The 52,635-nt window shown below is 73.2% G+C and carries 52 protein-coding genes; 22 read left to right on the top strand and 30 right to left on the bottom strand.

Annotation, left to right across the window (positions count from 1 at the left end):
• From ACZJYS_RS04780 to ACZJYS_RS04770, 3 genes are all read left to right on the top strand, one after another.
• Nucleotides 1–340: RraA family protein (locus tag ACZJYS_RS04780; RefSeq protein WP_493176183.1), on the top strand; the 340-nt coding region annotated here is incomplete at its 5' end.
• A gap of 11 nt (nt 341–351) precedes the next feature.
• Complete coding sequence (locus ACZJYS_RS04775) at nt 352–1,449, top strand: Ldh family oxidoreductase (RefSeq protein ID WP_493176181.1); 1,098 nt, start codon at nt 352–354, stop codon at nt 1,447–1,449.
• Nucleotides 1,450–1,630: 181 nt separating this feature from the next.
• On the top strand, nt 1,631–2,791 hold the full coding sequence (locus tag ACZJYS_RS04770; protein WP_493176179.1) for a tripartite tricarboxylate transporter substrate-binding protein: 1,161 nt from the start codon (nt 1,631–1,633) through the stop codon (nt 2,789–2,791).
• 54 nt (nt 2,792–2,845) lie between these two features.
• Here the strand turns inward: ACZJYS_RS04770 and ACZJYS_RS04765 are convergent, their stop codons facing one another.
• Genes ACZJYS_RS04765 through ACZJYS_RS04755 form a run of 3 tightly spaced genes read right to left on the bottom strand, consistent with a single transcriptional unit; the run spans nt 2,846 to nt 7,842 of the window.
• The gene (locus ACZJYS_RS04765; RefSeq protein WP_493176177.1) at nt 2,846–3,610 is read right to left on the bottom strand and encodes a competence/damage-inducible protein A; all 765 of its coding nucleotides are present in this window, start codon (nt 3,608–3,610) and stop codon (nt 2,846–2,848) included.
• Nucleotides 3,611–3,659: 49 nt separating this feature from the next.
• Entirely contained in the window at nt 3,660–4,664 is a 1,005-nt protein-coding gene (locus ACZJYS_RS04760; RefSeq protein ID WP_379649394.1) for a bifunctional GNAT family N-acetyltransferase/(deoxy)nucleoside triphosphate pyrophosphohydrolase, read from the bottom strand.
• Nucleotides 4,665–4,713: 49 nt separating this feature from the next.
• Complete coding sequence (locus ACZJYS_RS04755; protein ID WP_493176175.1) at nt 4,714–7,842, bottom strand: Rne/Rng family ribonuclease; 3,129 nt, start codon at nt 7,840–7,842, stop codon at nt 4,714–4,716.
• Nucleotides 7,843–8,642: 800 nt separating this feature from the next.
• Between ACZJYS_RS04755 and ACZJYS_RS04750 the strand changes: the two genes are divergently transcribed.
• A complete protein-coding gene (locus tag ACZJYS_RS04750) occupies nt 8,643–9,785 on the top strand; it encodes an N-acetylmuramoyl-L-alanine amidase (protein ID WP_379649390.1) in 1,143 nt (380 codons plus the stop codon).
• A gap of 62 nt (nt 9,786–9,847) precedes the next feature.
• Here ACZJYS_RS04750 and secA read toward each other — a convergent pair whose 3' ends face one another.
• Nucleotides 9,848–12,586 carry a preprotein translocase subunit SecA gene (secA, locus tag ACZJYS_RS04745; RefSeq protein WP_493176172.1) on the bottom strand — a complete coding sequence of 913 codons (2,739 nt, stop codon included), beginning with the start codon at nt 12,584–12,586 and terminating at the stop codon, nt 9,848–9,850.
• Between the two features lie 320 nt (nt 12,587–12,906).
• Between secA and ACZJYS_RS04740 the strand changes: the two genes are divergently transcribed.
• The 3 genes from ACZJYS_RS04740 (at nt 12,907) to ACZJYS_RS04730 (ending at nt 16,420) form a co-directional block, all read left to right on the top strand.
• On the top strand, nt 12,907–13,905 hold the full coding sequence (locus tag ACZJYS_RS04740) for a peptidylprolyl isomerase (protein WP_109516339.1): 999 nt from the start codon (nt 12,907–12,909) through the stop codon (nt 13,903–13,905).
• Between the two features lie 123 nt (nt 13,906–14,028).
• Nucleotides 14,029–15,267, top strand: a complete 1,239-nt coding sequence (argJ, locus tag ACZJYS_RS04735) for a bifunctional glutamate N-acetyltransferase/amino-acid acetyltransferase ArgJ (protein ID WP_493176170.1) — start codon at nt 14,029–14,031, stop codon at nt 15,265–15,267.
• A gap of 124 nt (nt 15,268–15,391) precedes the next feature.
• The gene (locus ACZJYS_RS04730) at nt 15,392–16,420 is read left to right on the top strand and encodes a sensor histidine kinase (RefSeq protein ID WP_493176168.1); all 1,029 of its coding nucleotides are present in this window, start codon (nt 15,392–15,394) and stop codon (nt 16,418–16,420) included.
• 23 nt (nt 16,421–16,443) lie between these two features.
• Here the strand turns inward: ACZJYS_RS04730 and ACZJYS_RS04725 are convergent, their stop codons facing one another.
• The 4 genes from ACZJYS_RS04725 to ACZJYS_RS04710 form a co-directional block, all read right to left on the bottom strand.
• Nucleotides 16,444–17,400, bottom strand: a complete 957-nt coding sequence (locus ACZJYS_RS04725) for an acetyl-CoA carboxylase carboxyltransferase subunit alpha (protein WP_379649383.1) — start codon at nt 17,398–17,400, stop codon at nt 16,444–16,446.
• A gap of 106 nt (nt 17,401–17,506) precedes the next feature.
• Nucleotides 17,507–17,908, bottom strand: a complete 402-nt coding sequence (locus ACZJYS_RS04720; RefSeq protein ID WP_493176165.1) for a GFA family protein — start codon at nt 17,906–17,908, stop codon at nt 17,507–17,509.
• A 50-nt stretch (nt 17,909–17,958) separates the two neighbouring features.
• Nucleotides 17,959–18,831 (bottom strand): site-specific tyrosine recombinase XerD, encoded by an 873-nt coding sequence (locus ACZJYS_RS04715; RefSeq protein ID WP_493176163.1) that lies wholly within the window; start codon nt 18,829–18,831, stop codon nt 17,959–17,961.
• A 28-nt stretch (nt 18,832–18,859) separates the two neighbouring features.
• The gene (locus tag ACZJYS_RS04710; protein ID WP_181378041.1) at nt 18,860–19,006 is read right to left on the bottom strand and encodes a hypothetical protein; all 147 of its coding nucleotides are present in this window, start codon (nt 19,004–19,006) and stop codon (nt 18,860–18,862) included.
• Nucleotides 19,007–19,131: 125 nt separating this feature from the next.
• Between ACZJYS_RS04710 and aroB the strand changes: the two genes are divergently transcribed.
• Nucleotides 19,132–20,814: a 3-dehydroquinate synthase gene (gene aroB, locus ACZJYS_RS04705; protein WP_493176186.1), complete on the top strand. Its 1,683-nt coding sequence runs from the start codon at nt 19,132–19,134 to the stop codon at nt 20,812–20,814.
• Nucleotides 20,815–20,921: 107 nt separating this feature from the next.
• A complete protein-coding gene (locus tag ACZJYS_RS04700; RefSeq protein WP_109516422.1) occupies nt 20,922–21,491 on the top strand; it encodes a DUF2889 domain-containing protein in 570 nt (189 codons plus the stop codon).
• 9 nt (nt 21,492–21,500) lie between these two features.
• Here ACZJYS_RS04700 and ACZJYS_RS04695 read toward each other — a convergent pair whose 3' ends face one another.
• Together ACZJYS_RS04695 and ACZJYS_RS04690 are read right to left on the bottom strand one after the other, a co-directional pair.
• Nucleotides 21,501–23,180 carry a tetratricopeptide repeat protein gene (locus ACZJYS_RS04695; protein WP_493176161.1) on the bottom strand — a complete coding sequence of 560 codons (1,680 nt, stop codon included), beginning with the start codon at nt 23,178–23,180 and terminating at the stop codon, nt 21,501–21,503.
• A gap of 20 nt (nt 23,181–23,200) precedes the next feature.
• The gene (locus tag ACZJYS_RS04690; protein ID WP_109516345.1) at nt 23,201–23,485 is read right to left on the bottom strand and encodes a BolA family protein; all 285 of its coding nucleotides are present in this window, start codon (nt 23,483–23,485) and stop codon (nt 23,201–23,203) included.
• A 97-nt stretch (nt 23,486–23,582) separates the two neighbouring features.
• On the opposite strand from ACZJYS_RS04690, the gene ACZJYS_RS04685 reads away from it, so the two are divergent.
• The 4 genes from ACZJYS_RS04685 (at nt 23,583) to ACZJYS_RS04670 (ending at nt 28,256) form a co-directional block, all read left to right on the top strand.
• On the top strand, nt 23,583–24,194 hold the full coding sequence (locus ACZJYS_RS04685; RefSeq protein WP_109516346.1) for a J domain-containing protein: 612 nt from the start codon (nt 23,583–23,585) through the stop codon (nt 24,192–24,194).
• 66 nt (nt 24,195–24,260) lie between these two features.
• Nucleotides 24,261–25,268, top strand: coding sequence for a cobaltochelatase subunit CobS (gene cobS / locus ACZJYS_RS04680; RefSeq protein WP_109516347.1), 1,008 nt, complete (start codon nt 24,261–24,263; stop codon nt 25,266–25,268).
• A gap of 84 nt (nt 25,269–25,352) precedes the next feature.
• Nucleotides 25,353–27,224: a cobaltochelatase subunit CobT gene (gene cobT, locus ACZJYS_RS04675; protein ID WP_109516348.1), complete on the top strand. Its 1,872-nt coding sequence runs from the start codon at nt 25,353–25,355 to the stop codon at nt 27,222–27,224.
• 33 nt (nt 27,225–27,257) lie between these two features.
• Nucleotides 27,258–28,256: an esterase-like activity of phytase family protein gene (locus ACZJYS_RS04670; protein WP_493176157.1), complete on the top strand. Its 999-nt coding sequence runs from the start codon at nt 27,258–27,260 to the stop codon at nt 28,254–28,256.
• On the opposite strand, the gene ACZJYS_RS04665 is transcribed toward ACZJYS_RS04670, so the two are convergent.
• The 5 genes from ACZJYS_RS04665 to ACZJYS_RS04645 all read right to left on the bottom strand — a co-directional run bounded on the left by ACZJYS_RS04665 (nt 28,253) and on the right by ACZJYS_RS04645 (nt 32,145).
• A complete protein-coding gene (locus ACZJYS_RS04665) occupies nt 28,253–29,146 on the bottom strand; it encodes a sensor histidine kinase (protein ID WP_493176155.1) in 894 nt (297 codons plus the stop codon). The genes ACZJYS_RS04670 and ACZJYS_RS04665 overlap by 4 nt on opposite strands.
• A 108-nt stretch (nt 29,147–29,254) precedes the next feature.
• Complete coding sequence (gene rpmB / locus ACZJYS_RS04660; protein ID WP_109516351.1) at nt 29,255–29,557, bottom strand: 50S ribosomal protein L28; 303 nt, start codon at nt 29,555–29,557, stop codon at nt 29,255–29,257.
• Nucleotides 29,558–29,709: 152 nt separating this feature from the next.
• Nucleotides 29,710–29,973, bottom strand: coding sequence for a hypothetical protein (locus tag ACZJYS_RS04655; RefSeq protein WP_109516352.1), 264 nt, complete (start codon nt 29,971–29,973; stop codon nt 29,710–29,712).
• A gap of 107 nt (nt 29,974–30,080) precedes the next feature.
• Nucleotides 30,081–31,976, bottom strand: coding sequence for an ABCB family ABC transporter ATP-binding protein/permease (locus ACZJYS_RS04650; protein WP_379633004.1), 1,896 nt, complete (start codon nt 31,974–31,976; stop codon nt 30,081–30,083).
• A gap of 25 nt (nt 31,977–32,001) precedes the next feature.
• The gene (locus tag ACZJYS_RS04645; RefSeq protein ID WP_493176152.1) at nt 32,002–32,145 is read right to left on the bottom strand and encodes a hypothetical protein; all 144 of its coding nucleotides are present in this window, start codon (nt 32,143–32,145) and stop codon (nt 32,002–32,004) included.
• Between ACZJYS_RS04645 and ACZJYS_RS04640 the strand changes: the two genes are divergently transcribed.
• Nucleotides 32,144–33,016: an NUDIX hydrolase gene (locus tag ACZJYS_RS04640; RefSeq protein ID WP_493176150.1), complete on the top strand. Its 873-nt coding sequence runs from the start codon at nt 32,144–32,146 to the stop codon at nt 33,014–33,016. The two genes, ACZJYS_RS04645 and ACZJYS_RS04640, sit on opposite strands and share 2 nt — an antisense overlap.
• Before the next feature lie 21 nt (nt 33,017–33,037).
• On the opposite strand, the gene ACZJYS_RS04635 is transcribed toward ACZJYS_RS04640, so the two are convergent.
• The 3 genes from ACZJYS_RS04635 to ACZJYS_RS04625 all read right to left on the bottom strand — a co-directional run bounded on the left by ACZJYS_RS04635 (nt 33,038) and on the right by ACZJYS_RS04625 (nt 36,827).
• On the bottom strand, nt 33,038–35,116 hold the full coding sequence (locus ACZJYS_RS04635) for a methyl-accepting chemotaxis protein (RefSeq protein WP_493176148.1): 2,079 nt from the start codon (nt 35,114–35,116) through the stop codon (nt 33,038–33,040).
• Between the two features lie 126 nt (nt 35,117–35,242).
• On the bottom strand, nt 35,243–36,100 hold the full coding sequence (locus ACZJYS_RS04630) for a lipid-binding SYLF domain-containing protein (protein ID WP_493176146.1): 858 nt from the start codon (nt 36,098–36,100) through the stop codon (nt 35,243–35,245).
• A 94-nt stretch (nt 36,101–36,194) separates the two neighbouring features.
• The gene (locus tag ACZJYS_RS04625) at nt 36,195–36,827 is read right to left on the bottom strand and encodes a histidine phosphatase family protein (RefSeq protein ID WP_109516425.1); all 633 of its coding nucleotides are present in this window, start codon (nt 36,825–36,827) and stop codon (nt 36,195–36,197) included.
• 165 nt (nt 36,828–36,992) lie between these two features.
• On the opposite strand from ACZJYS_RS04625, the gene ACZJYS_RS04620 reads away from it, so the two are divergent.
• Nucleotides 36,993–37,307 carry a hypothetical protein gene (locus ACZJYS_RS04620; RefSeq protein WP_146201850.1) on the top strand — a complete coding sequence of 105 codons (315 nt, stop codon included), beginning with the start codon at nt 36,993–36,995 and terminating at the stop codon, nt 37,305–37,307.
• Between the two features lie 69 nt (nt 37,308–37,376).
• On the opposite strand, the gene ACZJYS_RS04615 is transcribed toward ACZJYS_RS04620, so the two are convergent.
• The 4 genes from ACZJYS_RS04615 to ACZJYS_RS04600 form a co-directional block, all read right to left on the bottom strand.
• Complete coding sequence (locus ACZJYS_RS04615; RefSeq protein WP_109516357.1) at nt 37,377–38,177, bottom strand: ABC transporter permease; 801 nt, start codon at nt 38,175–38,177, stop codon at nt 37,377–37,379.
• Nucleotides 38,174–38,914, bottom strand: coding sequence for an ABC transporter ATP-binding protein (locus ACZJYS_RS04610; RefSeq protein WP_493176142.1), 741 nt, complete (start codon nt 38,912–38,914; stop codon nt 38,174–38,176). Before ACZJYS_RS04610 ends, ACZJYS_RS04615 begins: the two co-directional genes overlap by 4 nt.
• A 64-nt stretch (nt 38,915–38,978) precedes the next feature.
• Nucleotides 38,979–39,824, bottom strand: coding sequence for a PhzF family phenazine biosynthesis protein (locus tag ACZJYS_RS04605; RefSeq protein WP_493176140.1), 846 nt, complete (start codon nt 39,822–39,824; stop codon nt 38,979–38,981).
• Nucleotides 39,825–39,905: 81 nt separating this feature from the next.
• Entirely contained in the window at nt 39,906–41,090 is a 1,185-nt protein-coding gene (locus tag ACZJYS_RS04600) for a 4-hydroxybenzoate 3-monooxygenase (protein WP_493176138.1), read from the bottom strand.
• A 99-nt stretch (nt 41,091–41,189) separates the two neighbouring features.
• Here ACZJYS_RS04600 and ACZJYS_RS04595 point away from each other — a divergent pair, with 99 nt between their 5' ends.
• Together ACZJYS_RS04595 and ACZJYS_RS04590 are read left to right on the top strand one after the other, a co-directional pair.
• Nucleotides 41,190–42,041: a helix-turn-helix domain-containing protein gene (locus ACZJYS_RS04595; RefSeq protein WP_493176136.1), complete on the top strand. Its 852-nt coding sequence runs from the start codon at nt 41,190–41,192 to the stop codon at nt 42,039–42,041.
• Complete coding sequence (locus ACZJYS_RS04590; RefSeq protein WP_493176134.1) at nt 42,034–42,810, top strand: IclR family transcriptional regulator domain-containing protein; 777 nt, start codon at nt 42,034–42,036, stop codon at nt 42,808–42,810. The genes ACZJYS_RS04595 and ACZJYS_RS04590 overlap by 8 nt, the downstream gene beginning before the upstream one ends.
• A gap of 15 nt (nt 42,811–42,825) precedes the next feature.
• Here ACZJYS_RS04590 and ACZJYS_RS04585 read toward each other — a convergent pair whose 3' ends face one another.
• Together ACZJYS_RS04585 and ACZJYS_RS04580 are read right to left on the bottom strand one after the other, a co-directional pair.
• A complete protein-coding gene (locus tag ACZJYS_RS04585) occupies nt 42,826–43,146 on the bottom strand; it encodes a hypothetical protein (protein WP_493176132.1) in 321 nt (106 codons plus the stop codon).
• 44 nt (nt 43,147–43,190) lie between these two features.
• The gene (locus ACZJYS_RS04580; RefSeq protein WP_493176130.1) at nt 43,191–43,937 is read right to left on the bottom strand and encodes a DUF4336 domain-containing protein; all 747 of its coding nucleotides are present in this window, start codon (nt 43,935–43,937) and stop codon (nt 43,191–43,193) included.
• Between the two features lie 226 nt (nt 43,938–44,163).
• Here ACZJYS_RS04580 and ACZJYS_RS04575 point away from each other — a divergent pair, with 226 nt between their 5' ends.
• From ACZJYS_RS04575 to pcaF, 3 genes are read left to right on the top strand one after another with little or no spacing between them, the layout of a single operon-like run.
• Nucleotides 44,164–44,832: a 3-oxoacid CoA-transferase subunit A gene (locus ACZJYS_RS04575; protein ID WP_379632972.1), complete on the top strand. Its 669-nt coding sequence runs from the start codon at nt 44,164–44,166 to the stop codon at nt 44,830–44,832.
• Between the two features lie 26 nt (nt 44,833–44,858).
• The gene (locus ACZJYS_RS04570) at nt 44,859–45,512 is read left to right on the top strand and encodes a 3-oxoacid CoA-transferase subunit B (protein ID WP_109516365.1); all 654 of its coding nucleotides are present in this window, start codon (nt 44,859–44,861) and stop codon (nt 45,510–45,512) included.
• Between the two features lie 9 nt (nt 45,513–45,521).
• Nucleotides 45,522–46,730 carry a 3-oxoadipyl-CoA thiolase gene (gene pcaF, locus ACZJYS_RS04565; protein WP_493176127.1) on the top strand — a complete coding sequence of 403 codons (1,209 nt, stop codon included), beginning with the start codon at nt 45,522–45,524 and terminating at the stop codon, nt 46,728–46,730.
• Nucleotides 46,731–46,770: 40 nt separating this feature from the next.
• Here pcaF and ACZJYS_RS04560 read toward each other — a convergent pair whose 3' ends face one another.
• The 6 genes from ACZJYS_RS04560 to pqqA form a co-directional block, all read right to left on the bottom strand.
• Nucleotides 46,771–47,085, bottom strand: coding sequence for a hypothetical protein (locus ACZJYS_RS04560; protein ID WP_146201851.1), 315 nt, complete (start codon nt 47,083–47,085; stop codon nt 46,771–46,773).
• A gap of 134 nt (nt 47,086–47,219) precedes the next feature.
• On the bottom strand, nt 47,220–48,293 hold the full coding sequence (gene pqqE, locus ACZJYS_RS04555; RefSeq protein WP_493176125.1) for a pyrroloquinoline quinone biosynthesis protein PqqE: 1,074 nt from the start codon (nt 48,291–48,293) through the stop codon (nt 47,220–47,222).
• On the bottom strand, nt 48,290–48,553 hold the full coding sequence (gene pqqD / locus ACZJYS_RS04550) for a pyrroloquinoline quinone biosynthesis peptide chaperone PqqD (protein WP_493176124.1): 264 nt from the start codon (nt 48,551–48,553) through the stop codon (nt 48,290–48,292). Before pqqD ends, pqqE begins: the two co-directional genes overlap by 4 nt.
• Entirely contained in the window at nt 48,550–49,281 is a 732-nt protein-coding gene (pqqC, locus tag ACZJYS_RS04545) for a pyrroloquinoline-quinone synthase PqqC (RefSeq protein ID WP_493176122.1), read from the bottom strand. The genes pqqD and pqqC overlap by 4 nt, the downstream gene beginning before the upstream one ends.
• Nucleotides 49,275–50,165: a pyrroloquinoline quinone biosynthesis protein PqqB gene (gene pqqB / locus ACZJYS_RS04540; RefSeq protein ID WP_493176120.1), complete on the bottom strand. Its 891-nt coding sequence runs from the start codon at nt 50,163–50,165 to the stop codon at nt 49,275–49,277. The genes pqqC and pqqB overlap by 7 nt, the downstream gene beginning before the upstream one ends.
• 13 nt (nt 50,166–50,178) lie before the next feature.
• A complete protein-coding gene (gene pqqA / locus ACZJYS_RS04535; protein ID WP_379650412.1) occupies nt 50,179–50,256 on the bottom strand; it encodes a pyrroloquinoline quinone precursor peptide PqqA in 78 nt (25 codons plus the stop codon).
• Between the two features lie 195 nt (nt 50,257–50,451).
• On the opposite strand from pqqA, the gene ACZJYS_RS04530 reads away from it, so the two are divergent.
• Nucleotides 50,452–51,765 (top strand): PQQ-dependent sugar dehydrogenase, encoded by a 1,314-nt coding sequence (locus tag ACZJYS_RS04530; protein ID WP_493176118.1) that lies wholly within the window; start codon nt 50,452–50,454, stop codon nt 51,763–51,765.
• Between the two features lie 162 nt (nt 51,766–51,927).
• On the top strand, nt 51,928–52,623 hold the full coding sequence (locus tag ACZJYS_RS04525) for a metallophosphoesterase family protein (RefSeq protein WP_109516374.1): 696 nt from the start codon (nt 51,928–51,930) through the stop codon (nt 52,621–52,623).
• Nucleotides 52,624–52,635 lie beyond the last annotated feature (12 nt).

Raw genomic sequence — 52,635 nt, 5'->3', positions numbered from 1 at the left:
GGTCGATGGCGCGGTGCGCGACATCAAGGAGCTGGCGCAGCTCGACCTCGGCGTCTGGGCGCTCGGCGCCACCCCGGCGGGGCCGCACAAGGAAGGGCCGGGCGAGATCGGCTACCCCATCGCCTGCGGCGGGCTGGTGGTCGCCCCCGGCGACCTGATCGCGGCCGACGAGGATGGCGTCGTCGTCGTGCCCCGCGAGGCGGCGGAGGCGGTGATCGCGGCGGCCGAGGGCCATGCGGCGAAGGAGGCGGCCACCACCGCCGCCATCCGCGGCGCCGGCTGGGACCGCGCCTGGGTGGAGCAGACCCTGGCCGCCAAGGGCTTCGCCATCACGCGCTGAGGACGGGGAACATGGTCACGCCCGTGGCGCAGGTGCCGGCGGAGCGCGTCCACCGGCAGATCCTGAACATCCTGCTGGCCTGGGGCATGGACCCTGTGCTGGCCGCCACCACGGCCGAGGCCATGGTGGAGACCGACCTCATGGGCATCGACTCGCACGGCCTGTCGATGCTGATGATGTACGAGACGATGCGCAACGCCGGACAGCTCGACCTCGCGGCGCGGCCGCGCGTGGTGCGGCGCAATGCCGCCACCGCGCTGGTCGATGGCGGCGCCGGGCTCGGCCATCCCGTCGCCGTCATGGCGATGGAGCTGGCCGTGGAGCAGGCGCGGGCGGGCGGCATCGGCGCGGTGGGGGTGTTCAACTCGCACCATTTCGGCGCCGCCGGCTACTACGCCCGGCTGGCGGCGAAGCGCGGCGTCATCGGCCTGGTGATGACCACGGCGCGCAGCGTGCTGGTGGTACCGACGCGTGGTGCGCAGCCGATGCTCGGCACCAACCCCATCGCCCTCGCCGCGCCGGCCGATGGCCGGCCGGCCTTCGTGCTGGACATGTCGAGCAGCACGGTGGCCGGCAACAAGGTCAAGGTCTACGACCTCAACGGCAAGCCGATGCCGGAAGGCTGGGTGGTGGATGGCGAGGGTCGCCCCGTCACCGACGCCGCCGAGGGCATGGCCTATCTCTTCAGGCGGGCCGAGGGCGGCCTGACCCCGCTCGGCGGCGACGAGGCCACCGGCGGCCACAAGGGCTACGGCCTGGGGCTGATGGTGCAGATCCTGGCCGGCACGCTGACCGGCGGCGCCCTCTCCGTGCTGCGCAACCGCACAGCGAAGCCGGGGGAGCCGGACAATATCGGCCATTTCTTCCTGGCCATCGACCCCGCCGCCTTTCGCCCGCCGGAGGAATTCGAGGCCGATCTCGGCACGCTGCTGGAGACGATGCGAGCGACGCCCCCCGCCATGCCGGGGCGCCCCGTGCTGATCCCCGGCGAGCCGGAGGATGCCGAGCACGCCGCTCGCGGCGCCGCCGGCATCCCCGTGCCGGAGACGCTGGACCGCCATGTGCGGGAGATCTGCGCCCGCTGCGGCGCCGGTTACGTGCTGGCCTGACACTGCCGGGGCGCGGCACCGCCGCCGCGCCCCGCTGCGGACCGTGAAGACACGGCCGCTCTGCGCAAGAACCACCGGGAGAATGTCCACATGTCCAGGATGCCTCGCCGCGCCCTGATGGCCGGCCTGCTCGCCGCCCCCGCCCTGCTGCGCCCCCGCGCCGCCGGGCGCGAAGCCGGCGATGAGCTGCACCGGGCGCGTGGGCTGCCAGCCGGAGGCCTGCGCGCCGCTCTACCCGCAGCCGCTGGTGGTGGTGAACCGCCCCGGCGCCGGCGGCGCGCTCGCCGCCGATTTCGTCGCCCGCGCGGCGCCGGACGGCCACACCCTGCTGCTGGCCGGCGGCAGCGAGAGCACCTCCATCCCCGCCCACCGCGAGGTGCCCTACGACCCCAAGACATCCTTCCGCGCCGTCATCCGCCTGACGCGCAACGGCCATTTCATCTGCGTGCGCGGCAAGGGCGGCCGCTTCTCCGACATGCGGCAGGTGATGGCGGCGGCCAAGGCCGAGCCCGGCCGCATCACGCACGGCTCGGCCGGCGCCGGCACCCTCTCCCACTCGCTGTTCCTGCTGCTGGAGCGGCGCGCGGCGGTGGAGTTCCTGCACGTGCCCTATACCGGCGGCGGCCCGGTGGCGCAGGCCCTGCTCTCGGGCGAGATCGACCTCGGCGTGCAGGCGTCCGACGAGCTGGGCGGGCTCGCCGCCTCGGGCGACATCGTGCCGATCGCCCTCGCCTCCGCCGAGCGCTCCCCCGCCTGGCCCGATGTGCCGACGCTGCGCGAGCTGGGCTGGGACGTGCAGGCCGACAACCAGAAGGGCTGGATCGGCCCCGCCGGGGCGCGGGACGGCACCCTCACCTGCATGGTGGGCGGCGACCGCGCGGCCTTCGACGCCGCCGCCGCCGTGTTCGGCGCGGTGGGGCGCAGCGCCACGCATCTCGGCCCGGCCGGTGCCGGGCAGGTGTGCAAGTCGGCCAACCAGCTCATCATCACCGCCACCATGCAGGCGGTGTTCGAGGCGCTGGCGCTGGGCCGCAAGGCGGGGCTGGACCCGGAGGCGATGCGCCAGGCGCTGCTCGGCGGCTCCGCCCGTTCGGCGGTGCTGGAGGCGCATGCCAAGCGCTACCTCGATGGCGCGCTGCAGCCCGGCTTCCGCGCCGAGCTGATGCGCAAGGACATGCGCCTGGCGATCGGCGCCGCGCGGGACCACGGGGTGTTCGCGCCTTCCACCGCGCTGGCCGCGCAGATGATGGAGGCGCTGGTCAACAGCGGACGGGGGGGCATGGATTCGGCGGCGCTGGGGGAGCTGGTGGCCGAGCTTTCCGGCGTGGCCAAGCCTGACTGACAAAAGAAAGAAAAGGGATTCCAGGGGAGAATTCCTTCTCCCCTGGCCTTTCGTTCAGCGCGGCTCGCCCTGCACCGGCACGTAGCCCAGCTCGGTGATGAAGGTGGTGATCTCGCCCGTGGCGGCCTCCACCTCCGCGAGGTCGGTGCCCTTGGCGACCAGCGCCACGCCGTTCCCCTCCGGGCGGTAATACGGGTAGGAGCCGATATCGAGCTGGGGGTAGCGCGCCTGGATGGCGCCCAGCCCCTCGGCGATGGTGCCCTCCAGCATGCCGGCGGCGTGCACCGCGCGCGACTGCACCGGCACGCCGCCGGCCAGCTTCGGCGCCAGCCCCTCGAACATCGCCTGCATGATGCGCGGCACGCCCGCCATCACATGCACATTGCCGATGATGAAGCCGGGCGCGACGGAGACCGGGTTGTCGATCAGCGCGGCGCCGCGCGGCATGGTGGCCATGCGCTGGCGCGCGGCGTTGAACTCGGCCGGCGGGTCCTGGCGCGCGTAATGCGCGGCCAGCCGCGCCCATGCCTCCGGGTGCGGCTCCCACGGCACGCCGAAGGCGGCGGCGATGCATTCGGCGGTGATGTCGTCATGCGTCGGGCCGATGCCGCCCGTGGTGAAGACATAGGTGAACTTCGCCCGCACCTCGTTCACCGTGCCGATGATCGTCTCCGGCACGTCGGGGATGACGCGCACCTCGCGCAGCGGAATGCCGATCTCGCCGAGCTTCGTGGCGATGAACTTCAGGTTGGCATCCTGGGTGCGGCCCGAGAGCACCTCGTTGCCGATGATGAGCAGGCAGGCGGTGGGGTTGGTCATGTGCGAGTCCCAAGGGCGGCGTCGGGGGGGAGTCTACCCCCCGCCCGCCTCACAGGAAATCGCGCAACAGCGCGACCAGCGGCCTGTCGGCCGGCGGCATGGCGTAGTCGGAGAGCTTCTGCGGCTTCACCCAGGCCAGCGCCTGCCCCTCCCGCGCGGTGACCGTGCCTTCCCAGCGGCGGCAGAGGTAGAGCGGCATCAGCAGGTGGAAGCGCCCGGCATCATGGCTGGCGAAGGTGAAGGGCGCGAGGCAGGCGGCGGAGACGTCGATATCCAGCTCCTCCTTCAGCTCGCGGATCAGCGCCTGCTCCGGCGTCTCGCCGGGGTCCAGCTTGCCGCCGGGAAACTCCCACAGCCCCGCCATCGGCTTGCCTTCCGGCCGGCGGGCGAGCAGCACGCGGCCATCGGGGTCGATCAGCGCGCAGGCGGCCACCAGCAGCATGGGCTTGGCATCCGGCGGCGGCGGCTCGGCCACGAAGGGCTCGGGCAGCGGCACGGGGGCGGTCAGGTCCTCCCGCCCGCCCTCGAACAGCGTCACCGGCAGGCGGGCGCCGCGCGCCAGGAACGGCACCTCGCCCTTGCCCGTCTCGCGCAGGCCGATGCGCCGCAGCACGGCGCCGGAGCGGCCATTCTCCTCCAGCGCATGGGCGAAGATGCTGTCCAGGTCGAGATTGGCGAGGCCCCAGCGGGCCAGCCGGCCAGCCGCCTCGGCGGCCACGCCATGGCCCCAGAAGCGGCGCCCGACCCAGTAGCCCAGCTCGGCGCGGCGGGTATCCGGCTCCCGCGTCAGGCCGACGCAGCCGACCAGCACCTCGGTGTCGCCATCCTGGCCGACGATGGCCAGGTGCCAGGCGGAGCCCTCCGCCAGCCGCTTGTGGGTGGAGGCGATCCACTCATCGGCCAGCTCGCGGGAGTAGGGGAAGGGCACGCGGCTGAGCCAGCGCACCACCTCCCAGTCGTTGATCAGGCGGTGCAGCGCCGGGGCATCCTCGGCGCGCAGGGGCCGCAGCGTCAGCCGCTCGGTGCGGAGGGGGGCGAATTCGGGCTCGCTCATGCGGGGAAGTCCAGGCCCCGTGGCGCAGGGCGCCACGGGGCCATGGGATTCAGCGCTTCCACCAGCCGCGCTTCTTCGGCGCATCCGGCACGGCATCCACGAGCACGGGCTGCACCGGTGCGCCGGCTTCCGGCGTGGCGGCCGGCGCCGCCTCCACGGCCGGCGCGGGTTCGGCCACGGCCTCGCTGGCCGGGGCAGCCGCCGGCACTTCCACCGGCACCGCCTCCGCGGTCTCCGGCGTGGCCGCGGCGGCCTTGGCCGGCGCCTTGCGCATGCGGCGCGGCTTGGCCGGCGCGGCTTCCACCGCCTCCGGCACCTCTACCGGCGCGGCTTTCACCGCCTCCGGCGCGGCCGCGGCGGCCTTGGCCGGAGCCTTGCGCGTGCGGCGCGGCTTGGCCGGCGCGGCTTCCGCCTCCACAGGCACCTCCACCGGCGCGGCTTCCACCGCCTCCGGCGCGGCCACGGCGGCCTTGGCCGGCGCCTTGCGCGTGCGGCGCGGCTTGGCCGGCGCAGCCTCCACCGGCGCTTCCACCGCTGCTTCCACAGGAGCCTCGACCACGGGCGCGGGCTCGGTCAGCGGCAGGGGCGCGGGCTCCGGCAGGGCGGCGCTTTCCACGACAGGCTGCGGCGCGGCCTGCATCTCCGGCACCGGCGGCTGCGGCAGCGAGTCGATGGCGGCGACCGGCGCCACCTCCGGCGTCACCGGCGGCAGGGAACCGGGCTTCGGCGCCAGCGGCTGCTGCGCGGCTTCCTCGGCCGCCGCCATGGCGTCGAAGATGTCGTCCAGCGTGCCGGCGAAGGGGTCGGCGGGCGTCGGGCCGGCATAACGCGGGCGCGGCGGCTCCGTTCCCTCGCCGAAGCGGCGGCGGCCACGGCGGCCGCGGCGACCACGGCGCTGCTCCTCCTCGCTGTCGAAGGCGGCGCCGTCGGCGGCCTGGCCCTCGGGCGCCGGCGTGGCGGAGGCGGGCGCGGCCTCAGGCACCGCCTCGTCCGGGGTCATGCCCTCGGACTCGGCCTCGGCCTCGTCGCCCTCGCTGTCGCCCTCGGTGTCGTCCGGCCCGGCGAGATCGCCGGCCTGCATCGGCGCGCCATCCTCGCGGCGGCCCCCACGGCGGCGGCGACGGCGGCGGCGACGGCGGTTCTCGCCATTGCCACGGTCCTCGGCACCGGCCTCGGCGGGCGGAACCTCGGCGCCGGCCGGCACGGCCACGGCCTCATCCTCGGCGGCGGCGGCAGGCATGGGCGCGGGTGCGGCCGTGGCGGCGGGCGCCTCCGGCACGGCCACCGGCGCGGCCTCCTCCACCTCGGGGGCGTAGTCCATGCGCAGCGCGGCGGGGGCGCTGGGCGGCTCGGCCACGGTCTGCGCGCGGGTGCGCTCGATGCGGATGGCCGGCGGCAGCAGCTTGGCATCCGGCTCGAACAGCACGGCCATGCCGTAGCGCGCCTCGATCTCCGCCAGGCGCTCGCGCCGGCGGTTGAGGATGTGCAGGGCCAGTTCCGGCGCGATGGAGACGACGATCTCGGCGGCGCGGCGGCGGGCGCCCTCCTCCTCGATCTGGCGCAGCACCTGCAGCGCGCTGCTCTCCGGCGTGCGGACGATGCCGAGGCCCTGGCAGTGCGGGCAGGTGGCGAAGGAATGCTCGGTGAGGCTGGGGCGCAGCCGCTGGCGGCTCATCTCCAGCAGGCCGAAATGGCTGATGCGGCCGACCTGGATGCGGGCGCGGTCCTGCTTCAGCGCCTCCTTCAGGCGGCGCTCCACCTGCGCGTCGTTGCGCGAGGACTCCATGTCGATGAAGTCGATGACGATGAGGCCGGCCAGGTCGCGCAGACGCAGCTGGCGCGCCACCTCGTCGGCGGCCTCCAGGTTGGTGCGCAGCGCGGTGTCCTCGATGTGCCGGTCGCGCGTGGCGCGGCCCGAGTTCACGTCGATGGCGACCAGCGCCTCGGTCTGGTTGATGACGATGTAGCCGCCCGACTTCAGCTGCACGGTGGGCGACATCATCGCGTCGAGCTGCTGGTCCACGCCGTGACGCGCGAAGAGCGGCACCGAGTGGTCCTTGTAGAGGCGGATCTTGCGGTCGTTCTGCGGCATCAGCATCCGCATGAAGTCGCGCGCCTGGCGGTAGGCGCCCTCGCCCTCCACCTGGATCTCCTCGATGTCGCGGCCGAACACGTCGCGGATCGAGCGCTTGATGAGGTCGGCTTCCTCATAGACCAGCGTCGGCGCGGTGGATTCCAGCGTGCGCTCGCGGATGTCGTCCCACAGACGCAGCAGGTACTCGCAGTCGCGGCGGATCTCGGGCTTCGGCCGGCCGGCGCCGGCGGTGCGCACGATCATGCTCATGCCGCGCGGCATGCTCAGCTCCTCGATCACCTCGCGCAGGCGCTTGCGGTCGGCGATGGAGGTGATCTTGCGGGAGATGCCGCCGCCGCGCGGGCTGTTCGGCATCAGCACGGAGAAGCGGCCGGCGAGGCTGATATAGGTGGTCAGCGCCGCGCCCTTGTTGCCGCGCTCCTCCTTGACGACCTGCACCAGCATGACCTGCCGGCGGCGGATCACCTCCTGGATCTTGTAGTGGCGCAGGAAGCGGGGCGGGATGCGGCGCTCCTCGCGGCCGTTCTCCTCGTCCTTGTCACGGCCGCCGAGCATCTCGGGCGGGGTCTCGGGAGCGGCACCCTCGGCGTCCTCGCCGGCGGTCTCGCTCACCGGCACGCCCTCATGCGGCACGGTGGCCTCGGCGGCGGCGGCCTCGGCGGCGATCAGCGCCTCGCCGGAGGTCTCGCGGGGCGCCTGGTCGGCATCGGCCATCTGCTCGATGCGGGCGGCCATCGCGTCGGCCTCGGCCTCGCTGACCTCCTCGCCCTCGTCGTCCGCCTCATCCTCGGCGGCCTCGGCGGCCTGCAGGGCGAGCAGGCGCTCACGGTCGGCGACGGGCAGCTGGTAGTAGTCGGGGTGGATCTCGCCGAAGGCGAGGAAGCCGTGGCGGTTGCCGCCATACTCGACGAAGGCGGCCTGGAGGCTGGGCTCCACGCGCACCACCTTGGCGAGGTAGATGTTGCCCTTCAGCGGGCGCTTGTTCTCGGTCTCGATGTCGAATTCTTCGAGCCGGTTGCCGTCCAGCACCACCACGCGTGTCTCGTCGGCGTGGGATGCATCGATCAGCATGCGCTTGGTCATGAACCGGGATGCTCCGAGCCACCGGCGCGGTCGCGCTGCCGGTGGCGGCAATGGGTGGGCAGGCCCGAGGCAGCGGGGTCGCGCAGGCGGCGTGGCGATGGACTTGCCATGCGGCTCTGGTCTCGACCTCTCGTCTCGGCGGGCCGCGCCCCGGAATGGGGGGGCCCTTGTTGGGCGCGCCGCGCGCAGGCCCCGGGACCGTGCCGCCACATCGCAGAGCGACGCCGGGCAGGCACGAACGGGCCAGCGGCAGGCACGAGCCAGGATGGCGGGCGGAAAACCCGCATCATCCCTCCGCGCCATGGTGCACGCGCCGGTGGAGCGGACAACGGGGCTCTGGCGGAGCCGGGATGCGCGCACCCCTGATCATAGGGGGCAATCCCTTGCCAGATCCTTCAGGCCGCTTCAGGCCTGGCCCGCCATGAAGGCGGCGGAGCCAGGAAAAGCCCAGGCGGCCGTGCCCGGAACCTCCACCGACAGCGTTCGCCGCCGGGGCAAGGCACCATAGGCGGGGGCTGCTCCTTCCACAAGGCATTGCATTCCTCACATGTTACATGAAGGAATCCCGTGATCCTGCGGCATTGGCATGATAGAGGCGAAGTATCGGCAAGGTGCGGCCCATCGCGGGCCGGCCGGCGTGGCGGCGTTTTCGCGCCCCTGCCTGCCTTCCGGTCGCCGCCGCGCCCCGCGCCGGCGGTGACGGGCGCGCACCCTGGGGAGGGCCGCGCCCGGCCGGGGCCGCCGGGAGGGGGAAAGCCCGCCGGCCTCGCCAGGCTCATCGAGGGGGAGTTCGCCGCGCCATGTCTGATTCACCCGGCCGCCGGCAATTGTTGCAGATGGCGCTGGGGCTCGCCTTCGCCGGGGTGCCGGCGCTGGCCGAGGCCGCCGTCACCGCCGCCCGGCTGGCGCGCGCCGATGGCGGCAGCCGCCTGACCATCGCGGTCAACAGCGCCACGCGCTGGTCGCTGCGCGCCACCACCCGCCCCGCCCGGCTGGTGCTGAGCCTGCCCGGCACCACCTGGCGCGGCCCGGCGCGGCTCGGCGCGGCCGGTCTGGTGCGCGGCGCGCGCTGGGACAACGCCAACAAGCGGCTGCTGATCGACCTCGCCGGCCCCGTCTCGGTGCAGGCGGAGGAGGGCGGGCGGCAGCTCGCGGTGCATGTCACGCCCGGCACCCAGCCCGGCTTCGCGCGGCTGGCGCGCGGCACCATCGCCGAGGGGCGGCTGGGCGGCGCGGCGGCCGCCTCCTCCCTGCCGCTGGTGGTGCTGGACCCCGGCCATGGCGGCAAGGACCCGGGCACGATCGGCGTCAACGGCACGCTGGAGAAGCGCATCACCCTCGCCGCCGCGCTGGAGCTGAAGCGGCAGCTCGAGGCGGGCGGACGCTGCCGCGTGGCGCTGACCCGCGGGCGCGACGCGTTCGTCTCGCTCGACGGCCGGGTGGAGTTCGCCCGCAAGCGGGAGGCGGCGCTGTTCGTCTCGCTGCACGCCGATTCCGCGCCGGGGGCGCGCGGCGCCAGCGTCTACACCCTCTCCGACCGTGCCTCCGACGCGCTCTCCGCCCGGCTGGCGCAGACGCAGAACCGCGCCGACGCGGCGGGCGGGCTGCGCCTGCCCGATGTCTCGCCCGAGGTGGAGCGCATCCTCTACTCGCTGGTGCGGCAGGAGACGAAGGTAGGCTCGGCGCGGATGGCGCGCTTCGTGGTGGATTCGCTCGGCCGCAGCGTGACGCTGCTGCCCAACACCCACCGCCAGGCTTCCTTCGCCGTGCTCAAGGCGCCGGACGTGCCGAGCGTGCTGGTGGAGATGGGCTTCCTCTCGGACCGGCGGGACGAGGCGGCGCTGAACCGCGCCGCGCACCGCGCCCTGCTCGCCCGCTCGATGACCCGGGCGATCCATGGCTGGCTGGCCCAGCACCATGCCGGCATGATCCACGCCGGCTGACAGAAAGAAGATGGGGGCGCGGGGGAATTCCTTCCCCCGCCCTTACCTGGCCTGCCGGGCCGTCAGCCCAGCTTGCCGTGGCAGTGCTTGTACTTCTTCCCCGAGCCGCAGGGGCAGGCGGCGTTGCGCGGCGTGCGGTACCAGGTGGCCGGGTCCTGCGGATCGACACCCTCCACCGCGCGCGGCGTGGCGGGGGCGAAGCCGCCTTCGGCGGGCGCATGGTCCCACCCCGCCGCGGAGGCCGCGCCCATCATGTCCGGCTCCGGGTGGCGCATGTCGCTCACCATCACCGGCTCAGGCAGGGGCGGCGGCGAGGCGGGGCTCAGCTCGATGCGCAGCAGCAGCGAGGTGACGCGCTCGCGCAGGTCTTCGAGCATGGTGTTGAAGAGGTTGAAGGCCTCGCTCTTGTACTCGTTCAGCGGGTCGCGCTGGCCATAGGCGCGCAGGCCGATGCCCTGGCGCATGTGGTCGAGCGAGAGCAGGTGCTCCTTCCACACCGAATCGAACACCTGCAGCAGCAGCTGCTTCTCGACCATGCGCATCAGCTCGGGGCCGATATTGGCGGCGCGGCTGGCGGCCATCTGCTCGGCGGCGGCCTGGATGCGCTCGCGCACCGCCACCTCGTCGATGCCCTCCTCCTTCGCCCATTCCTCCACCGGCAGGTCGAGGCCAAGGTCGTTGCGCACCCGCTCCTGCAGCCCGGCGATGTCCCACTGCTCCGGATAGGCGTTCTCCGGGATGGCGCGGGCGACCATGGCGTCGATCGTCTCGCGCCGCATCTCCTCCACCGTCTCCGAGACGTCGGCCGCCGTCATGAAGGTGCGGCGCTGGGCGTACACCTCCTTGCGCTGGTCGTTCATGACGTCGTCGTACTTCAGGAGGTTCTTGCGGGTGTCGAAATTCCGCGCCTCGACCTTCTTCTGCGCCTTCTCCAGCGCCCGGTTGATCCAGGGGTGGATGATGGCCTCGCCTTCCTTGAGGCCGAGCTTCTGCAGCATCCCGCCCATGCGGTCCGATCCGAAGATCCGCATCAGGTCGTCTTCCAGGCTCAGGAAGAAGCGGGAGGCGCCCGGGTCGCCCTGGCGGCCGGAGCGGCCGCGCAGCTGGTTGTCGATGCGTCGGCTCTCATGCCGCTCCGTGCCGATGACGAAGAGGCCGCCCGCCTGCTTCACCACCTCCTCATCCGCCTTCACCTGGGCGCGGAGGGCGGCGAGCTGCGCCTCCCACTCCGGCCCTTCCTTCGGGCCGGGGAAGCCGGCCTCGGCCAGCATCTCGGCATTGCCGCCGAGCTTGATGTCGGTTCCCCGCCCGGCCATGTTGGTGGCGATGGTGACGGCGCCCGGGCGGCCGGCCTGGGCGATGATGCCGGCCTCCTGCTCGTGGTAGCGCGCGTTCAGCACCTTGTGCGGCACGCCTTCCTTCTTCAGCAGCTCGCTGATCAGCTCCGACTTCTCGATGCTGGTGGTGCCGACGAGCACCGGCTGGTGGCGGGCCTGCGCCTCCTTCACCAGCTTCGCCACCGCGTCGTACTTCTCGGCGGCGCTGCGGTAGACCTCGTCGTCGCTGTCCTGGCGGACCACCGGCAGGTTGGTCGGGATCTCGACCACCTCCAGCTTGTAGATCTCGGCGAACTCGTCCGCCTCGGTCGAGGCCGTCCCGGTCATGCCGGCGAGCTTCGGGTAAAGGCGGAAGTAGTTCTGGAAGGTGATGGAGGCGAGCGTCTGGTTCTCCGGCTGGACCTCGACGCCTTCCTTGGCCTCCAGCGCCTGGTGCAGCCCCTCGGAGTAGCGGCGGCCTTCCATCATGCGGCCGGTGAACTCGTCGATGATGACGAGCTTGCCCTCGCGGTTGACGATGTAGTCCACGTCCCGCGCGAAGAGGACATGCGCGCGCAGGCTCTGGTTGACGTGGTGCACCAGCGTGACGTTGTGGAAGTCGTAGAGGTTGCCTTCCTCCAGCAGCCCGGCCTCGCTCAGCATGCGCTCCACCGTGGCCGTGCCGGCCTCGGTCAGCGCCGCGGTGCGCATCTTCTCGTCCTTGTCGAAGGTTTCCTTGTCCTTCACCAGCTCGCGCACCACGAGGTCCACCTGGCGGTACAGCTCGGAGCTGTCCTCGGCCGGGCCGGAGATGATCAGCGGCGTGCGCGCCTCGTCGATGAGGATGCTGTCCACCTCGTCGACGATGGCGAAGTTGAAGTCGCGCTGGACCATCTCGTCCAGCCGGTACTTCATGTTGTCGCGCAGGTAGTCGAAGCCGAACTCGTTGTTGGTGCCGTAGGTGATGTCGCAGGCATAGGCGTCGCGCCGCTCCACATCCGTCAGGCCGTGGACGATGACGCCGCAGGAGAGGCCGAGGAAGTTGTAGAGCCGGCCCATCTGCGCGCTGTCGCGCTGCGCCAGGTAGTCGTTCACCGTGACGACATGCACGCCCTTGCCGGCGAGGGCGTTGAGGTACACCGCCAGCGTGGCGACGAGGGTCTTGCCCTCGCCGGTCTTCATCTCGGCGATGCGGCCGGCGTGCAGCACCATGCCGCCGATCATCTGCACGTCGAAATGGCGCATGCCGAGCACGCGCTTGGAGGCCTCGCGCGCCGTGGCGAAGGCCTCGGGCAGCAGATCGTCCAGGCTCTCCCCGGCGGCGAGGCGGGCCTTCAGCTTCGGGGTCTGCGCCCGCAGCTCCTCGTCCGAGAGGGGGGCGAGTTTCGGCTCGAAGGCGGTGATGTCGGGCAGCCGGGCGCTGAACTGCTTCAGCACGCGGTCGTTCGAGGTGCCGAAGATGGCGCGGGCGAGGCGGGAGAACATGCTGTTTCGAAACTCTCCGAGGGCGGCCGGCACCCCTCCCCCCCCTCCGACGGCCGGGCACGGGGCCAGTCCGGAGGAAGGCCGGGCCCGGACCTTCCGGGTCCGCCCAGGCCGGGCAACAGGGGCGGGCAACAGGCTGCTTTGGCCGAGACAGATAGGCGCGGCCCGCCTCAGGGTCAACGAAAGCCGGAATGACAGCGCGGAAAGGTCAGGCCCACGCCGCTGCGGCGGCCCTGCCCGGCTGGCCTGCCTGCCCTGATTGTGATGTGGGGCGGCATCCGCCATCTTGAACCGTCCAGCCGCGAAGGCACATGCACCGAATGCGATCCACCGCCCTCATTCTTCCCCTGCTGCTCGCCGCGGCGCCCCTCCTGGCCCAGCCTGGCCTGGCCCAGAGCGGTCAGGCCCAGACTGGTCAGGCCCAGACTGGCCAGGCACAGCCGGGAACACCGCCCGGCGCGGCCGCGCCCCAGGCCGCGCCCGGTACGCCCGCCGGCCAGCCGGCCGGCAACCCGGTGGTCGCCCGCGTCGAGCAGGAGGAAATCCGCCTCTCCGACGTGCAGGCCGCCATCGGCGAGCTGCCGCCCGAGCTGCGCGGCGCCCCCGGCCCGATGCTCTTCCCCCTCGTGCTGGACCAGCTGATCGCCCAGAAGGCGCTGGTCGCCGCCGCCCGCGCCCAGGGGCTCGACAAGGACGCGGCGGTGCAGGCCGCCATCCGCCGCGCCGAGGAGGAGCAGCTGCAGCAGGCGCTGCTGCGCCGCGAGATCGCCCCCGCCCTGACGGAGGAGGCGCTGCGCGCCCGCTACCAGAAGGAGATCGCCGGCAAGCCGGGCGAGGAGGAGGTGCATGCGCGCCACATCCTCACCGCCACCGAGGCCGAGGCGCGCGCCGCACTCGCCGAGGTGCGCAAGCCGAACGCCGATTTCGCCGCCGTGGCGAAGCAGCGCTCCACCGGCCCCGGCACCCAGCAGGGCGGTGATCTCGGCTTCTTCAAGAAGTCCGACATGGTGCCGGAATTCGCCGAGGCCGCCTTCGGCCTGAAGGCGGGCGAGATCAGCCGCGAGCCGGTGAAGAGCCCCTTCGGCTGGCACGTCATCAAGGTCGAGGCACGCCGCATGGCGCCGGCCCCGAGCTTCGAGGAGAGCGCCGAATCGCTGCGCCAGGCCGCCTTCGAGGAGGCGGTGAACGCGGCGGTGGAGGAGGTGCAGGCCAAGGCCAAGATCGAGCGCTTCAACATGGACGGCTCGCCGCGCGCCAGCACCCCCGCGCCCTCGCTGCTGGACGGCGCCGCGCCGCCCGCCGGGCAGCCGCGCCGCTGAGGCGATCCTGCCGCGGGCCGGCGGCGGCGGAGATCCGCCGCCGCCGGCCCGCGCGCCTGCTTTCAAGCCCCCTTCCTTTGCGGTAACGCTGCGGCGCCCTGATCACGTCAAGGATGCGCCCTGATGGCCGCTAAGGCTCTGCCCGTCTCTCCGCTCGCGGTTCCCCTCCCCGCCGTGCCGCCCATCGCCGGCGTGACGCTCGGCGTGGCGGCGGCGGGCATCCGATACAAGGGCCGCAACGACCTCACCCTGATGCAGTTCGCCCCCGGCACCACGGTGGCCGGCGTGTTCACCCGCAACAAGTGCCCGGGCGCGCCGGTGGACTGGTGCCGCGCGGCGCTCAAGGGCGGCAAGGCCCGCGCCCTGGTGGTGAATGCCGGCAACGCCAACGTCTTCACCGGCAAGCCGGGGCGCGACGCGGTGCAGGCCACGGCTGACGCCGCCGCCGCCCTGGTCGGCTGCAAGCCGCGCGAGGTGTTCCTCGCCTCCACCGGCGTGATCGGCGAGACGCTGCCGCACGAGAAGCTGACCGCCGCCCTGCCCGCCCTGCACGGCCAGCTCGCCGCCGATGGCTGGGAGGGTGCCGCGCGCGGCATCATGACCACCGACACCTTCCCCAAGGCCTGCGTCCGCACCGCGCTGATCGGCGACACGGAGGTGACCATCGCCGGCATCGCCAAGGGCAGCGGCATGGTGGCGCCGGACATGGCGACGATGCTCTGCTTCATCGCCACCGACGCCAAGATCCCGGCGGCGGCGCTGCAGGCCATCCTGAAGAAGGGGGTGGATGCAAGCTTCAACCGCACCACCGTCGATTCCGACACCTCGACCAGCGACACGGTGCTGGTCTTCGCCACCGGCCAGGCGAAGCACTCGCGCGTGCCGGCCGAGGGCGGCGCGATGCTCAAGAGCTTTGCCCGCGCGCTGCACGATCTGCTGCTCGACCTCGCGCTGCAGGTGGTGCGCGACGGCGAGGGCGCGCAGAAGCTGGTGCGCATCGACGTCACCGGCGCCACCACCGCCCGCTCGGCGCAGAAGATCGCCATGGCCATCGCCAACTCGCCGCTGGTCAAGACCGCCATCGCCGGCGAGGACGCCAATTGGGGCCGCATCGTCATGGCGGTGGGCAAGGCGGGCGAGCCGGCCGACCGCGACAGGCTCTCGGTCGCCGTCGGCGGCACCTGGATGGCGCGCGAGGGCGGCGTGGTGCCGGGCTATGACGAGGCGCCGGTGGTGGCGCACATGAAGGGCCGGGAGATCGAGATCGCCGTCGATATCGGCCTCGGGCGCGGCAAGGGCACGGCCTGGACCTGCGACCTGACGCACGGCTATATCGATATCAACGGCTCCTACCGGAGCTGAGACCCGGCTCCCCGGCGCCCTTTCCCGGAAGGGGCCGGGGACGGACCCGGCCGCCCGCCCTGCCAGGCGGCGCCGGCCCGGCACGCAGACCGCTCCCGCCCCTCCCGCCCCTCCGGACGCACCGATGCTGAACCGCCTGAGCCAGCTGCTGGAGTTCAGCATCCGCCCCCGCTCGGCCATGTTCCGCTGGAGCTTCGCCGCCGGCGTCTTCCTGGTGGCGCTTCTGGCCCGGCTGAAGATCGGGCCGGCATTGCCGCCGGGCTTCCCCTACCTCACCTTCTTCCCGGCGGTGATCGTCACCACCTTCGTCTGCGGCCTGTGGCCGGGCGTGGCCGCCGCCACCGCCTCCGGCATCGCCGCCTGGTACTTCTTCATCGAGCCCTTCCACAGCTTCACCCTCGACGGCGCCACGGCGATGGCGCTGGGCTTCTACGCCCTGATCGTGACGGTGGACGTGCTGCTGATCCACCTGATGCAGGAGGCGCTGCTGCGCCTGCGCGCCGAGAGCGCCCGCCAGTCCCGCGAGCGGGAGCTGAGCCAGCAGCTGGCCGAGAGCCGCGAGGTGATGTTCCAGGAGCTGCAGCACCGCATCTCCAACAACCTGCAGGTGATCGGCGCGCTGATGGCGCTGCAGCGCGGCGCCGTGCAGGACAAGAAGGCCCGCCGCATCATCGACCAGGCGGCCACCCGGCTGGAGCTGATCGGCCGCATCCACCGCCGGCTGCAGGACCCCTCGGGCCAGCGCGTGGAACTCGGCGTCTTCCTCGGCCGCCTGTGCGACGACCTGCTGGACGCCGCCGGCGCCACGGGCGTCAAGGTGCACCTGCAGGCCGACAGCGTGCTGCTGCCGCCCGAGCAGACGGTGCCGATGGCGCTGATCCTGATGGAGCTGGTCTCCAACGCGCTGGAGCATGGCTTCGCGCACCAGGGCCAGGGCAGGATCGCCATCGAGCTGCGCCAGCTGGAGCCGGCCACGATACAGCTCACCGTGCTCGATGACGGCGCCGGCCTGCCGCCGGATTTCGACCTGGAGACCACGCAGAGCCTCGGCCTGCGCATCGTCAGGGCGCTGGCCGCGCAGCTCGGCGCCAGCTTCGAGATGCGGCGGGCGCCGCGCGGCACCGCCTGCGGCCTGCTCCTGCCGGTGCGCTGAGGCGGGGGGCGGCGCCCGGCGCCTCAGGCCACGCCGTTGCGGCCCATCTCCAGGAACTTCTCGCGGCGGCGGGCGCGCAGCGTGCCGCTGTCGAGCGCCAGCAGCGGCTCCAGGCATTCCGCCACCTTGTCGCCCACAGCGGCGATCGCGGCGGCGGCGTCGCGGTGCGCGCCGCCCAGCGGCTCCGCCACCACGGCGTCGATCAGCGCCAGGCGCGAGAGGTCCTGCGCCGTCAGCTTCAGCGCATCGGCGGCGGTGCTGGCCTGGGCCGCGTCCCGCCACAGGATCGAGGCGCAGCCCTCGGGGCTGATCACCGAGTAGATGGAGTGCTCCAGCATCAGCACGCGGTCGGCCGCGGCGAGGGCGATGGCGCCGCCCGAGCCGCCCTCGCCGATGATGGTGGAGACCATCGGCACCGGCGCGTCCAGGCAGGCCTCGATCGAGCGGGCGATGGCCTCGGCCTGGCCGCGCGCCTCGGCCTCGATGCCGGGGAAGGCGCCGGCGGTGTCGACGAAGGAGAGGACGGGCAGGCCGAAGCGCCCGGCCAGCTCCATCAGGCGGCGGGCCTTGCGGTAGCCCTCGGGCCGGGCCATGCCGAAATTGTGGCGCACGCGGCTCTCGGTGTCGGTGCCCTTCTCGGTGCCCAGCACCATCACGGCGCGGCCGCGGAAGCGGCCCATGCCGCCCACCACCGCCGCGTCGTCGGCGAAGGCGCGGTCGCCGGCCAGGGGCGTGAAGTCCTCGATCAGGGCGCGGACATAGTCGAGGCATTTCGGCCGGTCCGGGTGGCGGGCCACCTGGGTCTTCTGCCAGGGCGTCAGCTTGGCGTAGGTGGCGGAGAGCAGCTTCTCCGCCTTGTCCGACAGGCGGCCGACCTCCTCCGCCACGTCGATGCCGCCCGCATCGGTGGTGCGGCGCAGCTCCTCGATCTTGCCTTCCAGCTCGGCGAGGGGCTTTTCGAAGTCGAGGAAGTGACGCATCGCGATCCCGTCTCTGGCGGCGCCCGTCACGGCCTGGGCGCGGAGAGCGGGTGGCCTAGCGCAGATGCGGCGTCAAGGCCAGCATGCCCGCCGCATCCCGCCCGCCTCAGCCGGGGTAGCGTTGGAATTCCGGCAGGGTGTGCAGCGTGGCCATCCAGGGCAGGCGCTCCGCCACCTGGATCTGCGCGCCCGGCGGCAGGAGGGCGGCATCGTCCAGCGTGCCGGTCTGGATGTCCACCATGCCGGGCAGCATCGCCTCGTTCACGTAGAACAGGCTGGTGCCGCATTCGGCACAGAAGCTGCGGCGGCCATGGGCGGAGGAGGCATAGACCTTCGGCGTGCCCCGCACGGTGAGCCGCCCGGCCGGCACCATCGCCCAGCCCACCACCGGCGCCCCGGCATGGCGGCGGCAATCGGCGCAGTGGCACAGCGCGTGGTGCAGCACATCCGCCGCCGCCACCGCATACTGCACGGCGCCGCAATGGCAGCGCCCGGCCAGCATGGTCATGCCCTTCCTCCCCGCCCCCTGGAGGGGGCAGCGTGCCATGGCCGGCCCCGTCAGGCCAGCGGGTGGTGCGTCTCGACGAGCTGGCGCAGCCGCTCCTCCAGCACCCGCGTGTAGATCTGGGTGGTGGCAATGTCGGCATGGCCGAGCAGCATCTGCAGGGCGCGCAGATCGGCGCCGCCCTCCAGCAGGTGGCTGGCGAAGGAATGGCGCAGCACGTGCGGGCTGACCTTGGCCGGGTCCAGCCCCGCCGCCAGCGCCGCCTGCTTGACCAGCAGCAGCAGCCCCTGGCGCGTCAGGTGCCCGGCCGCGCCATGCGAGGGGAACAGCCATTTGGAAGGCTTCTTCGGGTCCCGCAGCGCGGCCACGGCGGCGCGCGCCCGGGCCGAGACCGGCACCAGCCGGTCCTTCCCCCCCTTGCCGCGCACGCGGATCAGCGCGCTGCCCTGCGCCAGGGCATGCGCCGGCAGCGAGACCACCTCGCTGGCGCGCAGGCCGGAGCAGTAGAGCAGCTCCAGCAGCGCCACGGCCAGCGGGCCGCGCTTGCCGGGAATGGTCGCGGCGGCGCCCAGCAGCGCCTCCACCTCCGCCACGCGCAGCGCCTTGGGCAGGGAGCGCGGCTGGCGGGGGCTGTCGAGCAGCTCGGTGGGGTCGTCGGCGCGCACATTCTCCCGCGCCAGGAAGCGGAAGAACTGGCGCAGCGCCGAGAGCCGCCGCGCCGCGGTGCGCGGCGAGAGGCCGGCATCGGTCAGCCGCGCCAGGTAGGCGCGCAGCATCTCGGACGAGGCGGCGGCGAGCGACTCGCCGCGCCGGCGGGCATAGGTCTCGAAATCGGTCAGGTCCGCCTCGTAGGCCGTCAGCGTGTTGCGCGCGGCGCCACGCTCGGCCGAGAGCATCTCCAGGAAGGCCTCGAGGAGGCGGTCCATCCCTGGTTCCTGACGGCCGGGGCCGGCCTCAGCGGGTGCCGAAGCGCTCGTTGGGCAGGGTGCGCTCGACCGGCTGCTGCGTCACGGGCGGCGGGAAGGCGCCCAGCACCAGCAGCCCGCCCAGGGCGGCGATGACCAGGATCAGGATGAGGAGAAGCAAGGGACGGCGGAACATGGCGGCCGGGGGTATCCTGCGCGGCGGAGTGTGATGTGCTACCGTCCGGCCCTGTGTCACGCAACCTCGGCTTCGCCATCATTCCGCCCGCCGCACCGCCGGCCCCCGAGCCCACCGGCCCCGCCATGACCGCGCCGGCACCGGCCACGCCGCCGCCCCTGGACATTCCGGGCGGCCGGCCGCGCTCGGTCGTGCTGGTGGGGATGCCGGGCTCCGGCAAATCCTCCATCGGCCGCCGCCTGGCGCAGCGCCTGGGCCTGCCCTTCTGCGACGCGGACGCCGAGATCGAGGCCGCCGCCGGCCAGCCCATCACCGAGATCTTCGCCCGCTATGGCGAGCCGCATTTCCGCGAGGGGGAGCGGCGGGTCATCGCCCGCCTGCTCTCCGGCCCGCCCGTCGTGCTGGCCACCGGCGGCGGCGCCTATGCCGATGCCGAGACGCGCCGCGCCATCCGCGACTCGGGCGCCGTGGCGCTGTGGCTGCGCTGCACCGTGCCGGTGCTGCTGCCGCGCGTCGCGGGGCGCAGCACCCGGCCGATGTTCCTCGACCAGGACCCGGAGGCGGTGCTGAACCGCCTCATGGCCGCCCGCCACCCCTTCTATGCCGAGGCCGATATCGTGGTGAACTGCCTGGACGAATCCCCCGAGACCACGACCGACCGCGTGCAGGCCGCGCTGGAGGGCCATGCCATGCCGGACCGCCTGCCCGTGGCGCTCTCCGCCAGCCCCTACGAGGTGCTGGTGGGCGAGGGGCTGCTGGCCCGCGCCGGCGGGCTGATCGCCCCGGTGCTGCCGGCGCGGCGCGTGGCCATCGTCAGCGATGCCAGCGTGGCGGCGCTGCACCTCCCCGCGCTGCGCGCCGGGCTGGAGCGGGCGGGCTTCGAGATCCGCGCCAGCCTCTCCGTGCCGCCGGGCGAGGCCAGCAAGAGTTTCTCCCAGTTCGGCACGCTGATGGAGGCGCTGCTGGCGGCGGGCATCGACCGCAGCACCGCCATCGTCGCGCTCGGCGGCGGGGTGGTGGGCGACCTCGCCGGCTTCGCCGCCGCCGCGGCGCTGCGCGGCCTGCCCTTCGTGCAGGTGCCCACCACCCTGCTGGCGCAGGTGGACAGCTCGGTGGGCGGCAAGACCGGCATCAACCTGAAGGCGGGCAAGAACCTGGCCGGCGCCTTCCACCAGCCGCGCATCGTGCTGGCCGATACCGGGGTGCTCGCCACCCTCCCCGCCCGCGAATTGCGCGCCGGCTATGCCGAGGTGGCCAAGCACGGCCTGCTCCAGGGCCCGCTCTGGGACTGGTGCGAGGCCGAGGGCGCCAAGGCCGTGGCGGGCGATGCCGCCGCGCTGCGCCACGCCGTGCTGGAGAGCTGCCGCCTGAAGGCCGCCGTGGTGGCCGCCGACGAGCGCGAGGAAAGCCCCGAGGGCGGCCGCGCCCTGCTCAACCTCGGGCATACCTTCGGCCACGCCATCGAGGCCGAGTGCGGCTACGATGGCAGCCTGCTGCATGGCGAGGGCGTGGCGGTGGGTCTCGGCCTCGCCGCCCGGCTCTCGGCGCGGCTCGGCCTGTGCGACGCGGCGCTGCCGGGGCGGGTGGAGGCGCATCTCGCCGCCGTCGGCCTGCCCGCGCGCCTCGCCGACCTGCCGCGCGGCTTCACCGTGGAGGCGCTGATGGGCCGCATGCGCAAGGACAAGAAGGTGCGCGACGGCGCGCTGCGCTTCGTGCTGCTGCGCGGCCCCGGCGAGGCGCTGACCCGCGGCGACGTGCCGCCGGCGCTGGTCGAGGACCTGCTGCGCGAGGCTGGCGCCACCGGCTGAGCGCCGCCGCGCGCGGCAGCCATGCCCCGCGCCGGGCTTCCCCCCTCGTGGCCGCCATGCCATAGCGGAAGGCTCTGTTGCGACGCATCATGCCGGGAGGCCTGCCCATGCCCCTCTCCCCGCCCGCCGCGCGCCAGCCGCTGCACCGGCGCCTGATCGACATGCACGGCTATGCGCGCGAGGACGGCCTGTTCGACATCGAGGGCCATCTGGTCGACACCAAGCCGCATGGCTTCGAGACGCTGGACCGCAGCGTCGGCCCGGACGAGCCGCTGCACGGCATGTGGATCCGGCTGACCGTGGATGACGAGCTGCTGATCCACGCCTGCGAGGCCTCGACCGATTTCAGCCCCTACGCCATCTGCCCCGCCGCGGCGGCGAATTTCGGCCGGCTGGCGGGGCTGCGCATCGGCGCCGGCTTCAACCGCGCGGTGCAGGAGCGGGTGGGCGGCACGCTGGGCTGCACCCATCTGCGGGAGATGATGGCGCAGCTCGCCACCGTCGCCTTCCAGACCACCTACGACGCGCGGCAGGCCCGCCGCCAGGCCGAGGCGAAGACATCGCCCGCCCGCCGCCCCGCCCTGGTCGATACCTGCCTCGCCTATGCCGAGGGCAGCGACGTGGTGGCGCGCCACTGGCCGGACTACGCCGCCAGCCGCCACCGCGCGGCGGAGTGAAGGCCGGCGTCAGTCCTCGTCGCGGCTGAAGAAGGCGCGCAGGAAGCGGCGCAGCGGCGAGGCGGGCGGCGCCAGCTCCGCCGCCTCAGCCTCGGTGAGGTCGGGCGGGCCGAGGCGGCTGTAGAGGGCCTGCACCTTCTCGTCCTCGGGCAGGCGGCGTGCCGCCTCGGCGGCGGTGCGGCGCGCCAGCTCCAGCCGCCCCGTCCGCTCCAGCGCGCGGGCCAGCCCGATATGCGCCGCGCCCAGCTCGGGCGCGAGCAGCAGCGCCTCGCGGAACACCGGCTCCGCCTCCCCCGGCTCGCCGACGAACAGCAGGAGCTGGCCGAGCCAGAGATAGGCCTGCGGGTCCTTGTCAGCGTCCTGCACCTGCTGGCGGGCGACGGCGATGGCCTCGGCGCGGTCGCCGCGCGCGGCCAGGGCGTGGCTGAGGCCGAGCAACGCCTTGGCATGGCTGGGGTTCTGCCGCAGCACGATGCGGAACTGCGCCTCGGCCTCGTCCAGCTTGCCGTTGTTCAGCAGCAGGTGGCCGTAATGCACATGCAGCTTGCCGTCGCCCGGCGCGTCGCGCACGCCGCGCTTGCACAGCTCCAGCGCCTCCGTCATCCGCTTCTGGCTGCCCAGCACCAGGGAAAGCCCCTGGTAGACGTGCCCGACATTCTTGCGCAGCGCCAGCGCGGCACGGAACGGCGCCTCCGCCGCGTTGAACTCGCCCATGCCGAGCAGGGCATGGCCGGCCCGCGCCTGGCTGTGGAAATCCTCCGGCCGCAGCGCCGCCTGGCGCAGCGCCACGGCGGTGGCACCGTCGCGGTCGCCCGCGTCGCGCAGCGCGCGCATGCGCAGCCGCATGGCGCGCATGATGTCCTGCTCGGCGATTCCGGGGGAGAGGCCAAGCTCCAGCGCCCGCTTCCAAAGCCGGTTGGCCATCTCCAGATGGCCGCGGCGGAAGGCGGCGTTGCCGGCATGGCGGAACCAGTGCGGGCTCTGGTGGCGGCGGGCGCGCATCAGCGCCGTCAGCCGCGGCAGGTCCTCGGCCAGGATGCCGTCGAGCATCTGGCGGAGGAAGGCGCTCTCCACCAGCAGCCAGACCGGCGCGTGGTCCATGAAGGGGGTGCGCAGCCAGTGCACCCCCGCCCCCTTCGCCAGCGCCGCCGCGTGGCGCGCATCCTCCGGCATGTAGGGGTCGGCCAGCAGCACGGCGAAGCGGCCCGGCTCGCCCGGCCGCACCGCCATGTCGGGCAGCAGGGCGGCGTCGTGGTGCTGGTGGAAGCGCTTGTCCCACGGCACCTGGCGCGGGTCGATCGAGCCCTGCGGGCATACGCCGAAGGCATGGGCCGCGCCCAGCAGCCGCGCGTATTTCAGCGCGGCATAGCCGCCCATGCTGTAGCCGTAGGTGATGGCTGGGCCGCGCAGGGCGCCGCGCACCGCCGCCGCCGCCGCCGCCACCGAGGCGGCGGGGAACCAGTTCTCCCGCTTGGCCACGAAGCCGATGGCGTTCACCTTCAGCTTGCGCGCCACCTCCTGGCCCCAGATGCTGTCGCCCTTCGGGCGGAAGGTCAGGTCGGCGAAGGTGATCAGCGTGGGCTCGCCGGCGGCGGGCCGGTGCACCACCACGAGGTGCTCGTCTTCGTAGAGGATCGTGCCCGCCGGAGCGGCCGGCGGGGTGGTGGCGGCGGGATGGGTCTCGGCCATGATCCTGCGGGCGGGTGGCGTCAGGCCGCCCGGCCCGCCTCCTCCGGGGTTTGCAGGCGCAGCGAGAGGGCGTGCAGGCCGCTGCCGAATTCCTGCTCCAGCGCGGCGTGCACGGCGCGCGAGCGGGCGACGCGGCTCATGCCCGCGAAGGCGGGGCTGACCACCCGCACCGCGTAGTGGGTCTGCCCGCCGGGGGCCGCGCCGGCATGGCCGGCATGGCGGTGGCTCTCATCCAGGATCGAGACATCCGCCCCGGGGAAGGCCGAGAGCAGGATCGTCCGCATGCGCTCTTCGCGTGTTGACATGACGGGCAGGTTTTCCATGCCGAAACCCGCCTGCCAAGAGAAAGGTTTGGCATCTGCCGCCTTGCGGGATGCCCGCGAGACGCCCATAAACCTCCAAATGGCCCGCCGAGGCGAACGTCTCAGACCCGACACATCCACCCCGACCACACCGTGCGACGCGCCCGGCTGTGAGGCTCCGGGTGAATTCCGCGCACCCCGCGACCGCTCGCGACTGCGCGACTATTACCATTTCTGCCTGGAGCATGTCCGCGCCTACAACCAGGCATGGGACTATTATAAGGGCATGAATGCCGACGAGATCGAGCAGAACCTGCGCGAGGACAGCTCCTGGCAGCGCCCGACCTGGCCCCTGGGCCGGCTCGGCGGCACCAAGCTGAACCCCGAGCTGTTCCGCGACCCTCTCGGACTGTTTGGCCAGGCGCCGCCGACGCCGCGCAAGAGCGCCAAGGAGGCACCGCCCGAGCTGCGTGCCGCGCTCGACATGCTCGGCCTCGGCTGGCCGCTGGAGGAGGATGCGCTGCGCGCCCGCTACAAGGAGCTCGCCAAGCGCTACCACCCCGACACCAACGGCGGCGACAAATCCGCCGAGGACCGCCTCAAGGATATCAACCGAGCCTATAGCCTTCTGCGCAAGCGGCTGGCCATGATGGCGGCGGAACAGCAGACGCCGAAGAAGCCGCCCGCGGCCTCCGCCAGCCGGGCAGCCTGAGCCGCGAGAGACCGACACCGCACCGCCCCGATCCGCGAACGCACAGCCGAGAGCGAAGAGAGCCCTATGACGAAGGTCGCAACATTGTCCGAAGCGCGCCCCACCTCCGTGATCAACCTGCCGGATATCACCGTGAAGGCGCGCGAGGTCTTCGGCATCGACAGCGACCTGGAGGTTCCCGCCTTCTCGGTCCGCACCGAGCACGTGCCGGAGCCCGACTCCACCTATAAGTTCGACCGCGACACGACGCTCGCCATCCTGGCCGGCTTCGCCTTCAACCGGCGCGTCATGGTCCAGGGCTACCACGGCACCGGCAAGTCCACCCATATCGAGCAGGTGGCGGCGCGGCTGAACTGGCCCTGCATCCGCGTCAACCTCGACAGCCACATCAGCCGCATCGACCTGATCGGCAAGGACGCCATCGTCCTCAAGGACGGCAAGCAGGTGACGGAGTTCCGCGAGGGCATCCTCCCCTGGGCGCTGCAGCACCCCTGCGCCATGGTGTTCGACGAGTACGACGCCGGCCGGCCGGACGTGATGTTCGTCATCCAGCGCGTGCTGGAGGTCGAGGGCAAGCTGACCCTGCTCGACCAGAACCGCGTCATCCGCCCGCACCCGGCCTTCCGCCTCTTCGCCACCGCCAACACGGTGGGGCTGGGCGACACCACCGGCCTCTACCACGGCACCCAGCAGATCAATCAGGGCCAGATGGACCGCTGGAACATCGTGGCCACGCTGAACTACCTGCCGCACGCGCAGGAGAGCAGCATCGTCGCCGCCAAGCTCGGCATCGAGCCGGGCGACACGGCGGGCAAGAAGCGCATCGACGCCATGGTGGCGCTGGCCGACCTGACCCGCGCCGGCTTCATCGCCGGCGACATCTCCACCGTCATGTCGCCGCGCACCGTCATCACCTGGGCCGAGAACACCCGCATCTTCGGCGATGTCGGCTTCGCCTTCCGCCTCTCCTTCCTCAACAAGTGCGACGAGGCGGAGCGCTCGACCGTGGCCGAGTACTACCAGCGCTGCTTCAACGAGGAAGTTCCCACCGGGCTGCTGGTTCGCAAGAACTGAAACCATGGCCAGGAGGGGCGCCGCCCCTCCTGGACCTCCCCGCCAGGAACCTGAGGTTCCTGGACCTCCCAGCAGGGGTACGCCATGAGCGGTAGCGGCAAGGACCTGACACGTCAGGAAGAGTTCAAGCGGGCCACCGCCGGCACGCTGCGCGCCATCGCGCGCAACGCCGAGGTGCAGGTGGCCTACCAGCCGGGGCCGTCCGGCCTCGCCGGCAAGCGGGCGCGGCTGCCGCTGCCGACCCGCGCCCTGCCGCCGGCCGAGATGGCCCGGCTGCGCGGCGCTGCGGATTCCATCGCGCTACGCCTGCGCCACCATGACGAGGCCGCCCACGCCGCCCGCACCCCCGCCCGCCGCGAGGCGCGCGAGGTGTTCGACGCGCTGGAGCAGGCCCGCGTCGAGGTGATCGGCTCCCGGCTGATGCCGGGCGTGGCCGCCAACCTCGATGCCCGGCTGGCCGAGACCTGCGAGTCGGAAGGCTATGACCGGATGACGCGGAAGGACCAGCTGCCGCTGCCCGCCGCGCTCTCGCTGCTGGCGCGTGAGCGCCTCTCCGGCCAGGCCGCCCCCGCCGCCGCCCAGCGCATCCTCGACCTCTGGCGCGCCACGCTGGGCGACAAGGCCGAGGCCGCGCTCGACGAGATGGCCACCGCCAGCGAGGATCAGGAAAAGTTCGCCCGCGCCGCCCGCAAGCTGCTCTCCGCCTTCGACCTGGTCGAGGCCGAGGTGGAGGCGGAGGCCGAGGAGGACGAGCAGGGCGACGAGGGCAGCGAGACCTCCAGCCAGCAGGACAACTCCGCCGAGGGCGAGGCGCAGAGCCAGGAAAGCGACCCGACGCTGGGCGCCCAGCCCGAATCCATGCAGGGCGAGGGCGCCGAGGAGGAGGGCGAGACCCAGGAGGAGGAAGGCGTCGCCGCCGAGGGCGAGGACCGCCCGGGCGGCCCGCAGCAGCGCAAGGAGGTGGCCCCCTCCGACGATGCCTCCGCCTACCGCGCCTTCACCAAGAAGTTCGACGAGGAGATCGAGGCCGAGGATCTCTGCGACGCCGAGGAGCTGGCCCGCCTGCGCCAGCAGCTCGACCAGCAGCTCAGCCACCTCCAGGGCGTCGTCTCCAAGCTGGCCAACCGGCTGCAGCGCCGCCTTCTGGCGCAGCAGCAGCGCGCCTGGGAATTCGACCTCGAGGAAGGGCAGCTCGATGCCGCGCGGCTGGCGCGGATCATCGTCAACCCGATGCTCTCGCTCTCCTACAAGCGCGAGCGCGAGGCGGATTTCCGCGACACCGTCGTGACGCTGCTGATCGACAATTCCGGCTCGATGCGCGGCCGCCCCATCTCGGTGGCCGCCATGTGCTGCGACATCCTGGCGCGCACGCTGGAGCGCTGCTCGGTGAAGGTCGAGATCCTGGGCTTCACCACCCGCGCATGGAAGGGCGGCCAGAGCCGCGAGCGCTGGGTGCAGGAAGGCAAGCCGCGCAACCCCGGCCGGCTGAACGACCTGCGCCACGTCATCTACAAGAGCGCCGACGCGCCCTGGCGCCGCGCCCGCAAGAATCTCGGGCTGATGCTGCGCGAGGGTCTGCTCAAGGAGAACATCGACGGCGAGGCGCTGGACTGGGCCTACAAGCGCCTGATGATGCGCCCCGAGCGGCGCCGCATCCTGATGGTGATCTCGGACGGCGCGCCGGTCGATGACAGCACGCTCTCCGTCAATCCGGGCAACTACCTGGAGCGCCACCTGCGCAAGGTGATCGGCGACATCGAGAACCGCGACATCGTCGAGCTGATCGCCATCGGCATCGGGCATGACGTGACGCGCTACTACCGCCGCGCCGTCACCATCGTCGATGCCGAGGAGCTGGGCGGCACGATGATGAAGAAGCTGGCGGAGCTGTTCGACGAGGACGCCGCCGCCGCCTTCCAGCGCGCGGCCACCGAGCGGGCGCCGCTGCTCGCGTGAGCCGGCGGGCGGCGTGAGCAGGCAGGCGCGCGCGTGAACCGCCCGGGGCGGCGCGGCCTGCTGGCCGTGGCCGCGCTGGGCGGGCTCGGGGCCTGTGCCGCCCTGCGCCTGGGCGGCGCGCCGGCCACGCCCCTGCCGCCTCTCGACCTGCCGCCGGATTCACCGCTCGAATCGCGCGGCGGGCTGCGGCTGAACCGGCATGTCATCGGCTTCGGCGGCCTCTCCGGCCTGCATGTGGACGAGGCCCTGCGGCTGACCGCCATCAGCGATCTGGGCCGCTGGCTCCGGGCCGGTCTCCGGCTCGGGCCGGAAGGGCGGCCGGTGGCGCTGGAGGCGCTCGAGACCGGCCGGCTGGCCGGCGAGTTACCCATCCCCCTGCCCCGCAGCGTCGATGGCGATGCCGAATCGCTGGCGCCACGGCCGGGGGGTGGCTGGCTGGTGGGGTTCGAGCGCCGCCACCGCGTCTGCGCCTATGACACGCTGCGCGAGGCGTGTCGGCCGATCGCCATGCCCCCGGCACTGCGCTTCGCGCCGAACAATGGCGGGCTGGAAAGCCTGGCTTTGCTGGCCGACGGGCGATGGCTGGCCATCACCGAGGCGCTGCCCGCCACAGGCGGCGCGGGGGCGGGGGACGGGGGAGACGTGCGCGCCTGGCTGGGCGAGCCCGGGCAGTGGCTGCCCCTCGCCTACCGCCCCACGCCCGGCTTCGTGCCCACCGGTGCCTGCGGCCTGGCCGATGGTGGCGCGCTGGTGGTGGAGCGGCGCTTCGGCCTGCCCCAGGGCTTCCAGGGCCGCCTGCTGCGCCTGCCCGCCGCAGCCCTGGCCACCGCCCGCGCGGAGACGGTGCTGGAGGCCGAGACCCTGCTGCCCGAGACGGCCCTGCCCGGCGAGAACTGGGAGGGGGTGGCCAGCTTCCGCCATGCCGGGCAGACCTGGGTCGCCCTGCTGGCCGACGACAACGAGCTGTTCTTCCAGGAGGGGCTGCTGCTGCTCTTCACCCTCCGCGACGGCGGCGCCGCTCCCGGCGCCTAGCCGCCTCCGGCCTGGAGGGGCAGGGCCGCCCGCCCGGTGCCGGCCTGCACCGCCTCCGGCGCATTGCCGGCAGGGGCGACATCGGTACCGGCCGGGGCGGGGAGCAGGACGGCGGGCGTGCCCGGCGGGCCGTCCTGCGCGATGTGCAGCAGGCAGCGCCGTGGCAGGGTCATCCAGGTGCGGGCCCCGATGCCCTGCACCGCCTCCACCGTCAGCTCGCCCTCATGGGCGCGCAGGAGCTGGCGGGCCACCAGCAGCCCCAGGGCCAGCCCCCGCGTGCCATCGCCGGCGGCGCTTTGGCCGAGATCCCCGGCGGCCAGCCCCGCCCCCTCATCCTCGACCATGATGGTCAGCGTCTCCTCCGCCTGCACCAGCTGCAGGATGATCGGGTCGCCCTCGCGCGTGTGGCGGATGGCGCGGGTCAGCACCTGCAGCAGCGCGCCGCGGAGCGCGCGGCGGTCGGCCCGCAGGATCAGCGCGGCGAGGTCGGGCGCGACGCGCCATTGCCGCGTGCCGGGCGCCATGGCCAGCGAGACCTGCTCGATCACCTCGCGCAGCAGCGGCGCCAGGGAGACGCACTCCTCCCGCAGCCGGCGGGGAGCGGCGGTGCTGGCGGCCAGGTCGTGTACGTCGGCGGCCAGGCAGAGCAGCGCGCGCGCATGGCCTTCCGCGCCGCCCTGCGCCAGCTGCGGGCTCTGGCCCAGCAGGGACAGGCCGAGCGTGTGCAGCTCCTGCGCGAACAGGTCGAGATGCCGGGTCCGCTGCGCCACCTCCTGCTCCATCTCGATGACCCGGCGCTGCGCGCGGTGGCGCTCGCGCTCGGCCATGAAGAGCAGCAGGCCCACGCCGGAAAGCAGGCCCATCAGGACAATCAGGGAAAAAGTCGCCATGCGCTCATGCTGCGCGACGGACCCGAAGAAAAAGTAAACGCGCCCCGCTCGGGCGGGGCGCGTTCGCATCATCGGTCCATGCACCGCGCGCAGGGCGCGGGAGGCGCGTCAGGCCGCGGCGGCGGCCTTCTTCTCCTGCGCCTTCAGGATGCGGCGCTTCAGGGTCAGCGCCTCGGCCGGCAGCTTCCGGTCGGCGGTGCCGAGCAGGAAGGAGTCCAGGCCGCCATTGTGCTCCACGGTGCGGATGCCGTTGGTGGAGATGCGGATCTGCACGGAGGTGCCGAGCACGTCGGAGAAGAACGAGGTTTCCTGCAGGTTCGGCAGGAAACGGCGACGCGTCTTGTTGTTGGCGTGGCTGACGTTGTTGCCCGTCAGCACGCCCTTGCCGGTGATGCCGCAACGGCGAGCCATGGCGCTACCCTTCAATCGGAGCGGGGTCGCGGCACAGACCGCACACCCAGTGTGAAAAACAGAGGGGGCGTATGGCCCGCCCCCCCGCGAGAGTCAAGGATTCGACGGCCCCGCGGCGGCGGAAATCCTGGCCGCGCGGGCGCCTGCCGGCTTCAGAGATCGTTGCCGGACGGCGGCCCCTGGCGCATCTCGGCCAGCTCCCCCGCCTCGACCGAGGCCAGCGCGCTGCGCAGCACGTTGGCGATCGCCTCGTCGCGCATGCTGCGCGCCATCAGCCCGAGCGCGCCGCCGAGCAGGGCGGAGGCGACCGAGATCGGCGCGATCTTCTGCTCGATCATGTATTCGATCGCCTTGTCCACCACGGACCCGGCATGGCTGAGATCTTCCGGGGCCACCCCCTGCGGATCGAGTTGCATCTGGTGCCCTCCTGATACGGTCCGGTCACATAGTCACACTGGCGGGGAAGCAAAAGAGCACGGGCGCAAAAGAGCAGGGGGCGCAAAAGGCGGGCGGAACGCGCCGCTCACAGGCGCGGGTCGTGCGCCGGGCGCCGCCCCGCATCCGCCTCCACCCCGGCGGCGCGCGCCGCCTCCTGCGCCGCCGCCGCCGCCTCGGCCGCCGCCACGGCCTCGGACTGGCGGCGCCACATCTGCGCGTAGAGGCCATCCGCCGCCATCAGTGCCGTGTGGTTGCCGCGCTCGGCGATCTGCCCGTCCTGCAGCACGATGATCTCGTCCGCCTCCACCACGGTGGAGAGGCGGTGGGCGATGACCAGCGTGGTGCGCCCCGCCGAGACGCCGCGCAGCGCCGCCTGGATTTCCTGCTCGGTGCGCGTGTCGAGCGCGCTCGTCGCCTCGTCCAGGATCAGCACGCGCGGATCCTTCAGGATGGTGCGGGCGATGGCCACGCGCTGCTTCTCGCCGCCCGAGAGCTTCAGGCCGCGCTCGCCCACACGGGTGTCGTAGCCATCCGGCAGGCGGAGGACGAAGTCATGCACCTGGGCGAGCTTGGCGGCCGCCACCACCTCCTCCTCCGAGGCGCCGGGGCGGCCATAGGCGATGTTGTAGCGGATGGTGTCGTTGAACAGCACCGTGTCCTGCGGCACCACGCCGACGGCGGCGCGCAGGCTCTCCTGCGTCACGCTCCGGATATCCTGGCCATCGAGCAGGATCTCGCCGCTCTGGGCGTCGTAGAAGCGGAACAGCAGGCGCGAGATGGTGGACTTGCCGGCGCCGGTGGGGCCGACGATGGCCAGCGTCCGCCCCGCCGGGACGCTCAGCGAGACACCCTTGAGGATGGTGCGGTCCGGCCGGTAGCCGAAGCGGATGTCGCGGAACTCCAGCGCGCCGGGACCTGCGGCGAGCGGCGGCGCGCCGGGGGCATCGGCCACCTCCTGCTTCTCGCGCATCAGGGTGAACATGGCCTCCATGTCCACCAGCCCCTGCTTCAGCTCGCGATAGACGAAGCCCAGGAAGTTCAGCGGCAGGTAGAGCTGGATCAGGTAGGTGTTCACCAGCACGAAATCGCCCACCGACATGCTGCCATTGGCGACGCCGCGCGCGGCCATCAGCATCACCGCCGTCAGGCCGATGGCGATGATCGCCGCCTGGCCCATGTTCAGGTAGTTCAGCGTCACCTCGGAGCGAGTGTAGGCGGCCTCGTAGCGCGCGAGGGAGGAATCGTAGCGCCGCTCCTCGTGCTTCTCGTTGCCGAAATACTTCACCGTCTCGTAGTTCAGCAGGCTGTCGATGGCCTTGGTGTTGGCCTCCTGGTCCATCTCGTTCATGGCGCGGCGGAAGCGCAGCCGCCAGTCGGTGAAGACCAGGGTGAAGGCGATGTAGAGCCCGATCGTCAGCAGCGTGACAAGGGCGAAGCTGGCGTCGAACAGCCCCCACAGGATGCCCGCGACGAGCAGGATTTCGATCAGCGTGGGGATGATGTTGAACAGCATGAAGTCGAGGACGAAGTTGATGCCCCGCGTGCCGCGCTCGATGACGCGGCTCATGCCGCCCGTCTGCCGGTCCAGGTGGAAGCGGAGCGACAGGGCGTGCAGGTGGCGGAACACGTTGAGCGCGATGACCCGCCCCGCCCGCGCCTGCACGCGGGTGAAGACGGCGTCGCGCAGCTCCGCCATCCAGGAGGAGGTGATGCGCAGCAGACCATAGGCCAGCACGAGGGCCACGGGCACGGTGGCGATGGCGGCGGCGGTGCCGGCCTGCGGCCCCAGCGCGTCCACGGCGCGGGCATAGGCGATCGGCACCACCACGTTGGCGCCCTTGGCGAGCACCATGAGGATCAGCGCGACGACGACGCGGGCGCGCAGCCCCGGCTCGTTGCGGGGCCAGAGATAGGGGGCGAGGGTCAGCAGCGTTTGGAAGTGGCCGCGCGGACGGGCCGGCGCGGCAGGGGAAGCGGGCACGGGGCAATCTCCAGTCGGTCGGGCGTTACATGGCGCCCGCCACCGGCAGCGGCAATGCACCGCGCCGCATCCGGGCGGCGCGCATGCCCCCGGCACATGGCCCGCCCCCCAGCCCGGCCGGGCGGAAGGCATTGCCGCCGGCGCGCGGCGGCGGCATGAGGGAGGGCATGCCCATCCCCGCCTCCACGGGCTTCGCCCGCCACATCGCCGCCTGCAACAACCTGGCCTCGCCCGCCGGGCTGATCCCCTTCCGCATCGGCGCCGAGCAGGTCGGCTGGCTGTCGCCGGAGCTGGCCCGCTGGCTGGCCTTCCGCCCGCGTGACTTCCATTTCGATGGCGAGGGCGTCTCGCTGGCTGGCCGGCTGCGGGGCGCGGCCGCGCGCGGCGCGGCCCTGGCCGAGGCGGCGAAGGGGCTGGAGAAGGCCGGCTACCTGCGCGTGCGCGGCGAGCCCTTCGACGTGCGCGCGACGCCCGAGGGGCCGGTGCTGGCCACGCTGGACCGCGGCGCCGTGCCGGCCTTCGGCGTGCTGGCGCAGGGGGTGCACCTGAACGGGCTGGTGCGCCGGGCCGACGGGCTGCATGTCTGGATCGGCAAGCGGGCGCGGGACAAGGCGGTGGCGCCCGGCCAGTGGGACAACCTGGTGGCCGGCGGCACCCCCGCCGGGCTGGATGCCTGGGAGACGCTGGTGAAGGAGGGCGCCGAGGAGGCCGGCCTGCCGCCCGAGCTGGTGGCGGGGGCGCGGCCCACGGGCCGCATCTCCTACATCATGCGCCAGGCCGATGGCGGGCTGCGGCGCGACATCCTGCATGTCTACGACCTGGAGCTGCCCGAGGACTTCACCCCCACCCCGCATGACGACGAGGTGGAGCATTTCGAGCTGTGGCCCATCGCCCGCGTGCTGGAGGTGGTGCGGGACACGGACAGCGTGAAGTTCAACGTCAACCTGGTGCTGATCGACCTGCTGCTGCGCGAGGGGCTGATCGACCCCGCGGGCGCCGAGGGGCACTCGCTGCGCAACGGGCTGCAGGCCGGCGCCTGAGGCGGCGCCGGCCGCCACGCCTCAGGCGGCGCGGATCGCGCTGAGGAAGCGCTCCATCTGCCCGCGCAGCGCCTCGGAGCGCTGCGCCAGCTCGCCGGAGGCGGCGCGCACCTCGCCGGCGGCGGTGCCGGTGCGCTCGGCATCGGCGCTGACGCCCATCGCGTGGCGGGAGGCGGCATCCGTGCCGGTGGCCGCCTCGGCCACGGCGCGGCCGATCTCCTGCGTGGCTTCCGCCTGCTGCCCGGCGGCCTCGGCCACCTGGGCGGTGGCGCGGTTCAGCCCCTCGATGATCCCGGCGATGGCGCCGATCGCCTGCACCGTCCGCTGCGTCTCGGTCTGCATGCCGGCGATCTGCTGGCCGATCTCCTCGGTGGCCTTGGCCGTCTGGCTGGCCAGGTTCTTCACTTCGGACGCCACCACGGCGAAGCCCTTGCCGCTCTCCCCCGCCCGCGCCGCCTCGATCGTGGCGTTCAGCGCCAGCAGGTTGGTCTGGCTGGCGATGTCGGCGATCAGCTTCACCACGTCGCCGATGCGGTCGGCGGCGTCGGAGAGGCCGCGCACGGTCTGCCCGGCGCGCTCGGCGGCGGCCACGGCGGAGCGCGCCTGGCCGGCGCCGTCGCGCACCTGGCGCGCCACCTCGGCGATGCTGGCGGCCAGCTCCTCGGCCGCGGCGGCCACGGTCTGCACATTGGCGCTGGCCTGCCGGGCGGCCTCCGCCACGTCGCCGGCATGGCGGGTGCCGTCCTGGGCGATGCCGGCCATGCTGGCGGCGGTGGCGTCCAGCTCGGTGGCGGCGGAGGCGACCACGCGCAGCATGCCCGCCGTTTCCTCCTCGAAGTGGTTGAGCAGCAGGTCGACCCGCTTGGCGCGCTCCAGCTCGGCCTGCTGGGCCTGCTGCTGGGCCTGCTGCATCGCCAGCCGCTGCCGCGAGCCCTCGCGCAGCGTCTCGATGGCGCGCGCCATCTCGCCCAGCTCGTCCGTGCGGGCGTGGCCGGGCACGGCCACCTCCAGGCTGCCCTGGGCGATGCGGGACAGGGTGGCGGTGAGCGCCCGCAGCGGCTGCACCAGGCGGCGCATCAGCAGCAGCAGGCCGCCGAGGACGACGGCCAGGGTCAGGGCCACCAGCCCCAGCGCCATCGCCAGCCGCAGCCGGGCGGAGCCGGTGGCCTCCTCGGTCATCGCCATCGCCTCGTCCAGCGCGGCGTCGCGCAGGTCGAGCAGCCGCAACTGCATGGGCGTGATCTCGCGGCGCAGCGCGTTGCTGTCGGCAGGCCAGGTGCCGGGCGGCGCGACGCGATCCAGATTCGCCGCCGCCAGGTCGCTCAGCTGCCGGATCCGGCCATTCAGCGCCTCGTTCAGACTGCCATACCGGCCGGCCGCCTCCTGCAGCCGCGGCCGGTCGCGCAGCACATCGACCAGGTGCAGCGCGCTCTGCTGCGATTGCCGGGCCTCGCCCAACTGGCCCTGCAGGGCATGGAAGGCGGCGCGCTCCACCGGCAGGCCGTTCACCCAGCCATAGAGCGCGGTCAGGTTGCGGCCCGTCACGTCGCGCTGCTGCATCACGGCCCGGGCCAGCTCCAGCGGCAGCATCAGCTCCGGCTGGCGCACCGCCAGCAGGCGGACCAGCGTGTCGCCCTGCGCGGTCACGCCATCCATCAGGTTGGCGCGCGCCTGCCGCAGATCGGTGGCCAGGGTGGGGTCGCGCTGCGGCAGGGGGCGCACGAACTCGGCCTCGGCGCGGCGGCGCAGCGTGGCCATGGTCTGGGTGAGCTGCCGCGTCACCGACAGTGCCGCCTCCCCGAGCGAGGAGGCGGGCAGCCTCTCCGCCATCAGCGCAAGCTGCTGGTCCGCCACCGGCACGGCGGCGCGCAGCGTCGGCATGTCCGGCGCGGGGCTGGTGGCGGAGCTGGCATATTGCCCGACCTCGATGGTCAGCGCGGTCTGCGCGCGCTGCAGGGCGCTGAGGGCACGGGTATCGAGCATCGCCTGGTTGGCCTGCCGCCAGTCGCCGAAGGCCTGGCCGGCCAGCACCAGGGAGGCCAGCGCGCCTGGCAGGGCCACAGCGCAGAAGCCGGCCAGGAAGAGAGTACGAATGCGCATATGCCCGAAGCCCACTTCAGCAGAGAGGGCCTGGCTTAGCGCGAAGTCATCAACGGAAAATTACCAGATCGCGGCCGCCAGTGCCGACAAGGCACCGGCGGCGGCCGGATCAGCGCAGGGGCCGGATCAACGCAGCGGCTCGGCCTGCACGCCGCCACCCTGCTGGTAGGAGGGCGGCGGCTGGTAGCCGGGCTGCTGGAAGCTCTGCGGCTGCTGCTGCTGCTGCTGCTGCTGCTGGTAGGGCTGGGCGGCGGTGGCCGCCGGCGCGCCGCCGAAGCGCATCAGCGTGCCGCGCAGCGGGTCGGCCCCCGGGTTGTGGGCGGCCATGTCCACCACGATCTGCCGCGCGCCGACGCTCTGGCCGTAATAGGCGCGGTTCCAGTCGCTGCGGGTGGAGAGCAGGGAGCCGTCCAGCGCGATGCCGGCATAGAGGCCGCGCGTCTTGGCGAAGGTGACGATGTCCGCCCCCACCGCCGCGGTGGTGGAGCCGGCGATGCCGCCGCCGATCGTCGCCACCGCGATGGAGGCGTCGGCGCCGACCTTGAACTGGCTGTCCATCAGGGCGGAGAGGCCCTTGTCGGTCAGCACCATCATCATGACCATGGCGTCCTGCACGCCGATCTGGAAGCCGAGGCTGCCCGAGCCCAGGCTGTAGAAGGCGGGCGAAGACCAGGAGCCCGCGCCGTCGCGCGCCAGCAGCACGCAGGAGCCGCCCTGCCCGCCCAGGATGAACCCGGCGCGGAAGACGCGCGGGCAGACCATGACGGCGCGCGCCCGGCGCAGCATGGTCACCGCGTCATTGTAGTGGGCGGCATCGGCCGGGCCGGCGGCGCCGAGCATTTCCTGCACGGCGAGGGTGGAGCGGTCCACCAGCGCCTGCTGCTCCACCTGCGCGGCGGCCGGCCGCGCGCCTCCGGCGCACAGGGCCGTCGTCAGCAGCAAGGCCCCGGCGAAGGGAATTGGTGCGAAGATCGAACGCCGCATGAAGGTCCTCCGGCAACCCATTGCCCAGGAATGGCCTTCCGGCTGCGGCGTGGCAAGCCCAACTTGCAGCGAGGCGTGGCTTTGCGCCCCGGTTTCAGGCCGCCGCGCCGGCCGGCGGCTCCTCGTTCACCGAGGCCACGCGCCAATGCGCCCCGTGCTTCTCCAGCCGGGTGAGGGAGAGGTTCTTCACCGAGAGCTGGAAGGCCTGGTGCGGGTCGAGCCCCATGGCGTGCGCCACCGCGGCGCGGATCGAGCCGCCATGCGCCACGATCACCACATCCATCCCCTCCAGCCGCTCCGCCATCTCCTCCAGCGCCGGGCCGATGCGGCCGATCACGTCCTGCAGGCTCTCGCCGCCCGGCGGCCGCTCGGCGGCGCCATGCGGCCAGAAGGGGTGCGGCGGCTCGGAGAGCAGCCGGGCCAGCGCCTCATAGGTGATGCCCTGCCATTCGCCGAGATGCTGCTCGGCGAAGCGCGGCTCCACGCTCAGCGCGGCCGTCGGGTAGCCGGCGGCGAAGATCGCCTCGGCCGTGGCGCGGGTGCGCGAGAGCGGGGTGTGGAACCAGCGCGCCCCCTCCGGCAGGCGGCCCGCCAGCCAGGCATAGGCGGCGCTCTCCTGCGCCAGGGCCAGGGAACAGATGGCGACATCCATGTCGCCATACATCACGACACGCGCCGAGGGCTCGACGATGGCGTGGCGGATCAGGAAGAAGCGGGTCGGGGTCACGCCCGACCTGTAGCCCCTTTCGGGCGGCGGCGGAATTGCCGGGACGGCATGGCCGGCCCCGGCCGCCGTCACGCGCATTCACCGCCTGTTCACCCTGAAGGCCGGAAGATGGTGGCGGCGCGGCCCTCCGCGCCCTCCCCTCCGGACCGGATGAAGGCGCGCAGGATGCCCCCCGAATCTCCCCCGATCGCCACGGCCGTGCCGGCCTGGGCGCCCCCGCACCCGCTGCTGGCGGAGCATGCGGCGCGGCTGGCCTTCAGCATGCGCCTGCCCGGCTGGCAGGAGGTGCCGCAGACCCAGGCGGCGATGCGGGTGCTGGCACATGCCCTGGCGCTGCGGCTGAGCCTGCGGCCGGATCTCAGCCTGGGGCTCGACACCGACCGGCTGCAGGCCACGGCGCCCGAGTCTTCCGCCGAGGTGGAAGCGGCCCTGGCCCGCGCCAGCCAGGCCGCCGTGCCGGACCGCTTCTGGTTCGGCTGAGGCGGGCGGGGCGGCGGGACGCCCCCGCCCGCCGCCCGCTCACTCGCCGCCCGCTCACGCGCCGCCCGTTCACTCGCCGATGTTCATCAGCGCGCCGCTGCGCCGCGCCGCCTCGAACTGCGCCATGAAGACGCGGCCGAGCAGCGCCAGCCACAGCGCATCCAGCAGGAAGGCGGCGGCGAGGTGCCAGCCATCCACCCGCCCCTCCAGCAGCGCGGCGCGCATCCCCTCGAACACATGCGCGGCGGGAATGGCCTGCGCCACCCATTGCAGCGGCTGCGGCAGCGTCGCCATCGGGTAGAACACGCAGGCGAAGGGCGTGAGGCCGAACAGCACCGACCACGCCAGCGGCTCCGCCCCCGCCCCGTGCCGCAGGATCATGGCCGTGACGCCGAGCGCCACCGCCCAGCCCATCAGCATCAGCGCGGCGAAGAACAGCACCACCACCGGCCCCAGCCCGAACAGGCCGAAGCCGTAGAGCAGCCAGGCCAGCCCCACCGCCGGCAGCACGCCGATCAGCATCCTGAGCGTGGCCATGGTGATCAGCCCCGCCACCAGCTCCCCCGGCCGCAGGGGGCTGACGAAGATATGGCCGAGGTTGCGGCTCCAGACCTCCTCCAGGAAGGAGAGGGCGAAGCCCATCTGGCTGCGCAGCGCCACCTCCCACAGCAGCACGCCGCCCAGCAGCACGCCCGCCGCCACCGTGGCCGTGTTCTGCTGCACCCCCGCCAGATAGGCGGTGACGAAGCCCCAGACGAGCATCTGCAGCACCGGCCAGTACATCAGCTCCAGCAGCCGCGGCCAGGAGCGGCGGTAGAGCGCCAGGTGCCGGTAGACCAGGCCCCAGACGCGGCGCGGTGCCCCGTTCATGCCTCCACCCTCCGGTCGCGGGCGATGTCGAGGAAGACATCCTCCAGATTATCCCGCCCGAAGCGGGCGACGAGATCGGCGGGGCTGCCCTCATCAACCAGCTTGCCGCGCTTCATTATCAGCACATGGCCGCAGAGGCGCTCCACCTCGGCCATGTTGTGGCTGGCCAGGAGTATGGCGCAGCCGCTTTCAGCACGATAATTCTCCAGCCATGTCCGCACCCAGTCGCCGGTGTCCGGGTCGAGGCTGGCGGTGGGCTCGTCCAGCAACAGCAGCTCGGGGCGGTTCACCAGCGCCTTGGCCAGCGCCACGCGGGTCTTCTGCCCGGCCGAGAGCTGGCCCGCCGGGCGGTGCAGGATCTCCTCCAGTTGCAGGGCGGCCGCCAGCTCGGCGATGCGCGCCTCGGTGCCGCGCACGCCGTAGAGATGGGCATAGACCCGGAGGTTCTCCGCCACCGTCAGCCGGTGCGGCAGCGCCACATAGGGGGAGGAGAAGTTCATCCGCGCGAGCGCCGCGAAGCGGTCCCGCGCCATGTCGTGCCCCAGCACCGAGACGCGGCCCGCGCTCGGCACCAGCAGGCCGAGCAGCATGGCGATGGTGGTGGTCTTGCCCGCCCCGTTGCCGCCCAGCAGGCCCCAGGTGGCGCCGCGTGGCAGGGTGAAGCTCAGGGACTCCACGGCGGTGGTCTCGCCGTAGCGCTTGGTCAGGCCCTCGGCCTGGATGGCGGCGGATTGCATGGTCCCGATTAGGGGAAGCCGCCGCCGCTTGCCCAGGCCCGCCGCCGTTACAATTTCGCCTGACCTACAGCTCCGCCCGTCCGGAGAGCACCGTCACCACCGCGCCGCCCACCCACACCGTCCCCGCTTCCCGCTGCAGGAAGACGCGGCCGGCGCGGCCCAGCACCGTGCCCTGCGCGGCCACGTAGCGCTCCGGTGCCCGGCCGCTGCCGATCAGCCACTGCCCGATGCCGGCATTCAGGCTGCCCGTCACCGGGTCCTCCGGCACGGCGGAGCCGGGGATGAAGGCGCGCAGCTCGAACTGCGCCTCCGTCCCGTCCACCGCCGGGTCCCAGGGCGCCACCACGCCGGGCCACAGCCCCTCCAGCGCCGCATAATCGGGCTCGATCGCCAGCAGCTCGGCGCGGGAGCGGAGCAGCACCCCCACCCATTCCGGGCCATTGACGATCCACTCCGCCGCCACGATGGCTTCCGGCGCCAGGCGCAGCCCGCGGGCGAGGCGCGCCAGCACCTCGGGCTCCACCGGCCCGCTGCGGCGCAGCGGCGGGGCGGCGAAGGCCAGTTGCCCGCCCTCCCCCCGCCGGATGCGCACGGGGCCGACACCGCATTCCTGCACCACCTCCGCCCCCCTGGGCCGGCCGCCCGCCGCCAGCCAGGCATGGCAGCTTCCCAGCGTCGGGTGGCCGGCGAAGGGCAGTTCCCGCTCCGGGGTGAAGATGCGCACCCGGTAATCCGCCTCCGGCAGGGTCGGGCGGAGGAGGAAGGTGGTCTCGCTGAGGTTGGTCCAGTTGGCGAAGGCGGCCATCTGCGCGTCGGAAAGGCCGTCCGCGCCCAGCACCACGGCCAGCGGGTTGCCCTTCAGCGGGGTGGCGGAAAAGACATCGACCTGCTGGAAATCGAGGATCGGCATGGCGGCGGCTCCGGCGCGGGAGGAAGGGCGGCGTTGTTCTTCCACCCGGCCCGCCCGCCTGTCCATCCGGCCGGGCGGCGCTCAGTCCTCGAAGGGCAGGCCCACATAGTTCTCCGCCAGCGCCGTGGCGGCGGCGCGGGAACTGCGCAGCAGGTCGAGCCCCGCCTGGTGGATGCGCTGCTCGAAGGGGCTGTCATCCGGGTTGCGGTGCAGCATGGTGGTCATGGACCAGGAGAAGCGCTCGCCCTTCCAGACGCGGCGCAGGCAGGTGGCGCTGTAGGCGTCCAGCCTCTCCGTGCGGTTGTCGCGATAGCGGGCCTCCAGGGCGCGGGCCAGCACCACCGCGTCGGCCACCGCCAGGTTCAGTCCCTTGGCGCCGGTGGGCGGGACGATGTGCGCGGCATCGCCCGCCAGGAACAGCCGGCCGTGCTGCATCGGCTCGCAGACGAAGCTGCGCAGCGGGATGATGCCCTTCTGGAAGATCTCTCCCCGTTGCAGCACCCAGCCATCGTCGGTGGACAGGCGCGCCTCGAGCTGCGCCCAGATGCGGTCGTCGGACCAGCGGGCGATGTCGTCCGCCGGGTCGCACTGGATGTACATGCGCTGGATCTCGGGCGAGCGCGTGGAGAGCAGCGCGAAGCCCTCGCCCTGGTTGGCGTAGATCAGCTCCGGCCAGGAGAGCGGCGCCCGGGCCAGGATGCCGAGCCAGCCGAAGGGGTAGATCTTCTGGTACTCGGTGCGGCGGCTGGCCGGGATGGCCTGCCGCCCCGGGCCGTGGAAGCCGTCGGCGCCGACGATGTAGTCGCAATCCAGCCGCTGCTCCGGGCCGTCGCCATCGGCGCGCCAGGTGAGGAAGGGGCGGTCGGTGTCCACCGCGTGGATGGCGGTGGCCGAGACGCCGAAATGGATGGCGCCGCCATCGGCCAGCCGCGCGGCGATCAGGTCCTTCAGCACCTCGTGCTGGGCATAGACCGTCACCTTCCTGCCGCCGGTGAGGTCCTCCATGTCGAGATGCAGGCGCTGGCGGTTCCATTGCAGGGTGATGCCGGTGTGGAAATGCCCCTCGCGCAGCATCCGCGCGCCGAGGCCCATCGCCGTCATCATCTCGACGAGCCAGTGCTCCAGCACGCCGGCGCGGATGGTGCCCTCCACCTCGGCGCGGCTCCGGCTCTCCAGGATGACGGATTCGATGCCGGCACGGTGCAGGAGGTGGGCCAGGAACAACCCGGCGGGGCCGCAGCCGACGATGCCGACCTGGGTGCGCATGGACTTTTCCTCCGGAGGCTTCTGCTTGGCCGGCACGCTATCCCGCCCCGCCGGCGCGGCTGAATGGACGGAAGGGCGAAATCCTGGCACTTTCCCGCCATGGAGATCGTCCCGCGCTTCTTCCTCTACGGCGAGGCCGGGGATGAGGCGGATTCCCGCTTCCTGCACATCGAGACCATCCCCGCCCGCAGCCTGCCGCATGGCTGGCACATCGCGCCGCACCGCCATCCCGGCCTGCTGCAGCTGCTGCTGGCCGAGCAGGGCGGCGGCCGCGCGCAGTTCGACGGGCAGGAGCGGGACTTCGCCGCCCCCGCCCTGCTGCTGCTGCCGCCGGCGGTGATCCACGGCTTCACCTTCCAGCCCGGCACGGATGGCTGGGTGCTGAGCCTCGCCCTGCCCTGGGCGGCGGAGCTGCTGGCGGAGGACACGCTGCCCGAGGCGGCGCTGCTGCTGCCGCTGGAGCCGGCGGCGCTGGTTGCCCACCGCGTGCCGCAGCGCTTCGCCGAGCTGGCGGAGGAATTCACCGCCCACCGGCCCGGGCGAAGCGCGGCGCTGGCGGCGCAGCTGCGGCTGCTGCTCATCGCCCTGGCGCGGCTGCGCGCCGGGCAGCCGCGGGCGGACGCCGCCGCCAGCGCCGACACGCTGCACTTCGCCCGCTTCCGCGCCCTGGTGGAGCAGTGGTTCCACGAGCCGCGCCCGATCGCCGACTACCAGAAGGCGCTGGGCCTTTCCGAGAAGCGCCTCGCCGCGCTCTGCCGCGCCGCCGCCGGGCGCACGCCGCTGCAGATCCTCAACGCCCGGCGCATCACCGAGGCGCGGCGCAGCCTGCGCTACTCCTCCCTCTCGGTCGCCGAGATCGGCTACGGGCTCGGCTTCCGCGACCCGGCCTATTTCTCGCGCTTCTTCCGCCGCATGACGGGACTGACCCCCGGCCAGGCGCGCGATGGGTAACCCGCGCGACCTGCTGGGCGGCCTCTCGCGCGGCCTGGCCGTGATCGAGGCGTTCCACGCCCTGCCGGGGCAGGCCGGCGAGGGCCGCGCCAGCATCGCCGAGATCGCCCGCGCCACAGGCATGACGCGCGCGGCGGCACGGCGCTGCCTGCTCACCCTGGTTTCGCTGGGCTATGCCGAGGCGGATGGGCGCGGCTTCGCCCTCACCCCCCGCGTGCTGCGGCTGGGCGGCGCCTGGCTGGCCAGCGCCACCCTGCCCGAGCAGCTCCAGCCGCAGCTCGACGCGGTGCGCGAGGCGACGGGCGAGAGCTGCTCCGCCGCCATCCTCGACGGGCCGGAGGTGGTCTACATCGCCCGCGCGGCGGCGGCGCGCATCGCCTCCGTGGCGCTGGGGGTGGGCAGCCGGCTGCCGGCGCATTGCACGGCGCTGGGGCGGGCGCTGCTCTCCGCCCAGCCGGAGCCGCTGGTGGACCAGTTCGTGGCGCGCCTCGCCCCCGCCGCGCTCACCGCCCACACCCGCACCACCCGCAGCGCGATCCGCGCCGCCATCCGCGAGGCGCGGGCGCGCGGCTACGCACTGGTGGACGAGGAGCTGGAGATCGGGCTGCGTTCCGTTGCCGTGCCGGTGCGCGACCAGCGCGGGCGCTGCGTCGCCGCCATCAACATCGGCGTGCGGACGGCACGCGCGCCGGACGAGGTGCTGCGGGAGCGGCTGCTGCCGGCCCTGCTCCACGCCGCCGCCGAGCTGCGGCGGACCATTCCGGGCTAGGCGCGGCCCCGCCCTTCAGCCGGCCGGTGCGCTCCGGCCGCGACGGGCCGTGGCGCGCGGCGGCTTCGCCGTGTCTTCCCGGGCCGTGTCCTCCCGGATGGACGCCACGGCGGCGCGGCGCTTCGCCCCCGGCAGGGCGGGTGCCCGGCGCGCGGCGGCCTTCGCCTTCTCCGACTGGGCGATCAGCTTCTCCCGCACCGCCACCGTGGCGTGGCGGAAGGCCGCCTTGCGGTTCACCTCGGGGATGCCCTCCAGGGCGGCCAGGATGGCGCTGGTCAGGGCGCGGGTGCCGCGCGGGGCGGGCTTGGCAGGGGTGGACTTGGCAGGGGTGGGCATGTGTCCGTGTTCCTTGCTGCGGGGAATCAGGGGTGGCGGGCGGCTCAGCGCAGCAGCCAGGCCAGGGCGCGCCGCAGCGCCGCGGTGCCGTCCCGCTCGAACCAGGCGCCATGGGCGAAGATCACCCGCTCCGGCTGCCATGCCAGCATCTGCCGGACGGCCTCGGCGGCCTCCTGGCGGCGCAGGCGCAGCAGGGCGCGCAGATAGGCCGGCGTGCCGCCCTCCGGCGCCGTGACGCCGGCCAGCCGCGCCAGGGGGCGCACCAGGGGCGGCAGCTTGCCGGGCTCCAGGTTCTGCACCAGGTCGGTCAGCAGCAGGCTGCGGCTCGGCTGGTGAAAGAAGGCCACCTCGCGGAAGCCGCCGGCCCCGGGCACGACGCGCTGCTCGATCTCCCCGGCCCAGGGCTCCGGCGCGGCGCCGGCAAGGTCGTGGTCCAGCCGCAGGCGGGATTTCCGCACGGCGCGGCGCCGCCGCAGCTCCGGTGCCGCCCAGATCCTGGCTTCCGGGCAATGGCGCTGCCAGGCCTGCAGGAAGGACCAGTGCGCGATGTTGGGCGCGACCAGATGGCGGATCGGGCCGATCTCCTGCAGCGCGCGCTGCAGCGCGGCGGTATGGCGGGTGGGCGAGTGCAGCCAGAGCCCGCCATCCCGCAGGCGGAGCACCGTCATGCGCACCGGCAGGGGAAGGCCCAGGACGCGCAGCGGGCCGCTGTCCACGATCCAGAGCCCCTCCGCCACCGGCTTCGGCTGATCGAGGGGCGGATAGGTGGCGGGATGGGCAGGCTCGGCCATGCGCGTCCTTGCTGTCCGGATGCGCCAGCAGGAAGCGGGGCGCAGGGTCGTTCCCGGGGGCTAACGCCCCGGAGGAGGCGGCTGTTGCGGCCGGAGCTTCCAGGATGCCTGGTGTGCGGATAGCGCACGCCGTTGCGGCCCCGCGCATGGCGGACCTAGTCTCGCCCACCGCAAGAAGAACAGGGAACGCCATGACCCAGCAGGGACACCCCGAGGGAACGATCCGATGATCAACAAGACCGTGCGCGACATGGCCGAGGCCATGCAGGGCCTCGCCGACGGCGCCACCGTGCTGGTGGGCGGCTTCGGCTCGGTCGGCCAGCCGGACGCGCTGATCGACGGGCTGATCGAGCAGGGGGCGAAGGACCTCACCATCGTCGCCAACAATGCCGGCGCCGGGCGCGTCGGGCTGGCGCGGCTGATGGAGCTGGGGCGGGTGCGCAAGATCATCTGCTCCTTCCCGCGCAGCGCCGGCTCGGTGGTGTTCGAGGAGCTGTACAAGGCCGGGAAGCTGGAGCTGGAGATCGTGCCGCAGGGCACGCTGGCCGAGCGGATGCGCGCCGCCGGCGCCGGGGTGCCCGCCTTCTACACCCCCACCGGCTACGGCACACTGCTGACCGAGGGCAAGCCCACCGCCGAGTTCAACGGCCGCCCCTGCGTGCTGGAGCACGCCCTGCCCGGCGACGTGGCGCTGATCCAGGCGCACAAGGCGGACCGCTGGGGCAACCTCACCTACCGGCGCTCGGGCCGCAACTTCAATCCGGTGATGGCCATGGCCGCGAAGCTCACCATCGCGCAGGTGGACATGATCGAGCCGCTCGGCACGCTGGACCCGGAGGAGGTCGTCACCCCCGGCATCTTCGTCGACCGCGTCCTGCTGCACCCTGTCGCCTGACCCTTGGGCCTGAGAGGATCCTCCCCATGAGCGAGACAAGCTTCACGCCCCTCTCCCGCAAGCAGATGGCCGCACGGGTGGCGCAGGACATTCCCGAGGGCTGGTACGTCAACCTCGGCATCGGCATTCCGACGCTGGTGGCCGATTTCGTCCCCGCCGAGCGCGAGGTGGTGTTCCACTCCGAGAACGGCGTGCTGGGCATGGGCCCCGCCCCCGCGCCCGACGACGCCGACCCCTGGCTGATCAACGCCGGCAAGCAGCAGGTGACGCTGCTGCGCGGCGGCGCCTATGTGCACCACGCCGACAGCTTCGCCATGATCCGCGGCGGGCATCTCGACCTCTGCGTGCTCGGCGCCTTCGAGGTGGCGGAGAATGGCGACGTCGCCAACTGGGCGACCTCGGCCAACGACACCGCCCCTGCCGTCGGCGGCGCCATGGACCTCGCGGCCGGCGCCAAGCGGCTGTGGGTGGTGATGGAGCACACCACCAAGGAGGGCCGCTCCAAGCTGGTGCACCGCTGCGGCTACCCGCTGACGGCCATGCGCGCCGTGCGCCGCGTCTACACCAACCTCGCGGTGCTGGACGTGACGGAGCAGGGCTTCGCGGTGGTGGACATGGCCCCCGGCCTCAGCTTCGACGACCTCCAGGCGCGCACCGACGCGCCACTGCGCAAGGCCTGACACACCGCGATGCGTGACGCCTTCATCTGCGACGCCGCCCGCACGCCCATCGGCCGCCATGCCGGCGCGCTGGCGGCGGTGCGCGCCGATGACCTCGCCGCCGTGCCGATCAAGGCGCTGATGGCCCGCCACCGCGGGCTCGACTGGGGCGCGCTGGACGACATCGTCCTCGGCTGCGCCAACCAGGCGGGGGAGGACAACCGCAACGTGGCGCGCATGGCCGGGCTGCTGGCCGGCCTGCCCGATGGCGTGCCGGGCAGCACCGTCAACCGGCTCTGCGGCTCGGGGCTGGACGCCACCGGCATCGCCGCCCGCGCCATCAAGTCCGGCGAGGCGGAGCTGATGCTGGCCGGCGGCGTGGAGAGCATGACGCGCGCGCCTTTCGTCATGGGCAAGAACGCCGAGCCCTTCGGCCGGCAGGCGGAGATGTACGACACCACCATCGGCTGGCGCTTCGTCAACCCGCTGATGCGGGCGCAGTACGGCGCCGAATCCATGCCGGAGACGGCGGAGAACGTCGCGGCCGATTTCCAGATCGGCCGCGCCGACCAGGACGCCTTCGCCTTCCGCAGCCAGCAGCGGGCCAGGCGCGCCATGGAGACCGGCCGCTTCGCCGAGGAGATCGTCCCCGTCGAGATCCGCCGCCGCAAGGGCGGGCCGGTGATCGTGCGGCAGGACGAGCACCCCCGCCCGGACACCACGCCGGAGATGCTGGCGCGCCTGCCCGCCCCCTTCCGCCGCGAGGGCGGCACGGTGACGGCGGGCAACGCCTCGGGCGTGAATGACGGCGCCTGCGCCATCCTGCTGGCCAGCGAGGCGGCGGCGGCCACGCACGGCCTGGTGCCGCGCGCCCGCGTGGTGGCCTGCGCCACCGCCGGCGTGCCGCCGCGCATCATGGGCTTCGGCCCGGCGCCCGCCACCCGCAAGGTGCTGGACAGGGCCGGCCTCGACCTCTCCGACATCGACGTGATCGAACTGAACGAGGCCTTCGCCGCCCAGGCCCTTGCCGTGACGCGCGATCTCGGCCTGCCGGACGACGCCGAGCATGTGAACCCGAATGGCGGCGCCATCGCGCTCGGCCATCCGCTCGGCATGTCCGGCGCGCGGCTGGTGCAGACGGCGGTGGCCGAGCTGCACCACCGCGAGGCGCGCTACGCGCTGGTGACGATGTGCATCGGCGTCGGCCAGGGCATTGCCATGGTGCTGGAGCGGGTCTGAGCCCTCCGGGGCCGCTCCCCCGCTTCCAGCCCCGGCGCCGTCAGGGCTGGCGGAGATTCTCGCAGGATGTCCACCACTCGGTCGGCACCGCCGCGCTGGTGATGGCGCCAACGATACCCTGGCTCTCGCCGAAATTCATGACGCAGACCGGACCGGCGGGGGAATCGACGCGGGTGACGGTCACGGTGCGGCAGCCATCGGGGTTGAGATTGCCGCCGCTCTGGAGGATCTGCTCCGTCTTCTCGCGGGAGGGGCAGGCGGTCATCCGGAGAGGCTCGGCGCTCCGGGCCGGTGACAGGGACGCCAGGGGCGCGGCCGCGAGGATGCCGGCAGCGATGATCAGGCAGGGGCGCATCATCCGCTTCCTTCGTCTTGGGGGCGAACAGATCTACGCGGCAGGGCGGGTTGAAGTTTCGGCCGCAGCAGGGGCAATGGCATCAACGCTGCGGGCGCGGTCCCGCGGCCCGGAACGCCTGCCTTCCTGCCGCCTCAGCGGCGGAAGGCCAGGCTGTCTTCCGCCGGCGCCTCCAGCGCGGCCAGCAGGGCGGCGCGGTGCGGCGAGAGGGCGCAGGCGGGGTCGGCCTGGGTGGCGTCGCCGGTCAGCGCCAGCGCCTGGCAGCGGCAGCCGCCCCAATCCACCTCCCGCCGGTCGCAGGAGCGGCAGGGCTCCGGCATCCAGGCGGTGCCGCGGAAGCGGTTGAAGGCCTCCGCGCCATACCAGATCTCGGCCAGCGATTGTTCCGTCACGCGCGGGAAGCTGAGGCCAGGGATGGTCTCGGCGGCGTGGCAGGGCAGCACGGCGCCGCTCGGCGTCACGTTCAGGAACTGCCGGCCCCAGCCGCCCATGCAGGCCTTGGGGCGGCTGGCATGGTAGTCCGGCGCCACGAAGTCGATCGCCATGCGGCCCTGCAGCCGCTCCCGCGCCGCCAGCACGGTGGCGCGCGATTCCGCCACCTGCGCGGCGCTCGGCATCAGCGCCGCGCGGTTGCGCAGCGCCCAGCCATGGTACTGGGTGTGCGCGATCTCCAGCCGCCCGGCGCCGAGCCTTTCCGCCAGCGCGATCATCGCCTCCACCGAATCCAGGTTGCCCCGGTGCAGCACCACGTTGATGGTCAGCGCCAGCCCGGCGGCGTGGATCTCCTCGACCAGCGCCAGTTTGCGGGCATGGCCGCCGCGGAAATTGCCGATGCGGTCGGCCGCCGCCGCCTCGGCGTGCTGCAGGCTGAGCTGCACATGCGCCAGCCCGGCATCGGCCAGGGCGCGCAGCCGGGCACCGTTCAGCAGCACGCCGGAGGTGATGAGGTTGGTGTAGAGCCCAGCCTCGGCGGCGGCGGCGGTGATGGCCTCCAGGTCCGGCCGCGCCGCCGGCTCGCCGCCCGAGAGATGCAGTTGCAGCACGCCGAGCGCCGCCGCCTCGCGCATCACCCGCTGCCAGGTGGCGGTGTCCAGCTCGGCGCCGCGCTTCTCCAGGTCGGTGGGGTTGGAGCAGTAGGGGCAGCCCAGCGGGCAGCGATGCGTCAGCTCCGCCAGCAGCCCGATCGGCGGCGGGATGCTCCCGCTCATGGCCGCACCAGCCCCTGCGCGCGGAGATCGTCCAGCAGCGCCGTCACGTCGGCGGCGATCTCCTCCGCCGGCGCATCGTATTCGGCGGCGAGCTGCGCGGCGATGGCGGCGACGTCCCGCGTGCCGTCCAGCAGGGCCAGGATGGCGTGGGAGGTCTCGTCCAGCACCAGCACGCGCTCGGGCGCCAGCAGCACCCATTGCCCGCGCGCCGCATCGTGCCGCAGCCGGGCGTGCGGCGAGAGGCGGGGGGCCTCGCTCATCGGGGCCGGAAGCCGCCGGGCGGGATCAGCCCGGGCGTGACATAGGCGTGGTGCAGCGCGTCGAGCTGCGCCCAGAGCACATCGCACTTGAAGCGCAGCGCCTCCAGCACCTGCTCCTGCTGCTCCGGCGTGCGCGCCTCGCGCTTGACGAAATCCAGCGCGAAGTCGGAATCGCGCGGCGCCTGCGTCATGCGGTGGCCGAAATAGCGCAGCGTGTCCTCGCTGATGAAGTCGTAGTGCCGCAGCATCCCCGAGACGCGCTCGGAGATGATGGTGGGCGAGAACAGCTCGGTCAGCGAGGAGGCCACCGCCTCCAGCAGCGACTTGTCGCGCACGTAGCGCACGTAGGCATCCACCGCGAAGCGCGTGGCGGGCAGGATGCCGCGCCCGGCCTCGACATCGGCGCGGTCCAGCCCCAGCCCGTCGGTCAGCGCCAGCCAGCGGTTGATGCCGCCATCCGTGCCGTCCGTGCCGTCATGGTCCTCGATGCGGCGGCGCCATTCGCGGCGCAGCGCCGGGTCCTCGGCGCGGGAGAGGAAGGCGGCGTCCTTCAGCGGGATGCGGCTCTGGTAGTAGTAGCGGTTCAGCGCCCAGGCCTGCACCTGCCCCTTGTCCAGCCGCCCCTCATGCAGCAGGCGGTGGAAGGGGTGCAGGTTGTGGTAGCGCTCGGCGCCGATCCGCCGCAGCGCGGCCTCGAGTTCGTCGGGCGTCATCGGCCGCGTCACCATGCCAGCTCCATGCCGTCCTCCGCCACCGCCCAGCCCAGCGCGGCGGCCTGGGCGCGCTCCGCCGAATCGGACCGCAGCAGCGGGTTGGTGTTGTTGATGTGCACGAGCACGCGCCGGCCGATCGCCAGCCCCGCCAGCGCCGCCAGCGAGCCATCCTCGCCCGAGAGCGGCTGGTGGCCCATGCGGCGGCCGGTCTTCTCGCCGACGCCGGCGCGGCGCAGCTCGTCATCGGTCCAGACCGTGCCGTCGAACAGCAGCAGCGCGGCGCCATCGAGGCGCGCGCGCAGCTCCGGGGTCACGGCGTGGCAGCCCGGGATGTAGTAGGCGCGCCGGCCATCGGGCGCGGTGAGCTCCACCGCCACCGTGTCCTCCGCATCCGCAGTAGTGCCCGCCTCCAGGTAGAGGGGCGGCTTGCCCGGCACGGCGAAGAGCCGCAGCGTCAGCCCCGGCAGTTCCCACGCCTGGCCCAGGGCCAGCGGCGCGCGCCGCACATGCCCGGGGCTCAGCGCCTCGAAGATGCTGTTGTCGCGCAGGATGCCGAGCACGCGCGGGGTGGCGCGCAGCCCGTAGCCCTGCCGCTCCCGCAGCGAGAGCAGCCCGGCGATGTGGTCGATCTCGCCGCTGGTCAGCAGCACCTGCGCGATGGGGCTGTGCCGCGGCGCCGCCCCCGGCTGCAGGGCCGGGGTGGCGGCGATCTGCCGCAGCACATCCGGCGAGGCGTTCACCAGCAGCCAGGTGCCATCGGCCAGCGCCACCGCCAGGGCGGACTGGGTGCGGGGGGAGAGGCGGGGGTCGCCCGCCCAGGCCAGCCGGCAATTCTCGCAGGCGCAGTTCCATTGCGGGAAGCCGCCACCCGCCGCCGAGCCCAGGATGATGAGCCGCATCTCCCGCCCGGGATTACTCGGCGGTGGCGTAGGAGTTGATCTCCATGCCGGTGCAGAGGGTGACGATGCGGGGCTTGGTCCAACGCTTCATGAGGGCCTCCTGGCGGTCGGGACGGGACGCTGCGGGCCCGCACCGGAGGGGTGCGGCCACACCGGCCCAACGTGGCGGCGCGGCGGGGGGTTTCACACCCTCCCCGCCCGGTCACGGCGGCGCGAGGCGCCCCAACCGGACCATGACGGCGCCGTTGCACTGGCATCGCCGCCCCTTCGCAGGAGATCCTCCCCGATGGCCGCACCCTCCCGCCGCCTTCTGCTGGGCTCCGCCCTGGGCCTCTCTCTCGGCGCCTGGGCCGGCCGCGCCCCGGCGGCGACGGGCCCCGACCCCCGCCTGCCGCCGCCCGACCTGAGCCACGCGGTGCAGAACTACTCCCGCCAGCTGGGCTGGCCGGACGGGGTGACGCCCCGCGCGCCGGAGGGCTTCACCGTCAATGCCTTCGCCACCGGGCTGGACAGCCCGCGCTGGATGCACCGCCTGCCGAATGGCGACATCCTGGTGGCCGAGGCGCGCACCGTGCCCAAGCCGCCGGAGAATGCCGAGGACCGCGAGAAGCTGGAGAAGCAGCGCGCCGCCGGCACCATCGCCGGCGAAAGCGCCAACCGCGTCACCCTGCTGCGCGACGCCGATGGCGACGGCGTGGCGGAGACGCGGCAGGTGCTGCTCACCGGGCTGAACCAGCCCTTCGGGATGCTGTGGCAGAATGGCTGGCTCTACATCGCCAACACCGACGCGCTGATGCGCTACCGCTACACGCCGGGCGGCGACCGCATCGACCCCGCCACCGCCCAGCGCCTGCTGGACCTGCCCGCCGGCGGCTACAACAACCACTGGACGCGCAACGTCGTCGCCGCGCCGGACGGGCGGAAGCTCTATGTCACGGTGGGCTCCGCCAGCAACAATGGCGAGTTCGGCATGGAGCGCGAGGCGCGCCGCGCCGCCATCCTCGAGATCGACCCGGAGGGCGGCAGCCAGCGCATCTTCGCCCACGGCCTGCGCAACCCGAACGGGCTGGACTGGGAGCCGCAGACCGGCGCCCTCTGGACCGCCGTGAACGAGCGCGACAACATCGGCGACGACCTGGTGCCGGACTACATCACCAGCGTGCGGGAAGGCGGCTTCTATGGCTGGCCCTATGCCTATTGGGGCCGCAACCCGGACCCGCGCATGGCCCAGGAGCGGCCCGACCTGGTGGCGCAGAGCCTCAAGCCGGACTACGCGGTGGGCAGCCACACCGCCTCGATCGGCCTCGCCTTCCTGCGCCAGGGGGATGGCTTCCCCGCCCGCTACCGGGGCGGCGCCTTCGTGGCGCAGCGCGGCTCCTGGAACCGGGTGCCCTTCTCCGGCTACCAGCTCGCCTTCATCCCCTTCGCCGATGGCCGGCCGAGCGGGCCGCTGGAGCCCTTCCTCACCGGCTTCATGCCCGACAGCGGAACGGGCGAGACCTATGGCCGGCCGGTCGGCGTCATCGAGGACGGCCGCGGCGCCCTGCTGGTGACGGACGACGCGGGCAACCGCATCTGGCGGGTCGCCCCCGCCCGCTGAGCCGGGGGGCTGCCCCTGCCCCTGTCCCTGCCCCTGCCCTCGCGCGCTGCGCCGCAGCGCGTGATGACGGGTGCCGACAACGGAACGGCCGGCCGAGGGTTATAGTGGCGTCCCGCCTCGCGCATGGCGCGTGCAGGCTTCGCTTGTCCGGTGTGTTCCTTCATGTCCATTCCGGCGCCCGGCCGGTTACCCCCCGGCCTCAGGGTCTACGCCATCGGTGATGTGCATGGCTGCGCCACGAAGCTGGCCAGGCTGCACGCGATGGTGGCGGAGGATTGGGCCCGCCGCCCGGCCGAGCGCTGCGCCCTGGTGCATCTCGGCGATTATGTGGACCGCGGCCCGGACAGCGCCGCGGTGCTCGACCGGCTCTGCGGCGAAAGCCCCGTGCCCGGCGCCGAGCGTGTCCATCTGCGCGGCAACCACGAGGCGATGATGCTGGATTCGCTCGCCGCCGGCCCCGGCACGGTGGCCGAGGATGTCTGGCTGTGGAATGGCGGCGACGCCACTCTCTCCAGCTATGGCGTCTGCCAGGGGCCGCCGGTGCTGCCGCTGCGGCACCGGGCGCTGCTGGCCACCATGCCGCTGCGATGGGAGGCGGGGGATTATCTTTTCGTCCATGCCGGCATCGATCCGCGCCGGCCGCTGGCGGCGCAGCGCAACCAGGACCTGCTGTGGATCCGCGAGCCCTTCCTCTCCTGGCCCCGCCCGCTGCCCAAGGTGGTGGTGCACGGGCACACCCCCTGCCGCGCGCCGGAGCTGCGCCCGAACCGCATCGGCATCGACACCGGGGCGGTCGCCGGCGGACCGCTGACCTGCCTGGTGCTGGAAGCCGCGCAACTTCGTTTCCTCTCCGTATGAGAGGGCGCCTTG

Source organism: Roseomonas sp. TS2 (assembly GCF_058833935.1).
The sequence above is the reverse complement of the archived record's forward strand: the minus strand, read 5'-3'. Positions and strand labels throughout refer to the sequence as shown.

Coding starts and splice junctions, on each gene's coding strand:
- ACZJYS_RS04775 (WP_493176181.1), top strand. CDS start 352: ATGGTCACGCCCGTGGCGCAGGTGCCGGCGGAGCGCGTCCACCGGCAG.
- ACZJYS_RS04770 (WP_493176179.1), top strand. CDS start 1,631: ATGAGCTGCACCGGGCGCGTGGGCTGCCAGCCGGAGGCCTGCGCGCCG.
- ACZJYS_RS04765 (WP_493176177.1), bottom strand. CDS start 3,610: ATGACCAACCCCACCGCCTGCCTGCTCATCATCGGCAACGAGGTGCTC.
- ACZJYS_RS04760 (WP_379649394.1), bottom strand. CDS start 4,664: ATGAGCGAGCCCGAATTCGCCCCCCTCCGCACCGAGCGGCTGACGCTG.
- ACZJYS_RS04755 (WP_493176175.1), bottom strand. CDS start 7,842: ATGACCAAGCGCATGCTGATCGATGCATCCCACGCCGACGAGACACGC.
- ACZJYS_RS04750 (WP_379649390.1), top strand. CDS start 8,643: ATGTCTGATTCACCCGGCCGCCGGCAATTGTTGCAGATGGCGCTGGGG.
- secA (WP_493176172.1), bottom strand. CDS start 12,586: ATGTTCTCCCGCCTCGCCCGCGCCATCTTCGGCACCTCGAACGACCGC.
- ACZJYS_RS04740 (WP_109516339.1), top strand. CDS start 12,907: ATGCGATCCACCGCCCTCATTCTTCCCCTGCTGCTCGCCGCGGCGCCC.
- argJ (WP_493176170.1), top strand. CDS start 14,029: ATGGCCGCTAAGGCTCTGCCCGTCTCTCCGCTCGCGGTTCCCCTCCCC.
- ACZJYS_RS04730 (WP_493176168.1), top strand. CDS start 15,392: ATGCTGAACCGCCTGAGCCAGCTGCTGGAGTTCAGCATCCGCCCCCGC.
- ACZJYS_RS04725 (WP_379649383.1), bottom strand. CDS start 17,400: ATGCGTCACTTCCTCGACTTCGAAAAGCCCCTCGCCGAGCTGGAAGGC.
- ACZJYS_RS04720 (WP_493176165.1), bottom strand. CDS start 17,908: ATGACCATGCTGGCCGGGCGCTGCCATTGCGGCGCCGTGCAGTATGCG.
- ACZJYS_RS04715 (WP_493176163.1), bottom strand. CDS start 18,831: ATGGACCGCCTCCTCGAGGCCTTCCTGGAGATGCTCTCGGCCGAGCGT.
- ACZJYS_RS04710 (WP_181378041.1), bottom strand. CDS start 19,006: ATGTTCCGCCGTCCCTTGCTTCTCCTCATCCTGATCCTGGTCATCGCC.
- aroB (WP_493176186.1), top strand. CDS start 19,132: ATGACCGCGCCGGCACCGGCCACGCCGCCGCCCCTGGACATTCCGGGC.
- ACZJYS_RS04700 (WP_109516422.1), top strand. CDS start 20,922: ATGCCCCTCTCCCCGCCCGCCGCGCGCCAGCCGCTGCACCGGCGCCTG.
- ACZJYS_RS04695 (WP_493176161.1), bottom strand. CDS start 23,180: ATGGCCGAGACCCATCCCGCCGCCACCACCCCGCCGGCCGCTCCGGCG.
- ACZJYS_RS04690 (WP_109516345.1), bottom strand. CDS start 23,485: ATGTCAACACGCGAAGAGCGCATGCGGACGATCCTGCTCTCGGCCTTC.
- ACZJYS_RS04685 (WP_109516346.1), top strand. CDS start 23,583: ATGGCCCGCCGAGGCGAACGTCTCAGACCCGACACATCCACCCCGACC.
- cobS (WP_109516347.1), top strand. CDS start 24,261: ATGACGAAGGTCGCAACATTGTCCGAAGCGCGCCCCACCTCCGTGATC.
- cobT (WP_109516348.1), top strand. CDS start 25,353: ATGAGCGGTAGCGGCAAGGACCTGACACGTCAGGAAGAGTTCAAGCGG.
- ACZJYS_RS04665 (WP_493176155.1), bottom strand. CDS start 29,146: ATGGCGACTTTTTCCCTGATTGTCCTGATGGGCCTGCTTTCCGGCGTG.
- rpmB (WP_109516351.1), bottom strand. CDS start 29,557: ATGGCTCGCCGTTGCGGCATCACCGGCAAGGGCGTGCTGACGGGCAAC.
- ACZJYS_RS04655 (WP_109516352.1), bottom strand. CDS start 29,973: ATGCAACTCGATCCGCAGGGGGTGGCCCCGGAAGATCTCAGCCATGCC.
- ACZJYS_RS04640 (WP_493176150.1), top strand. CDS start 32,144: ATGCCCATCCCCGCCTCCACGGGCTTCGCCCGCCACATCGCCGCCTGC.
- ACZJYS_RS04645 (WP_493176152.1), bottom strand. CDS start 32,145: ATGCCCTCCCTCATGCCGCCGCCGCGCGCCGGCGGCAATGCCTTCCGC.
- ACZJYS_RS04635 (WP_493176148.1), bottom strand. CDS start 35,116: ATGCGCATTCGTACTCTCTTCCTGGCCGGCTTCTGCGCTGTGGCCCTG.
- ACZJYS_RS04630 (WP_493176146.1), bottom strand. CDS start 36,100: ATGCGGCGTTCGATCTTCGCACCAATTCCCTTCGCCGGGGCCTTGCTG.
- ACZJYS_RS04620 (WP_146201850.1), top strand. CDS start 36,993: ATGCCCCCCGAATCTCCCCCGATCGCCACGGCCGTGCCGGCCTGGGCG.
- ACZJYS_RS04615 (WP_109516357.1), bottom strand. CDS start 38,177: ATGAACGGGGCACCGCGCCGCGTCTGGGGCCTGGTCTACCGGCACCTG.
- ACZJYS_RS04610 (WP_493176142.1), bottom strand. CDS start 38,914: ATGCAATCCGCCGCCATCCAGGCCGAGGGCCTGACCAAGCGCTACGGC.
- ACZJYS_RS04605 (WP_493176140.1), bottom strand. CDS start 39,824: ATGCCGATCCTCGATTTCCAGCAGGTCGATGTCTTTTCCGCCACCCCG.
- ACZJYS_RS04600 (WP_493176138.1), bottom strand. CDS start 41,090: ATGCGCACCCAGGTCGGCATCGTCGGCTGCGGCCCCGCCGGGTTGTTC.
- ACZJYS_RS04595 (WP_493176136.1), top strand. CDS start 41,190: ATGGAGATCGTCCCGCGCTTCTTCCTCTACGGCGAGGCCGGGGATGAG.
- ACZJYS_RS04590 (WP_493176134.1), top strand. CDS start 42,034: ATGGGTAACCCGCGCGACCTGCTGGGCGGCCTCTCGCGCGGCCTGGCC.
- ACZJYS_RS04585 (WP_493176132.1), bottom strand. CDS start 43,146: ATGCCCACCCCTGCCAAGTCCACCCCTGCCAAGCCCGCCCCGCGCGGC.
- ACZJYS_RS04580 (WP_493176130.1), bottom strand. CDS start 43,937: ATGGCCGAGCCTGCCCATCCCGCCACCTATCCGCCCCTCGATCAGCCG.
- ACZJYS_RS04575 (WP_379632972.1), top strand. CDS start 44,164: ATGATCAACAAGACCGTGCGCGACATGGCCGAGGCCATGCAGGGCCTC.
- ACZJYS_RS04570 (WP_109516365.1), top strand. CDS start 44,859: ATGAGCGAGACAAGCTTCACGCCCCTCTCCCGCAAGCAGATGGCCGCA.
- pcaF (WP_493176127.1), top strand. CDS start 45,522: ATGCGTGACGCCTTCATCTGCGACGCCGCCCGCACGCCCATCGGCCGC.
- ACZJYS_RS04560 (WP_146201851.1), bottom strand. CDS start 47,085: ATGCGCCCCTGCCTGATCATCGCTGCCGGCATCCTCGCGGCCGCGCCC.
- pqqE (WP_493176125.1), bottom strand. CDS start 48,293: ATGAGCGGGAGCATCCCGCCGCCGATCGGGCTGCTGGCGGAGCTGACG.
- pqqD (WP_493176124.1), bottom strand. CDS start 48,553: ATGAGCGAGGCCCCCCGCCTCTCGCCGCACGCCCGGCTGCGGCACGAT.
- pqqC (WP_493176122.1), bottom strand. CDS start 49,281: ATGGTGACGCGGCCGATGACGCCCGACGAACTCGAGGCCGCGCTGCGG.
- pqqB (WP_493176120.1), bottom strand. CDS start 50,165: ATGCGGCTCATCATCCTGGGCTCGGCGGCGGGTGGCGGCTTCCCGCAA.
- pqqA (WP_379650412.1), bottom strand. CDS start 50,256: ATGAAGCGTTGGACCAAGCCCCGCATCGTCACCCTCTGCACCGGCATG.
- ACZJYS_RS04530 (WP_493176118.1), top strand. CDS start 50,452: ATGGCCGCACCCTCCCGCCGCCTTCTGCTGGGCTCCGCCCTGGGCCTC.
- ACZJYS_RS04525 (WP_109516374.1), top strand. CDS start 51,928: ATGTCCATTCCGGCGCCCGGCCGGTTACCCCCCGGCCTCAGGGTCTAC.